This is a genomic window from Blautia sp. aa_0143, assembly GCF_004167315.1.
GTDB classification, from domain to species: Bacteria; Bacillota; Clostridia; order Lachnospirales; family Lachnospiraceae; genus Blautia_A; species Blautia_A fusiformis.
In genome coordinates this window covers 115344-161222 of record NZ_RCXU01000003.1, presented here as the reverse complement: position 1 = coordinate 161222, position 45879 = coordinate 115344, and the positions used below count along the sequence as shown (strand labels likewise).

General features: G+C 45.7%; 54 protein-coding genes and 1 pseudogene. 46 read left to right on the top strand and 9 right to left on the bottom strand.

Translation table 11 applies throughout. The features are described 5' to 3' along the window. Positions 1 to 127: 127 nt before the first annotated feature. The 11 genes and pseudogenes from EAI83_RS02565 to EAI83_RS02520 all read left to right on the top strand — a co-directional run bounded on the left by EAI83_RS02565 (position 128) and on the right by EAI83_RS02520 (position 12598). The gene (locus EAI83_RS02565; protein WP_243113435.1) at positions 128 to 463 is read left to right on the top strand and encodes a substrate-binding domain-containing protein; all 336 of its coding nucleotides are present in this window, start codon (positions 128 to 130) and stop codon (positions 461 to 463) included. Positions 464 to 786: 323 nt separating this feature from the next. Beyond that, positions 787 to 1218: pseudogene (locus EAI83_RS02560) on the top strand (transposase); the annotation flags it as partial. A gap of 785 nt (positions 1219 to 2003) precedes the next feature. Continuing rightward, on the top strand, positions 2004 to 2747 hold the full coding sequence (locus EAI83_RS02555; RefSeq protein ID WP_110103653.1) for a creatininase family protein: 744 nt from the start codon (positions 2004 to 2006) through the stop codon (positions 2745 to 2747). A gap of 495 nt (positions 2748 to 3242) precedes the next feature. Beyond that, positions 3243 to 5897, top strand: coding sequence for a valine--tRNA ligase (locus EAI83_RS02550; RefSeq protein WP_129974560.1), 2655 nt, complete (start codon positions 3243 to 3245; stop codon positions 5895 to 5897). Positions 5898 to 5912: 15 nt separating this feature from the next. Beyond that, the gene (locus EAI83_RS02545) at positions 5913 to 8024 is read left to right on the top strand and encodes an LTA synthase family protein (protein WP_129974559.1); all 2112 of its coding nucleotides are present in this window, start codon (positions 5913 to 5915) and stop codon (positions 8022 to 8024) included. Between the two features lie 171 nt (positions 8025 to 8195). After that, the gene (locus EAI83_RS02540) at positions 8196 to 9494 is read left to right on the top strand and encodes a bifunctional folylpolyglutamate synthase/dihydrofolate synthase (protein ID WP_129974558.1); all 1299 of its coding nucleotides are present in this window, start codon (positions 8196 to 8198) and stop codon (positions 9492 to 9494) included. Beyond that, entirely contained in the window at positions 9491 to 9643 is a 153-nt protein-coding gene (locus EAI83_RS17150; RefSeq protein ID WP_015526890.1) for a hypothetical protein, read from the top strand. The genes EAI83_RS02540 and EAI83_RS17150 overlap by 4 nt, the downstream gene beginning before the upstream one ends. A 10-nt stretch (positions 9644 to 9653) precedes the next feature. Continuing rightward, a complete protein-coding gene (locus tag EAI83_RS02535) occupies positions 9654 to 10979 on the top strand; it encodes a hypothetical protein (protein ID WP_129974557.1) in 1326 nt (441 codons plus the stop codon). A 125-nt stretch (positions 10980 to 11104) separates the two neighbouring features. Continuing rightward, the gene (locus tag EAI83_RS02530; RefSeq protein WP_015526892.1) at positions 11105 to 11464 is read left to right on the top strand and encodes an anti-sigma factor antagonist; all 360 of its coding nucleotides are present in this window, start codon (positions 11105 to 11107) and stop codon (positions 11462 to 11464) included. Next, entirely contained in the window at positions 11448 to 11873 is a 426-nt protein-coding gene (spoIIAB, locus tag EAI83_RS02525; RefSeq protein WP_015526893.1) for an anti-sigma F factor, read from the top strand. Before EAI83_RS02530 ends, spoIIAB begins: the two co-directional genes overlap by 17 nt. Before the next feature lie 2 nt (positions 11874 to 11875). Continuing rightward, positions 11876 to 12598 (top strand): SigF/SigG family RNA polymerase sporulation sigma factor, encoded by a 723-nt coding sequence (locus EAI83_RS02520; protein ID WP_021650746.1) that lies wholly within the window; start codon positions 11876 to 11878, stop codon positions 12596 to 12598. A 62-nt stretch (positions 12599 to 12660) separates the two neighbouring features. Here EAI83_RS02520 and EAI83_RS02515 read toward each other — a convergent pair whose 3' ends face one another. Both EAI83_RS02515 and EAI83_RS02510 read right to left on the bottom strand, forming a co-directional pair. Next, a complete protein-coding gene (locus EAI83_RS02515) occupies positions 12661 to 13158 on the bottom strand; it encodes a QueT transporter family protein (RefSeq protein WP_129974556.1) in 498 nt (165 codons plus the stop codon). 169 nt (positions 13159 to 13327) lie between these two features. Continuing rightward, positions 13328 to 15856, bottom strand: a complete 2529-nt coding sequence (locus EAI83_RS02510; protein ID WP_129974555.1) for a leucine-rich repeat domain-containing protein — start codon at positions 15854 to 15856, stop codon at positions 13328 to 13330. Between the two features lie 332 nt (positions 15857 to 16188). Here EAI83_RS02510 and rfbD point away from each other — a divergent pair, with 332 nt between their 5' ends. Beyond that, positions 16189 to 17040, top strand: a complete 852-nt coding sequence (gene rfbD / locus EAI83_RS02505) for a dTDP-4-dehydrorhamnose reductase (RefSeq protein WP_015526899.1) — start codon at positions 16189 to 16191, stop codon at positions 17038 to 17040. 1 nt (position 17041) lies between these two features. Then, positions 17042 to 18340, top strand: a complete 1299-nt coding sequence (locus EAI83_RS02500; RefSeq protein WP_015526900.1) for a dicarboxylate/amino acid:cation symporter — start codon at positions 17042 to 17044, stop codon at positions 18338 to 18340. Between the two features lie 118 nt (positions 18341 to 18458). Here EAI83_RS02500 and EAI83_RS02495 read toward each other — a convergent pair whose 3' ends face one another. Next, on the bottom strand, positions 18459 to 19376 hold the full coding sequence (locus EAI83_RS02495) for a LysR family transcriptional regulator (RefSeq protein WP_059085331.1): 918 nt from the start codon (positions 19374 to 19376) through the stop codon (positions 18459 to 18461). A 191-nt stretch (positions 19377 to 19567) separates the two neighbouring features. On the opposite strand from EAI83_RS02495, the gene EAI83_RS02490 reads away from it, so the two are divergent. Next, a complete protein-coding gene (locus tag EAI83_RS02490) occupies positions 19568 to 20491 on the top strand; it encodes a 4Fe-4S binding protein (RefSeq protein ID WP_021977051.1) in 924 nt (307 codons plus the stop codon). A gap of 195 nt (positions 20492 to 20686) precedes the next feature. Beyond that, positions 20687 to 22669, top strand: coding sequence for a sodium-translocating pyrophosphatase (locus EAI83_RS02485; protein WP_044961021.1), 1983 nt, complete (start codon positions 20687 to 20689; stop codon positions 22667 to 22669). 123 nt (positions 22670 to 22792) lie between these two features. On the opposite strand, the gene EAI83_RS02480 is transcribed toward EAI83_RS02485, so the two are convergent. The 5 genes from EAI83_RS02480 to EAI83_RS02460 are packed head-to-tail and all read right to left on the bottom strand — an operon-like array spanning position 22793 to position 25772. After that, positions 22793 to 23419: a stage V sporulation protein AA gene (locus EAI83_RS02480; RefSeq protein ID WP_129974554.1), complete on the bottom strand. Its 627-nt coding sequence runs from the start codon at positions 23417 to 23419 to the stop codon at positions 22793 to 22795. 25 nt (positions 23420 to 23444) lie between these two features. Next, positions 23445 to 23801 carry a SpoVA/SpoVAEb family sporulation membrane protein gene (locus EAI83_RS02475; protein WP_022426381.1) on the bottom strand — a complete coding sequence of 119 codons (357 nt, stop codon included), beginning with the start codon at positions 23799 to 23801 and terminating at the stop codon, positions 23445 to 23447. Between the two features lie 2 nt (positions 23802 to 23803). Continuing rightward, positions 23804 to 24859: a stage V sporulation protein AD gene (locus EAI83_RS02470; RefSeq protein WP_022426382.1), complete on the bottom strand. Its 1056-nt coding sequence runs from the start codon at positions 24857 to 24859 to the stop codon at positions 23804 to 23806. After that, positions 24856 to 25314, bottom strand: coding sequence for a SpoVA/SpoVAEb family sporulation membrane protein (locus EAI83_RS02465; protein ID WP_022426383.1), 459 nt, complete (start codon positions 25312 to 25314; stop codon positions 24856 to 24858). Before EAI83_RS02465 ends, EAI83_RS02470 begins: the two co-directional genes overlap by 4 nt. A gap of 41 nt (positions 25315 to 25355) precedes the next feature. Beyond that, positions 25356 to 25772 (bottom strand): stage V sporulation protein AB, encoded by a 417-nt coding sequence (locus EAI83_RS02460; protein WP_015526908.1) that lies wholly within the window; start codon positions 25770 to 25772, stop codon positions 25356 to 25358. 191 nt (positions 25773 to 25963) lie between these two features. On the opposite strand from EAI83_RS02460, the gene EAI83_RS02455 reads away from it, so the two are divergent. The 31 genes from EAI83_RS02455 to infA all read left to right on the top strand — a co-directional run bounded on the left by EAI83_RS02455 (position 25964) and on the right by infA (position 44055). Then, positions 25964 to 26695 (top strand): tRNA threonylcarbamoyladenosine dehydratase, encoded by a 732-nt coding sequence (locus EAI83_RS02455; RefSeq protein ID WP_022426384.1) that lies wholly within the window; start codon positions 25964 to 25966, stop codon positions 26693 to 26695. Positions 26696 to 26812: 117 nt separating this feature from the next. Next, positions 26813 to 27730, top strand: coding sequence for a UDP-N-acetylmuramate dehydrogenase (murB, locus tag EAI83_RS02450; RefSeq protein ID WP_021650759.1), 918 nt, complete (start codon positions 26813 to 26815; stop codon positions 27728 to 27730). A 187-nt stretch (positions 27731 to 27917) separates the two neighbouring features. Then, a complete protein-coding gene (rapZ, locus tag EAI83_RS02445; protein ID WP_015526911.1) occupies positions 27918 to 28796 on the top strand; it encodes an RNase adapter RapZ in 879 nt (292 codons plus the stop codon). A gap of 48 nt (positions 28797 to 28844) precedes the next feature. Continuing rightward, a complete protein-coding gene (gene whiA / locus EAI83_RS02440; protein ID WP_015526912.1) occupies positions 28845 to 29801 on the top strand; it encodes a DNA-binding protein WhiA in 957 nt (318 codons plus the stop codon). Further along, a complete protein-coding gene (locus EAI83_RS02435) occupies positions 29798 to 30052 on the top strand; it encodes an HPr family phosphocarrier protein (RefSeq protein WP_015526913.1) in 255 nt (84 codons plus the stop codon). The genes whiA and EAI83_RS02435 overlap by 4 nt, the downstream gene beginning before the upstream one ends. A 145-nt stretch (positions 30053 to 30197) precedes the next feature. After that, positions 30198 to 31277 (top strand): hypothetical protein, encoded by a 1080-nt coding sequence (locus tag EAI83_RS02430; RefSeq protein ID WP_022427085.1) that lies wholly within the window; start codon positions 30198 to 30200, stop codon positions 31275 to 31277. A 349-nt stretch (positions 31278 to 31626) separates the two neighbouring features. Beyond that, positions 31627 to 31944, top strand: a complete 318-nt coding sequence (gene rpsJ / locus EAI83_RS02425; RefSeq protein WP_129974553.1) for a 30S ribosomal protein S10 — start codon at positions 31627 to 31629, stop codon at positions 31942 to 31944. 65 nt (positions 31945 to 32009) lie between these two features. Continuing rightward, positions 32010 to 32642 (top strand): 50S ribosomal protein L3, encoded by a 633-nt coding sequence (gene rplC, locus EAI83_RS02420; RefSeq protein ID WP_015526917.1) that lies wholly within the window; start codon positions 32010 to 32012, stop codon positions 32640 to 32642. Positions 32643 to 32663: 21 nt separating this feature from the next. Further along, positions 32664 to 33284 carry a 50S ribosomal protein L4 gene (gene rplD, locus EAI83_RS02415; protein ID WP_015526918.1) on the top strand — a complete coding sequence of 207 codons (621 nt, stop codon included), beginning with the start codon at positions 32664 to 32666 and terminating at the stop codon, positions 33282 to 33284. Then, complete coding sequence (rplW, locus tag EAI83_RS02410; RefSeq protein ID WP_015526919.1) at positions 33284 to 33583, top strand: 50S ribosomal protein L23; 300 nt, start codon at positions 33284 to 33286, stop codon at positions 33581 to 33583. The genes rplD and rplW overlap by 1 nt, the downstream gene beginning before the upstream one ends. A 62-nt stretch (positions 33584 to 33645) precedes the next feature. Continuing rightward, complete coding sequence (rplB, locus tag EAI83_RS02405) at positions 33646 to 34491, top strand: 50S ribosomal protein L2 (protein ID WP_015526920.1); 846 nt, start codon at positions 33646 to 33648, stop codon at positions 34489 to 34491. 15 nt (positions 34492 to 34506) lie between these two features. After that, positions 34507 to 34788, top strand: a complete 282-nt coding sequence (gene rpsS, locus EAI83_RS02400; RefSeq protein WP_015526921.1) for a 30S ribosomal protein S19 — start codon at positions 34507 to 34509, stop codon at positions 34786 to 34788. A gap of 86 nt (positions 34789 to 34874) precedes the next feature. After that, complete coding sequence (gene rplV / locus EAI83_RS02395) at positions 34875 to 35264, top strand: 50S ribosomal protein L22 (protein ID WP_015526922.1); 390 nt, start codon at positions 34875 to 34877, stop codon at positions 35262 to 35264. An 11-nt stretch (positions 35265 to 35275) separates the two neighbouring features. After that, positions 35276 to 35932, top strand: a complete 657-nt coding sequence (gene rpsC, locus EAI83_RS02390; RefSeq protein ID WP_015526923.1) for a 30S ribosomal protein S3 — start codon at positions 35276 to 35278, stop codon at positions 35930 to 35932. Beyond that, entirely contained in the window at positions 35932 to 36369 is a 438-nt protein-coding gene (gene rplP, locus EAI83_RS02385) for a 50S ribosomal protein L16 (protein WP_015526924.1), read from the top strand. The genes rpsC and rplP overlap by 1 nt, the downstream gene beginning before the upstream one ends. Beyond that, positions 36359 to 36568, top strand: a complete 210-nt coding sequence (gene rpmC / locus EAI83_RS02380; protein ID WP_021650762.1) for a 50S ribosomal protein L29 — start codon at positions 36359 to 36361, stop codon at positions 36566 to 36568. Before rplP ends, rpmC begins: the two co-directional genes overlap by 11 nt. 18 nt (positions 36569 to 36586) lie before the next feature. Next, positions 36587 to 36841, top strand: a complete 255-nt coding sequence (gene rpsQ, locus EAI83_RS02375; RefSeq protein ID WP_021650763.1) for a 30S ribosomal protein S17 — start codon at positions 36587 to 36589, stop codon at positions 36839 to 36841. A gap of 13 nt (positions 36842 to 36854) precedes the next feature. Next, the gene (gene rplN / locus EAI83_RS02370) at positions 36855 to 37223 is read left to right on the top strand and encodes a 50S ribosomal protein L14 (RefSeq protein WP_019162495.1); all 369 of its coding nucleotides are present in this window, start codon (positions 36855 to 36857) and stop codon (positions 37221 to 37223) included. An 11-nt stretch (positions 37224 to 37234) separates the two neighbouring features. Beyond that, positions 37235 to 37546 carry a 50S ribosomal protein L24 gene (gene rplX / locus EAI83_RS02365; protein ID WP_021650764.1) on the top strand — a complete coding sequence of 104 codons (312 nt, stop codon included), beginning with the start codon at positions 37235 to 37237 and terminating at the stop codon, positions 37544 to 37546. Positions 37547 to 37568: 22 nt separating this feature from the next. Continuing rightward, complete coding sequence (gene rplE / locus EAI83_RS02360) at positions 37569 to 38108, top strand: 50S ribosomal protein L5 (protein WP_021650765.1); 540 nt, start codon at positions 37569 to 37571, stop codon at positions 38106 to 38108. 13 nt (positions 38109 to 38121) lie between these two features. After that, a complete protein-coding gene (locus EAI83_RS02355) occupies positions 38122 to 38307 on the top strand; it encodes a type Z 30S ribosomal protein S14 (protein ID WP_015526927.1) in 186 nt (61 codons plus the stop codon). An 81-nt stretch (positions 38308 to 38388) separates the two neighbouring features. Next, positions 38389 to 38790 (top strand): 30S ribosomal protein S8, encoded by a 402-nt coding sequence (rpsH, locus tag EAI83_RS02350; RefSeq protein WP_015526928.1) that lies wholly within the window; start codon positions 38389 to 38391, stop codon positions 38788 to 38790. 96 nt (positions 38791 to 38886) lie between these two features. After that, on the top strand, positions 38887 to 39426 hold the full coding sequence (rplF, locus tag EAI83_RS02345) for a 50S ribosomal protein L6 (RefSeq protein ID WP_015526929.1): 540 nt from the start codon (positions 38887 to 38889) through the stop codon (positions 39424 to 39426). A 17-nt stretch (positions 39427 to 39443) separates the two neighbouring features. Next, on the top strand, positions 39444 to 39812 hold the full coding sequence (gene rplR / locus EAI83_RS02340) for a 50S ribosomal protein L18 (RefSeq protein WP_015526930.1): 369 nt from the start codon (positions 39444 to 39446) through the stop codon (positions 39810 to 39812). Between the two features lie 17 nt (positions 39813 to 39829). Continuing rightward, the gene (rpsE, locus tag EAI83_RS02335; RefSeq protein WP_015526931.1) at positions 39830 to 40339 is read left to right on the top strand and encodes a 30S ribosomal protein S5; all 510 of its coding nucleotides are present in this window, start codon (positions 39830 to 39832) and stop codon (positions 40337 to 40339) included. Between the two features lie 13 nt (positions 40340 to 40352). Next, complete coding sequence (gene rpmD / locus EAI83_RS02330; protein WP_015526932.1) at positions 40353 to 40532, top strand: 50S ribosomal protein L30; 180 nt, start codon at positions 40353 to 40355, stop codon at positions 40530 to 40532. 12 nt (positions 40533 to 40544) lie between these two features. Beyond that, entirely contained in the window at positions 40545 to 40985 is a 441-nt protein-coding gene (gene rplO / locus EAI83_RS02325; protein ID WP_015526933.1) for a 50S ribosomal protein L15, read from the top strand. After that, positions 40985 to 42298, top strand: a complete 1314-nt coding sequence (gene secY, locus EAI83_RS02320) for a preprotein translocase subunit SecY (RefSeq protein WP_015526934.1) — start codon at positions 40985 to 40987, stop codon at positions 42296 to 42298. Before rplO ends, secY begins: the two co-directional genes overlap by 1 nt. A gap of 98 nt (positions 42299 to 42396) precedes the next feature. Beyond that, positions 42397 to 43041 (top strand): adenylate kinase, encoded by a 645-nt coding sequence (locus EAI83_RS02315; protein WP_015526935.1) that lies wholly within the window; start codon positions 42397 to 42399, stop codon positions 43039 to 43041. A 2-nt stretch (positions 43042 to 43043) separates the two neighbouring features. Continuing rightward, on the top strand, positions 43044 to 43802 hold the full coding sequence (gene map, locus EAI83_RS02310) for a type I methionyl aminopeptidase (RefSeq protein ID WP_015526936.1): 759 nt from the start codon (positions 43044 to 43046) through the stop codon (positions 43800 to 43802). Between the two features lie 34 nt (positions 43803 to 43836). After that, positions 43837 to 44055 (top strand): translation initiation factor IF-1, encoded by a 219-nt coding sequence (gene infA, locus EAI83_RS02305; protein WP_005428560.1) that lies wholly within the window; start codon positions 43837 to 43839, stop codon positions 44053 to 44055. A gap of 384 nt (positions 44056 to 44439) precedes the next feature. Here the strand turns inward: infA and EAI83_RS02300 are convergent, their stop codons facing one another. After that, the gene (locus EAI83_RS02300; protein ID WP_129974552.1) at positions 44440 to 45762 is read right to left on the bottom strand and encodes a sodium-dependent transporter; all 1323 of its coding nucleotides are present in this window, start codon (positions 45760 to 45762) and stop codon (positions 44440 to 44442) included. Between the last annotated feature and the right edge of the window lie 117 nt (positions 45763 to 45879).

Genomic DNA, 45879 nt, shown 5'->3' with positions numbered 1-45879 from the left:
AGAAAACGCATACCGCTAAATCAGAATGGATGTACCGCTAATTTCAGAATAGGCGTACCGTTCGAGCAGAATTTGCACCCTGATCGGTCAGATCCATGGAGACTATGAAAAAAGCAGTCTGATTTCTGTGATAGAGAAGATATTTGTACCTCAAAAGCTGCCAACGGCATTGTTTTGTTACAGCGATGAAGTTGCGATAGAGGTAATGTCCTGGATCATGAAGCATGGTTACAGAATTCCGGAGGACGTATCTGTAGTTTCGTTTGACGGTATTCCGTTTGCGGAACGCATAACGCCTTCACTGTCTACGATCAGTCAGCCGGTAGAATATCAGGCAAAAAGTATCATAAACGGCATGCTGTATCTACAGGATGGAGCCGAGAGACCATGTGATGAAAAGGAAAATGAATATCTGCTGCAGATCCGTGACAGTGTGGGAATTCCTGGTCATTATGAAAAATAGGAGGAAAAATATGAAAGCGAAAAATTAATTGCCGCCGGTATTGCGGCATCAATGTCACTGCTGACTCTTGTAGGATGCGGAACAGCCGGAAATGCTGGCAATTCTGGAGGAGACACCGCTAAAGAAGATACCGTCAAGGAAGATACCGCTAAGCGAGGGCGAAGACTCTGATAGAAGCTGCAGAGCACAGTGTTGGAAGCAAAGAAGGAGCAGTATCTGCAAGAATGGAGATCCGAATGCTTCTGGAGGACTATGAATCCAGAAATACACGTCTGCAGGAAGTTATGGTTCTAATTGAAGAACTGGTAAAACAGATTCCGATGGCTGAAAAGCTGTTAGGGATCAAAGGTGTGGGAATCAGGACAGTGTCAGGGTTCCTTGCAGAAGTAGGTGATATTAGCCGCTTCAGCAATCCGAAGGAACTGCAGAATCTTGCAGGATTGGCATTGGTTGAAAATAGTTCAGGAAAGCACAAGGGCGAGACAACAATAAGCAGACGGGGCCGAAAGAGACTCAGATACCTGCTCTTTGAGGTTGCAATGTCGCTTGTAGCGAAGAATCCGGAGTTCAGAGAACTCCATAATTATTACACAACCAGAAAACTGAATCCATTAAAGAAGATGCAGTCACTTATGGCGGTTGCGGCCAAGCTGATACGTGACTTTTATGCGATGCTGACAAAAGGTGTGGCTTATGACCCCCAAAAGCTGGTCAGTGATATCAGGAGACCGGCAGCTTATCTGCAAGTAGCGTAAGAAAAAAGTAACTATAGTAGAGGCTGTCATCTGGGCAGCCACTGAATCAAGCAGAATGTAACAGATAACGTCCACTGATCACAGTGCTGGTACAGGAAGCAAGTCAGTAATCAACAATACAAAGAATGAGCCAGTAGTCGGCAGAAATAGTCACCATGGGGCATATGACCCCGTTAAGGAGCATAGCTGACACATGAGATTTGAAAAGAAGAAATATATTCTTGCAAAAGTAAATCAGATTTTAATCGGGTATTAACATTATTATGGAATAAGTGATAACTATCAAATGATGGATAACTTCCGTAAGAGAGTTATTCAGATTCTTTATTTTTGGATGAATAGGCATAGTCAGAGGAAAAGTTATACATGGGATGGATTCAATCAGTTTTTGAAGGAGCATCCTATAGTAAGACCACGTATTTATGTGAGCCTATATGGATAATCTGAGGCATAAGTGTCGTGAAGAGCCGTATGCCTGAATTGGGCACGTACGGATCTGTGGGGGATATACTTAGTAATAGGTGTTTCTACCCGACAAGTTAGGACCTCTGGAGACAGAGATGATCCTGGTGGATATAGGAGGTTAGCTGCCATAGAGGGATGGGTATACACAAGGCCAGTAAAGCGGAAATCAATGACGTTTTATTTCGTATACCTTCTAACCACTATTTCAGTACTTGATATATCGAAATGCTTATAGCTTTGGCTTGTTCACTGAGATATAAAGGTTGAAAAAACTTGAATTTTCAATAAAAAACACTTGATTATATGAGGAGGAGACGAGCATGAAAAAAGTATTATACGAGGAATTACTTCCGGAAGAATGTGTACAGAGGATAAAGGAGATGCCGGTTGCCTATCTGCCACTTGGCACACTGGAATGGCATGGTCCGCATATGCCTCTTGGAGCTGACGGGATCCAGTCAAAAGAACTGTTTGTCCGGGTGGCAGAAAAGGTCGGTGGTGTAGTGCTTCCGATGCTGTTCATGGGACCTGACCGTTTATTTGATGATCGGGGAACTGTATTTTATGGAATGGATATCAATACAGAGGGCGCACTGAATATCTATTGTGCCCAGCAGATGAAGGGCAGTGCTTACTGGATGGAAAAGGGACTGTTTCAGGATCTGCTGCGCAGTATTTTTGCACAGCTTTCCAGAGCAGGAGTCCGCATCGTTGTGGGACATGGACACGGTCCGTCAACAAATGCATTTCAGGAAATGAAGGAAGAGGCAGAAGAAAAATACGGACTGTGCATTATGACAGCATGGACCTATGCGGATGATGAGAGACTGAAATATCAGAATGATCATGCCGGAGCAAATGAGACCTCTATTGTAATGGCTGTTCGGCCGGAACTGGTTGACTTTGGACAGGTAAAAGAAGATGAGAGTAATCTGATCGGTATTGCAGGACGTCATCCGGTCCGAGAATCATCGGAAGCATTCGGAAATGAAATTCTGGAATATACAATGAAAACACTGATCGCAGGCATTGAGAAGGAGTACAAAACAATAAAAGAAAGATAGATAAAAAAATATCTCCATTGGAAAAAATAACCGGTGGAGATATTCTGTTTTATTTTGATTTTTACTTTTGAAATAAGGCCTCTGTCTTGACAAAAAAAGAAAATTTCATTATAGTAGGAACATGGCAAAGGCGTTGAATAAGAGGAGTATGCAGATCTACGCTGACAGAGAGAAATGCACAGACGCAAGAGAAGCGCAGGCTGAAAGGCATTTTCAGATGGAGGACTGCAGAAGGTAGCTTAGGAGCCGGGAAACTGAAAGCAGAAATGCAGAACAGATGCAGATGCTGCTGTGTAGGTTTTCACGTACCCCGCGTTAAGGGACAAGAGATAGACGGGAATAACAGATGTTTTTTCCGGATAATGAAGGTGGTACCGCGAGAATGATCGCCCTTCGCACATTAGTTATTGGCTTTTGTGTGGAGGGCGTGTTTTTTCTTGCAGAGAACAGGAGCATTTTAAGGTTCCTATAATCAGAAAGATTCAGGAGGAAAACATGAGTAAAGAACTTGCAAAGACTTATGATCCCAAGGGTATTGAGGATCGTCTGTACAAAAAATGGATGGATAACGGATACTTCCATGCAAAAGTTAATCCGGACAAAAAACCTTTTACAATTGTAATGCCGCCGCCCAATGTAACCGGACAGCTGCATATGGGACATGCACTGGATGAGACCATGCAGGATATCCTGATCCGTTTCAAAAGAATGCAGGGCTATGAGGCTCTCTGGCAGCCGGGAACTGACCATGCAGCCATCGCTACAGAGGTTAAGGTAACAGAGAAACTTCGTAAGGAAGGGATTGATAAGAACGAGATCGGCCGTGACGAATTTATGAAACATGCCTGGGCATGGAAAGAGGAGTACGGCGGAAAGATCATCAATCAGCTGAAAAAGCTGGGAGCATCTGCAGACTGGGAGCGTGAGCGCTTTACCATGGATGAGGGCTGCTCCAAGGCTGTTCAGGAAGTATTTATCCGCCTTTATGAGAAAGGCTATATCTACAAAGGCTCCAGAATCATCAACTGGTGTCCTGTATGCCAGACTTCTATTTCTGATGCAGAGGTTGTACATGAGGACCAGGACGGATTTTTCTGGCACATCAATTATCCCATCGTAGGTGAGGAAGGACGTTTTGTTGAGATCGCGACCACTCGTCCGGAGACACTTCTCGGCGATACAGCAGTTGCTGTAAACCCGGAGGATGAAAGATATAAAGACCTTGTAGGAAAGATGCTGAAGCTTCCTCTTACAGACAGAGAGATCCCGGTTATTGCCGATGAGTATGTTGACAAGGAATTCGGAACAGGCTGCGTTAAGATCACACCGGCACACGATCCCAACGACTTTGAGGTTGGACGCCGTCATAACCTTGAGGAAATCAACATCTTAAATGATGATGCCACCATCAACAGCCTTGGCGGAAAATATGCAGGTATGGACCGTTACGAGGCACGTAAGGCCATGGTAGAGGACCTGAAGGAGCAGGGACTTCTTGTAAAGGTTGTTCCGCACAGCCACAGTGTTGGTACCCATGACCGCTGCGGTACAACGGTAGAGCCGATGATCAAACCACAGTGGTTTGTAAAAATGGACGAAATGGCAAAAGCTGCTATCAAAACTCTGGACGACGGAAACCTTCAGTTTGTTCCGGCACGTTTTGACAAGACTTACCTGCACTGGCTGGAGAATATCCGTGACTGGTGTATTTCCCGTCAGCTTTGGTGGGGACACAGGATCCCGGCTTATTACTGCGATGAGTGCGGTGAGATGGGGGTTGGAAGAGAGATGCCGGAGAAATGCCCGAAATGCGGATGCACACATATGCATCAGGATGAGGACACTCTGGATACCTGGTTCAGTTCCGCACTGTGGCCGTTCTCCACACTTGGATGGCCGGATAAGACACCGGAGCTTGAGTATTTCTATCCTACAGATGTTCTGGTAACCGGATATGATATCATCTTCTTCTGGGTTATCCGTATGGTATTCTCCGCACTGGAGCAGACTGGTGAGACACCGTTCCACCATGTACTGATCCACGGTCTGGTACGTGACTCACAGGGACGTAAGATGAGTAAGTCTCTTGGAAACGGTATCGATCCGCTGGAGGTTATCGACAAATACGGCGCAGATGCCCTTCGTCTGACACTGATGACAGGTAATGCACCTGGAAATGATATGCGTTTCTACTGGGAGCGTGTAGAATCCAGCCGTAACTTTGCAAATAAGATCTGGAATGCTTCCCGTTTCATTATGATGAACCTGGAGGGCAAGACAGTAACAGCGCCGGAAGACCTGAACGCACTGTGCAACGAGGATAAATGGATCCTTTCCAGACTGAACACAGTGATCCGTGATGTTACTGAGAATATGGATAAATATGAGCTTGGAATTGCCGTACAGAAGGTCTATGATTTCCTGTGGGATGAGCTCTGTGACTGGTATATCGAGATGGCAAAGGTAAGACTGTGGAAGGCAGAGGAAAACCCGGCAGCAGCAAACGATGCACTGTGGACACTCCGCACTGCGCTGACACAGGGACTGAAGCTTCTTCATCCGTTCATGCCGTTTATCACAGAAGAGATCTACTGCACACTGCTTCCGGAGGAAGAGTCCATCATGATCTCCGACTGGCCGGTATACAGAGACGAGATGGATTTTGCAGATGCTGAGAAAGCAGTTTCAAGCTTCCAGGAGGTTGTACGTGGAATCCGTAACACCAGAAACGAGATGAACGTACCGCAGAACAGAAAGACCAATATCTACATCGTAGGCAAGGACGCAGAGAGCTGTGCACGTTTTGAGTCCTGCAAGAAGTCCTTTACAAACCTTGCGTTTGCAAAAGAGATCCACGTACAGCAAGATAAGAACGGAATCGGTGAGGATGCGGTATCCATCGTTGTGGCAGACGGTGTGGTTTATCTGCCGCTGGAGGATCTGATCGACCGTGAAAAAGAGATCGAACGTCTCACAAAAGAGCAGGAGCGACTTACAAAAGAGATCGCACGCTGCGAGGGAATGCTGAACAATCCGAATTTTGTGAACAAGGCACCTGCAGCCAAGGTAGAGGCAGAGAAGGAGAAACTTGAGAAATACAAAGAGATGAAAGAGAAAGTGAACCTGCAGTTAACACAGATGGTGAAATAACGAAGGAGTGTTTTAATGAAGTGGTGTAACTTTTTCAATAAGATTTCGCTGATACTTCAGGCTCTGGGCTGTGCAGTCCTGTACTTTGTGATCGAGGCCATATGCAGGCACTCGTTCACAGAGGCGTGGACCTACATGACCACAAGGCCGCTTGTATTTGCTTATAATGCAGCGTTTATCTTTACGACGATGCTGATTGTTTATCTCTTCCGAAAGAGAATTTTCTGGCGTATCTTTGTGGGCAGCTTATGGCTGTTTCTGGGAATCGTAAACGGTGTGCTTCTTCTCAACCGTGTCACACCGTTTACAGGACCGGATGTGAAGAATCTGACAGATGGTCTCAGTATTGCAAAAAAATATCTGACCCATACCCAGATGACCATAGGTGCAGTTCTTCTGGGAATTGCGGTTCTGATCCTTCTGATCATCCTGATAAGGTCGCCGAAGTACAGAGGCAAGCTGAAATACAAGGTGAATATTCCGTTGGTCCTGGTCGGGGTCCTTGCCTTTGGAGGAATTACACAGCTTGCTCTGGAAAAAAGAGTTCTTTCCAATTATTTTGGAAATATTGCCATAGCTTATGAGGATTACGGATATCCTTACTGTCTGGCAACGACGATCTTTAATACCGGAATCAGTGCCCCGAGAGACTATTCCAAAAGCGAGATCAAAAGGATCGAGAAGTCGGAAGAAAATCTTCCGGAAACGAAAGAAGGCAGTCATCCGAATATTCTGTTTTTACAGCTGGAGTCCTTTTTTGATCCTACGCTGGTAAATTATCTGGAGCTGTCAGAAGATCCTATCCCGAATTTCAGAAAGCTGATGAAGGAGTATTCCTCCGGATATTATAAGGTACCTTCCGTAGGAGCCGGAACCGCAAATACTGAGTTTGAATCCATTACCGGAATGAGCCTTCATTATTTTGGACCGGGAGAGTATCCTTACAAGAGTATCCTTAAGGAAACTACCTGTGAGAGCGCACCGTATGTTCTGAAGAATCTGGGCTATACTGCTCATGCAGTACATAATAATGAGGCGAATTTCTACGGAAGAAGAAGTATTTTTCCGAATCTGGGATTTGATACCTTCACTTCGGCAGAGTATATGAAGGATGAAAACCAGAAGAACCCGTTGGGCTGGACCAAGGACAGTGTCCTCACCGATGAGATCGTCAAGTGTCTGGATTCCACAGAAGGGCCTGATTATGTATATACTATTTCCGTACAGGGACATGGAGATTATCCTTCAGAACCGGTACTGGAAAATCCGGAGATCACAGTTTCCGGGGCACCTACTGACGAGCTGAATAATAAGTGGGAGTATTATGTAAATCAGATCCATGAGATGGATAATTTTGTCAAAGAGCTGACTGACAGGCTGGCAGATTATCCGGAGGATGTGGTACTGGTCATGTATGGTGATCATCTGCCGACCATGGGACTGACCGTGGAGGATGTGGAGAATAAATATCTGTTCCAGACAGAGTATGTGATGTGGGATAATTTCGGACTTAAGAAAAAGAAAGAAAATCTTGCGGCATACCAGATGGCAGCAGAGGTTATGGACCGTGTAGGTATCCATGAGGGAAATGTTTTCAAGTATCATCAGGCAAGAAGAAACACCAAAAATTATCAGGTGGATCTGGAGACCCTGCAGTACGATCTTCTCTACGGAAAGCAGTATACATATGACGGAGCGAATCCTTTTGAGCGGACAAAGATGCGTATGGGAATCTATGATACCACGCTGGATTCCATTCAGGTTGTGTCTGAGACGGATCACACCTATTATATCCAGGGAACAAACTTTACGCCGTCCAGCCAGGTGAAGATCAACGGAGAATGGTATGATACGGTTTATGTGAATCCTACCAAGCTGATCATTACCGGAAAGGAACTGGATGATTTTGACCGGCTCTCGGTAGTGCAGCGAAGTAACAGTTCCACAAGAAAGGCCATGACAAAGAGCCATGACCGGGCGGTTTATGCGCTGCTCGCTGACAGCAAGTGGAAGCTTGACAGTGAAAAGAGCAGTTCTGATACAGGGTCAATGGAGGAAACGGATACAGCGTCAGAAACGGAATCCACAGAAGATTCCGGTGAAGAAAACAGTACAGACAACCAGTAAATGGCATAGAAAAGATACTCCGATACAAAAAATGTCGGATAAAATATTACGATTAGGACTGGACATCTTCCACCACTATTATATAATGGTATCGTAACGAACAGGAGGGGAGAAGCTTTTCTCCCCAAAAGTTCTTTACGAATACATTATAGATAAGTGATGGTTTTTTTTATGAATTACGAAGAAGCAGTTGCGTATATTGAAGATATACCGAGATTTACTACTAAGAATAGCCTGGACCATACCAGAGAATGCTTAAGAAGACTTGGAGATCCGCAGAGGAAATTCCGTGTGATCCATGTGGCAGGAACCAACGGAAAGGGAAGTACCTGTGCTTTTATCACATCGGTCCTTCGGGAAGCTGGATATTCCTGCGGACTTTTTACATCTCCTCATCTGGTGGAGATCAACGAGCGTTTTCAGATCAACGAGGAAGTGATCGATGACGATACTTTCCTTCGTGCTTTTGAAAAAGTTAAAAAGCTTTCCGATGAGCTGGTTGCGGAGGGAAGCTATCATCCCACCTATTTTGAGACACTCCTTCTGATGGGAATGGTGATCTTTGCAGAAGCCGGCGTGGACTATGTAACACTGGAGACCGGTCTTGGCGGACGTCTGGATGCAACCACTGCTGTGGAGGATCCGGCAGCCTGTGTGATCACATCCATCAGCCTCGATCATATGCAGTATCTTGGAAATACAGTTTCCGAGATCGCAGGAGAGAAGGCAGGGATCATGGTGCCGGGTGTTCCGGTGATCTACGATGGAAATGATCCGGATGCGGCCGGAGTGATGCGTGAGCATGCAGAGAAGCTGGGATGTCCATATTATGAGCTGAAACGGGAAGACACAGAGATCCATAAGATCACAAAGGACGGAATCCGGTTTTCTCTTAAGGACGAGACATATGGCGATACCATATTTGATATACCGTTTATCGCCCGTTATCAGGTTATGAATGCAGCTCTTGCGGTGAAAACCATTCAGGTACTGGAAGATCAGATTCCGGTATCTCTGGAGGCTCTGAAGGCTGGTATGGCAAAAACACGCTGGCAGGGAAGGATGGAAACGGTTCTTCCGGGTGTGATCGTGGATGGCGCACATAACGAAGACGGTGTTGAGAAGTTTGTAGAGACAGCAGAACATTTTCAGAAGGAATTTCCTCTGACTCTACTGTTTTCCGCAGTGGATGACAAGGACTATACGGATATGATCCGCACGATCTGTAGCAGGATCCGTTTTCGACATGTGATCGTCACACAGGTAGGCGGATACCGTAAAGTTCCGGTAGAAGAGCTTGCGGAGATCTTCCGTGAAGACGGAGTACCGGAAGTGGAAGCAATAGAGGATGTTCCAGCAGCTTTTGAACGGGCAGTAAAGGAAAAAGGTGAGGATGGAATGCTGTTCTGTGTAGGATCCCTTTATCTGGTCGGTGAGATCAAGGCTGTGATCAGGAGGAAAAAATTATGATCGATTACGAAGAGGAACTGAAGAAATTTGAACCATGTCTGGATGTGGCAGATGTAGAAGGTGTCATTTATGACCGGGAGATCACAGATATCATGGATGTACTCCAGGAGATGCTGCGTGAGGTCAAGAGCAACAGACGTGTAAGATAAGGAGAAGTGGATGAACTGCATAAACTGTGGAGCGTTCCTGACGGATACAGATCTGGATTATTGTCCGCACTGTGGAGCCAATGTACTGATCCAGAAGAAGGTGGATTATCTTTCCAAGCTTTATTATAATCAGGGGCTGGAAAAAGCCAGCATCCGGGATCTGTCCGGGGCGATCAGCTGTCTGAAGCAAAGTCTTGCTTATGACAAACGGAATATCCGTGCAAGAAATCTTCTTGGTCTTGTATATTTTGAGACCGGTGAGGTGGTTGCCGCACTGAGTGAGTGGGTCATCAGCAAGAATATCCAGAAGAACCGAAATCTGGCTTCAGAATATATTGCCAGGCTTCAGGCAAACCAGAACAAACTGGAAACAATCAACGAAAGCATCAAGAAATATAACAATGCCCTCGCCATGTGCAGGGAAGGCCATGAGGATATGGCGGCCATCCGCCTGAAAAAGATCCTGTCCCAGAATCCCAAGCTGATCAAGGGGTATCATCTTCTTGCTCTGATCCAGATGAAGAATCAGGAGTGGAATAAGGCGAGAAGAACCCTGAAAAAAGCAGCCAGGATCGACAAGACCAATACCACCACACTTCGTTTCCTGCGTGAAGTTGACGAGCAGACGGGTGTTACCACAAAGATGGAAAAACGGCGTAAGGGCTTGTTTGGAAATGAAAAAAATGAGAATGATAATATTTCAGGAGAAATCGTTGTAAGGCCGTCGTCTTATAAAGAAAGATCAAAGATATCACTTTTCTTTACCACGGTACTTGGATTTGCGGCAGGGGCGGCAGCATTCTGGCTCCTTGTACTGCCGGCTGTGAAACAGGATATTTACAGGCAGGCCAATCAGCAGATCATACAGTACAGTGATTCTCTTTCCAGCCAGAGCGTGGAGCTTACCAAAGCTCAGGGAGAAGCTGCCCAGTCCAGTGATACGGCAGATGCAGTTGCCAAGCAGGCAGAGGAAGAGCAGAAACGCAGTCAGAGCTATGAGGCTTTGTTTAATGCATATACTGCCATGCAGCAGGAGGATCTGGATACAGCGGCGCTGGAACTACAGAAGGTATATGTGGATACACTGTCAGATTCTGCAAAGGGGATTTACAGTACTATCAGCGGAAAGACTGGTGTAAGCGGGATCGAGAGCGGAGCTTCTGACGGAACGTCCAGTGCTGACAGCAGCACAGATGGAACAGCTGAAGCTGGAGCGGATGCCGCAGCTTCGGCGGGAGAAGATGCACAGAGCTCTGACGGAGATTCCGGAGAAGACAGCAGCTACAGTGACGGAGGATATGAGGATTCCTCTTACGATGGAGGTTATACAGAATAAAAAAGATCATAACTCATACAGAGGAGAAACCTCGGATAAGGGGAATGTGCGTTGGCGCATTCCTCTTTTTTTACCCTTTGGTCATGAGAAATGGAATAAAAAATCAAAAATGGGGGAATGATAGAATGACATCAGGTTTTGAAAAATCCGGAACCGTGCTGACTGTACATCTTCCGGCGGAACTGGATCATCCGGTTTCTGATGAGATCCGGAGAGATTCAGACCGGATTATTGGACATAACTATATAAAAAATATGATTTTTGATTTCTCAGAGACCGTTTTTATGGACAGTTCCGGGATCGGTCTGCTGATGGGTAGGTACCGGGCACTTGGCATGAGGGGGAAATGTGTGCAGGTTGTCAATGTGAACAGTCATATTGCAAAGCTTCTGCGGCTATCCGGAGTGGGAAAATATATTGAAATCTGTGGAATTAAAAAATCGGCAGGTGAACAGGAGGGTGTTTATGATGGAAAACACAAATGAAATGACGATCATTTTTGACAGCAGACCGGTAAATGAAGCACTGGCAAGAGTTGCTGTGGCTTCATTCTGCACACAGCTGAATCCTACGCTGGAGGAAATTTCGGATCTGAAGACCGCAGTATCGGAGGCAGTGACCAACTGCATCATACACGGGTATGAAGGGGAGATACATAAGATCCGGGTAGAATGTCGTCTCCGGGGGCAGGAGCTTCAGGTAGATGTGACAGATCACGGAGCCGGGATCCCGGATATCAAAAAAGCCATGGAGCCTCTGTTTACCACAAAGGCTGATAAAGACCGCTCCGGTATGGGGTTTACATTCATGGAGGCGTTTATGGATGAGCTTCAGGTGGAATCGGAGGTTGGCCGTGGAACTACAGTGCACATGAAAAAGATCATCAGGAGGTAACTATGGATCGTACTCTTGTCCTCATCGGGCGTGCACACCAGGGGGATAAAGCGGCAAGAGATCTTTTGTTTGAGGAAAATACAGGACTGATATACAGTGTGGCAAAGCGTTTTCTGGGACGAGGGGTGGAGATGGAGGATCTGTTCCAGATCGGCAGCATCGGACTTCTGAAAGCTGTGGATAAGTTTGACATGTCCTATGATGTGAAATTTTCCACCTATGCCGTTCCCATGATCATCGGAGAGATCAAACGTTATCTCAGAGACGACGGGATACTGAAGGTAAGCCGTTCTCTGAAGGAAAACCACTACAGGATCTATCAGGTGAGAGAAGCACTGACACGCCGGCTGGAGCGGGAACCTACGACGGGAGAAATGGCAGAGGAAATGGGAATTTCCATAGAAGAACTGGTAATGACCATGGAATCCGGTGCAGAGGTGGAATCTCTTCACAAAACGATCTATCAGGGTGAGGGAACGGAGATTTCTCTGATGGACAAGCTTCCGGAAAAAGAAAACCGGCAGGAAAAAGTACTGGACAGGATTTTTCTGGAAGAGATACTGGGAACTCTGGAGGCAAAGGAGCGGAGGCTGATCTATATGCGGTATTTTCAGAACATGACCCAGATGGAGATCGCCCATGAGCTTGGCGTATCCCAGGTACAGGTATCCAGAATGGAAAAGAGGATCCTGCGCAGTCTGCAGGAATCCGCAGAGAAAAAATAAAAGAGAGCCATGAGAAATGCTGCTGTTTTCTCATGGCTCCTTTTTGTGGGCAGCAGATTTAGTCAGACTGCTGCTTTTTTATGAAAAAGTACATTTTTGTATTTGAAAAGTGCTCCAAGAAGGATCATACCGATCACACCGGCTGAGATAAATTCGCCGGCTCCTACTGTGAGCATCATAAACGGGATAGGAAGGTTAATGCCATATCCGTAACGAAGCACAAGAGGAACGATCACAATGTTGGAAACGATCGGCGGGATTGGGGCTGTCCATTTGCCTGTATTGCGAAGCTTGTAGGTAAAGAATGCACCGATAAGTGTGGCAATGCTTCCGAAAATGATGTCAACCGGAATCGCACCGCCAAGAAGATTGGCGATGATACATCCCACGAACAGTCCCGGGATGGCAGCCGGTGTGAAGAACGGAAGAACGGTCAGCGCCTCGGAAAACCGGATCTGAACTTCACCGAAGCTAAGTGGCGCGAATACCAGTGTCAGGACAACATATACAGCTGCAATGGCAGCTCCCTGTACCAGAAAATGAGTACCTTTGTTTTTCATGTTTTTTATTCTCCTTTAGTTTTGTTTTACGAGTGGAAGGTCACGAACACTCGGCACATTTATAGGCGGTGACCGCCTTGTAAGCCCTGTACGACCTTGGTTTTTGCGGGCTTTTGCAGCGAAACTGAGTATAGCATAAGGGGCGTGGAAATGCAAGGTACGATCCTGACTATTTGATAACCCTGGCCTGTGTGGACAGACCCTGGCTCTGAAACAGCTTTTTGTAAGAGGAAAGTCTGCTTGCCGGAACCTTTACAGTCAGTTTTTTGTAATTATTCTGACCTGCTCTTGTGAAGATATATTTACCTGAGCTTTTGGAAGTAAGACGTCCTGTCTGTATGGTGACAGAGGTAAGGGCCTTACAGTCACAGAAAGCTTTTGTGCCGATCGCAGAAACTCGGGAACCGATTTTTACAGTACGAAGACTTGTGCATCCCTGGAAGGCTCCGGCACCTATGCTTGTGATATTTCCTGAAATCGTTACCTGTTTCAGGTTTTTACAGTTTTTGAAGGCATTGGCTGCAATGGCTGTGACTTTGTAGGTTTTTCCGTTAGCTTTGACAGTGGCCGGAATCTTTGCAGTGACAGTATTGCGTGAACGTGGTCCCTTCAGTGCTACGGAAGTCCCGGTGGTATTGACTGTGTAGACATTATAAGCATCCCGGAATGTTTTTGCAGTCTGTGGCTTTGGTGTGGCTGCAGGAGTGATCTGGAAATTTAAGGTGATGGTTCCGTAGAAATGGTAATCACCGATGATCTTCAGGGTAGCAGTTCCTGCTTTTTTATTGTTCTGGTATGTCACATGATAATCATTGATGCCAGAAAGCTTTGCTTTTCCAAGAGTTACGGTTGGAACGGGCTTTATGTCAGAGCCTGTATAGGTATATGTTTTTTTGATCCCTGTTACAGCTGCATCGGAAATATTGCATGCATAGCTGATATTGTTTTTCTTGGCATATGTAACTGCGTAAGAGCCGTACGGAGCATGGATCTTGCAAAAATATGCATGAGAGTTGACATACCCGTAGCCGCCCCACACAGCATCCGTTCCAATGCTTTTAACAGTATCAGGTATGTTGATCCTGGATAGCTTGTCACAGTAGGCGAAAGCTTCTTTTCCGATCTTTGTGACCCCTTTCTGGATGTCCACTTCTTTCAGCTCAGGAAGATAAACAAAGGCCCTTTCGGAAATACTTGTGATCCCGGGCTTTATTATTACCTTTCTGATCTGGTTTTTGATAGCTTTCCAGGAGGAATCGCTGTAGAAGGTAAACCAGCCTTTTGTTGAAGAGACCGGGTATCGGTGGTTTTCCTCTGTGGAAATAGAAAGTGGTCCGTAGCCGGAGATCGTAAGGATACCGTTTTTGAAATTCCAGGTTGCGTTGTCACCTGCGATATGGTAAGTTTTTTTGTCAGCTTTTCCGTTGTCGGAATTAATGGAATAAAAGTTCAAGGTGTTGGAGTTTGAAGCATAATAAACGACCCTGGAATCCTTTACCACAGGCTGACAGTCAGAAATCGGAGCAGCTGTTGTAAACTCTTTGCTGAGACTCTTTCCCTTTCCGTCCACAAAAAGATAATGAAGGGTGCTGGAAGAGAGCGGATCGTTAGCGGAAGAGTTTTTCTTGTTATCGTCGGAGACGTATTCTTCCCAGGAAATCATAAAACGGTTGTCATTTATTTTGGTGATCTTTACGCCCGCAAAGCTTTTTCCTCCGCCTGTAAAGTTGGTAAGCTTCCTGGTAGTGGTTGCTTTTTCGGAAAAGTCAGACATTGGTGTGACGGACAGATAAAGGTTATGAGGCGTGTTTTCAGATACCTTATCATATTTGGACTGATCGATGGAAGTGCCAACGCATAATACACTGTCAGAGGAAACAGCCATGCCGTCAACGCTTGCGTAGCAGGCCAGTGCCCACACAGAAGTATGTGAGCCTCCGTATGGCAAAAGCTCTATGGTGGTGCAGGCAAGTGTAGTGCTGTCGTATCTGGAAAGCTTTGTACATCGTGAACCCTCACTCTGCTCCAGTACGTAGAGATAAGAACCTTGTGATTTGATATACTGTGCAAAGGAATGCCACAGATCGCAGGAAACGATCTTTCCTTTCATGGTTGCCTGGTCGATCTCGGCCATAAGGAAGCCCTGATGTCCCTGACCGACAGAGGGATCCACATATCCTTCGTGACCGGTAACAACATAGAGTTTGCCGTTGCTTTCTGTCATTTCCACACAGCCATAGTCAAAGGGCGTGCGGACCTCACCGCCAAAAAGCTCCGGGTTACTGGTAATTGCTGCTGCACCGTTCCGGTTCCAGCTTGTATCGTAGCGGATAACGCGGATGACCTCAGCGGAATCGTTTTCTTTGTTGTTTGTCTGGCCTTCTACCAGATAATATCCGTCAGATCCGGCATAAAAGCCACCCCACAGTGGAAGCTCCATGTTGATCTTGCGCTTGCTTCTGATCTTCAGATCATTATCGTAATATTCAACGCCGACAGAATTTTTCTGGTGGAAGACCCTCATGTATCCGCCGGAAACAGGAATAAGATCAGAGGTACGGCGTAACCTGACATTGAGATTGTCCTGTGCGGTTGGCGTAAGAGAGCCTGCCCGGGCTGTCTGTGGAAACAGGATCAGACAGAAGCAAAGACAGCAGAACAGAAATAGCAGAGATGTTAATTTTTTTAGCTTTTTCATAAGTTTCTCCTTTGTATGTGTTTTTAGATGATCTCCTGTTTAGATTATAATTCATGGGACAGAATTTACAATACAAAATCGGGAGTTATGGAACTCCCGATCCTCAGGATTTCTGTAAATTCTGTTCACAAAAACATCTTGAGGAAATACTGCTAGTGGGCAGTAACATCAGCAGCAGGAACCTTATGGAAACAGGGGCTTTTTTCTTGACAGTTTTTTGTGATATTGATAAAATATATTACAGTATATAGGTTAAAGGGGCATTGGTTTTGATCTAAATCAATGTCTCTTTATTTTATATATCACACATATTACACCAGGGAGGTAGAAAGATGTTAAAAGTATGGATCGCAGGTGCCAACGGACAGATCGGACGGGCACTGAATGATGTTCTGGATCCAATGCAGATCGAGACTCTGAACACAGATCTTGATGAGCTGGATATCACAGACACAGATGAAGTGATCAACTTCGGTTCCATTAACCGTCCGGATGTGATCATCAACTGCACCGGTATCACAGATACCGATGAGTGTGAGAAGAATCCGGAACATGCATACCGTGTCAACGCACTGGGAGCAAGAAACTTAAGCATCGTGGCAAGAAAATGCGGGGCAAAGATCGTCCAGCTTTCCACAGATGATGTTTTCGACGGAAAGAGCAAAAAACCGTATACAGAGTTTGACGATACCAATCCGCTGACTGTTTACGGCCGTTCCAAGAGAGCCGGAGAGAACTATGTAAAAGAGTTTACACACAAACATTTCATTATCCGAAGCAACTGGGTATACGGAAAAGGCGGAAACAATTTTGTAAACCGTGTGCTGGAGACAGCAGAAAAAGGCCAGGCGCTTTCCGTTGCTTCGGATCAGTTCGGATCACCGACCAGCGCCAAGGATCTGGCAAGAATGATCCTGTATCTTATCGATACCAACGAATATGGAACTTATCACGTAACCTGCAGCGGTGTATGCAACCGTTATGAGTTTGCAACCGAGATCCTTCGCCTTGCAGGAAAGGAGATCGAACTGAGATCCGTGCCGACAGAGCAGTCAGATCTTTCTTCTGTCAGACCGCCATATGCCGTCCTTGATAATTTTATCCTCCGTATTATTGAAGTGTATGATATGCCGGACTGGAAAGCATCGCTGAAAGAATATATGGATGAAAGAGCGGAGGACTAGAATGAAAGAGAAAAATATAAAAGAGAAAACACAGCAGAAAAAGAAAATGGGCCTTACCACGAAGATCTTTGTGGCGCTGATCGCAGGTGCGATACTGGGAATCATTCTCTGTTACCTGGTTCCTGACAGCAGCTTCAAGAAAGATGTGATCGTGGAGGGAATCCTTTATGTGATCGGACAGGGATTTATCCGTCTGATGAAAATGCTGGTTGTACCGTTGGTATTCTGTTCCCTTGTCTGCGGAAGTATGTCCATCGGTGATACCAAGAAGCTTGGAACCGTAGGTGTGAGAACACTGGTATTTTATCTGGCGACTACAGCTCTGGCTGTTTCGGTTGCTCTGACGGTAGGTAATCTGATCAATCCGGGTGTGGGACTTGATATGAGCTCTATTCAGTCCTCCGCTTCCTCTGTGGAGACTATGGAGGCTACCTCTCTTACGGATACCATCCTGAATATCATTCCGGACAATCCGATCAATTCCCTGGCAAGCGGAACCATGCTTCAGGTTATCGTATTTGCCCTGATCGTGGGTGTGATCCTTGCGAAAATGGGAGAGCGAGCAGAGACAGTAGCGAACTTTTTCAGCCAGTTCAATGACATCATGATGGAGATGACCATGATGATCATGGCACTTGCACCGATCGGTGTATTCTGCCTTATCAGCAGAACCTTTGCAAACATCGGTTTCAGCGCATTTATCCCGCTGGCAAAATATATGATCGGTGTTCTCCTTGCACTGGCAATCCAGTGCTTCGGCGTATACCAGATCCTGCTGAAGATCTTCACAGGACTGAATCCGATAAAATTCATCAAGAAATTTTTCCCGGTTATGGCATTTGCATTCTCAACAGCTACATCCAATGCCACGATCCCGATGTCCATTGATACCCTGTCCAAAAAAGTGGGTGTTTCCAAGAAGATTTCTTCATTCACCATTCCTCTTGGAGCTACCATCAACATGGACGGTACCTCTATCATGCAGGGTGTTGCCGTAGTATTTGCGGCACAGGCCTTCGGTATCCACTTAAGTCCGATGGATTATGTGACAGTTATCGGAACTGCAACCCTTGCTTCCGTAGGAACTGCCGGTGTACCAAGTGTTGGTCTTGTTACTCTGACCATGGTATTTAACTCTGTAGGACTTCCGGTTGAGGCAATTGGTCTGATCATGGGTATTGACCGTATCCTGGATATGACCAGAACAGCGGTTAACATTACCGGTGATGCAGTCTGCACAACCATCGTTGCACACCAGAACGGTGCACTGGATAAAAACGTGTTTAACGAATCAAACTAAATATCCGGTTCAAAAAAAGATCCGACCCTGTCGGGTGAGAAAAAACGAAAAACGGCTGTACATATCGTAAAAGCGATATGTGCGGCCGTTTTTTTACTGGATCAGGTAAGTCCCCTGCTTATTCCTGTTCCAGAACACCCATGACAGAGGGCAGTTCCAGCTGCTGATAGGTGTGAAGGATCTTTTCCAGCTCAAAGATAGCAGGGGTAAGAAACTTATTCTTGTGATAGACCAGCTTGAATTTCCGGTTCCATTCCCCTGCTTCGTTGCAGAAGACCCGGACTGAACGGTGACGGATCTCATGATGCATAAGACGGATGGACATAACAGAGAGCATCTGGTTATACAGCACTGCGTTCAGCAGTGCCCGCGGACTGTTGGCTTCCCAGGCAGTTCGGATCTTCAGATCATGGCGAAGGGTGTAATCCTCAAAAAGCTGTCTGGTACCGCTTCCATATTCCCGGACTGCAAATTTCTGGTTGTTCAGCTCCTGGACATGGATGCGTCCTCTGCGGTAAAACGGATGCTTTTTTCCGGCGGCAAGGACCAGACAGTCGTCGATGATGGGAAGAACGACAAGGTCCGGGGAATGGATCTCACCTTCTACCACAGCAGCGTCCAGCTCAGAACGCAGAAGCTTCTGTTCGATATTTTGCGTGTTGGTGACAAAGGAGTAAACGTCAAGGTCCGGGATTTTTTTCTGCAGATCCAGGATAATGGATGGGGTCAGGCAGGTTCCCACAGTGAGGGTGGAGCCAAGCTTCAGGGTGGAAGACTGTCCCTGGTTCTGCATCAGCTCTTCCAGCTGCTGAAACTGGCGGATCATTTCACGGGCATGGGGAAGAAGAAGCTTTCCCCGTTCTGTGAGATAAAGCTTTTTTCCAAGACGTTCAAAGAGAAGGCCGTTATAATGAGCTTCCAGCTCACGGATGGCCTGACTGACTGTTGGCTGGGAAAGATAAAGATGTTTGGCAGCAGCACTCATGGAGCCCTGTTCCGCAACGGCCGCAAAAACAGTGAGATGGCGGATGGTCATATGGAATCTCCTTTTATTGTAAATTGGTATATAGGTAAAACCTATCATTTTTATAAAATAATATCATTTCTCAAATACATCTTCAAGTGGTATAGTAGGAAGTACGTGAAAACGATTTCAACATTGCAAAATACAGGGCAACGATACCATGGGAAAGTATCGGAATGCCGGTGAGACCAGGAGGAGGAAATATGTCAGCATTAACTGTAAGCAAAGAGGAAGAGAAAAGACTGAAGGGGCAGGGGTTTTTAAATAACCGGGGAACCGATGAATTTTCTGCACGGGTGATCACTGTAAACGGAAAGGTGACAGCGGCACAGCACAGATGTATGGCGGAAGCAGCAGAGAAATTCGGCAACGGAAATCTTACCTACACGACCAGGCTCTCCGTGGAGATCCAGGGAATCCCCTATGAAAAGATCGAAGAGTTTCAGGAATTTATTGCGAAGGAAGGTCTGGAGACAGGAGGAACAGGAGCAAAGGTCCGACCAGTAGTATCCTGCAAGGGAACCACCTGTCAGTATGGACTTCTGGATTCCTATGCAATTTCAGAAGAGATTTTCCGGAGATTCTATAAAGGCTACCGTCAGGTTGCACTGCCGCATAAATTTAAGATCGCAGTAGGCGGATGCCCGAATAACTGTGTGAAACCAAATCTGAATGATGTGGGGATCATCGGACAGAGGATTCCGCACTTTGACAGCGAGGCATGCAAGGGCTGCAAAAAATGTGCCATTGAAGCTGCATGTCCAAACAAAGTGGCGAAAGTCGTTGACGGGAAACTGCACATTGATGAGGAGCTTTGCAGACACTGCGGAAGATGTGTGGGAAAATGTCCATTCCATTCCATCCCGGACGGTACCTACGGATTCAAGATCTATATCGGTGGACGCTGGGGAAAGAAAATTTCTCATGGAAAGGCCCTGAACCGGATCTTTACGTCAGAGGAAGAGGCACTGGATGTTATTGAGAAGGCAATCCTGCTTTTTAAGGACCAGGGATTAAAGGGAGAACGTTTTGCCGAGACTATAGAACGAATTGGGTTCGAAAATGCAGAAAAACAATTATTGGAAAAAAATCTTCTGGAAAGAAAAATGGAAATTTTGTCCAAATAGAGATATAAAAAACTTCCTATTATATAAGCTGTCTGAAACTGAAAAAATGCGAGCAATAATATAAAAAATTTTTATCCCATTTATATAAATTTTTATTATATCACAATATTAACAAAAAACTAAGTGAAAATTCTATTTGAAATATGCAAAATAATGTGATAAAGTATTAACAATACATGAACGGAGGTAAAAAGAGTGGAAAACTACATGTATTTGGTGCCGGTGGCAGCAGTACTGGCACTTCTGTTCGCAGCATACCTTGCAGCGAAGGTCAGCAAGCAGGATGCAGGAACAGACAGAATGAAGGAGATCGCAGGTGCGATCGCAGAAGGTGCCCGCGCCTTCTTAACAGCAGAGTACAAGATCCTGGTTATTTTTGTAGCCGTACTTTTTGTACTGATCGGAATCGGAGTTGGAAGCTGGGTAACAGCAATCTGCTTCGTAGTAGGTGCTCTGTTTTCAACAATCGCAGGATACTGCGGTATGACCGTTGCAACAAAGGCTAATGTAAGAACAGCAAATGCAGCAAAAGAGGGAGGAATGAACAAGGCTCTTTCCATTGCATTCTCCGGCGGTGCTGTTATGGGTATGTGTGTTGCAGGTCTTGGTGCACTGGGTGTCAGCGTTGTGTATATCATCACAAAGAACGTTGACGTACTTTCTGGATTCAGCCTTGGTGCTTCTTCCATCGCACTGTTTGCACGTGTTGGTGGTGGAATCTATACAAAGGCAGCTGACGTAGGAGCTGACCTTGTAGGTAAGGTTGAGGCAGGAATCCCGGAGGATGACCCTCGTAACCCGGCTGTTATTGCGGATAACGTAGGTGATAACGTAGGTGATGTTGCCGGTATGGGTGCAGACCTTTTTGAGTCCTATGTAGGATCTCTGGTATCTGCTCTTACACTTGGTGCGGTAGCCGGAGCAGTTTCCGGTGTTCTCTACCCGCTGGCTATTGCAGGCTGTGGACTGATCGCATCCATCATTGCAACATTCTTTGTAAAAGGTGATGATAATTCCAATCCGCAGAAAGCCCTCACAAGAGGAAGCTATGTATCTGCAGCACTTGTTATCATCGTGTCCCTGATCCTCAGCAAGACTCTCTTCGGAGACATGAAGGCAGCCATTGCTGTGATCGCAGGTCTTGTTGTCGGTGTCATCATCGGAAACATTACAGAGTATTACACATCTGCAGATTATAAACCGGTTCAGGGAATCGGCGAGCAGTCTGAGACAGGTGCAGCTACAACTATCATCAGTGGTATCGCAGTAGGTATGAAATCTACAGCATTCCCGATCCTGCTGATCTGTGTTGGTATTTTTGTAGCATACGGTGTGGATGGATTATACGGAATCGCTCTTGCAGCAGTTGGTATGCTTTCCACAACAGGAATCACAGTTGCCGTTGACGCGTATGGACCCATCGCTGACAATGCCGGTGGTATTGCAGAGATGTCAGGTCTGGATGAGTCAGTTCGTGAGATCACAGATAAGCTTGATTCTGTAGGTAACACAACAGCAGCTATGGGTAAAGGCTTCGCAATCGGTTCCGCAGCTCTTACAGCGCTTGCTCTGTTTGTATCTTATGCGAATGCAGTAAATCTGGATGCAATCAATATCCTTGCTCCTCGTGTTACGATCGGTATCTTTATCGGTGGTATGCTTACATTCCTCTTCTCGGCCTTCACAATGGAATCCGTTTCCAAGGCTGCTTACAAGATGATCGAGGAAGTAAGACGCCAGTTCCGTGAGAAACCGGGTATCATGAAGGGAACTGAGAAACCGGATTACAAATCATGCGTTGCGATCTCCACAACAGCAGCTCTTCACGAGATGATGCTTCCTGGAATCATGGCGGTCGTTGTTCCGGTTATCGTAGGTGTTGTTCTTGGCGTTGAGGCTCTTGGAGGACTTCTTTCCGGTGCTCTTGTAACAGGTGTACTGATGGCGATCTTCATGTCCAACGCAGGTGGTGCATGGGATAATGCAAAAAAATACATCGAGACAGGTCATCATGGCGGAAAAGGCAGCGAGGCGCACAAAGCAGCCGTTGTCGGCGATACAGTCGGCGATCCGTTCAAAGATACATCAGGGCCTTCCATTAACATCCTGATCAAGCTTATGACTATTGTATCACTGGTATTTGCTCCTCTGTTCTTATCCATCGGAGGACTTCTGTAAATATCATTTCAGAAAAAAAGTAAACCCATATTATATAAAAAAAGCTCTTTGCAGAGAAATCTGCAGGGAGCTTTTTTTGTGCGACAGGCGGCGGAATTGTACGGATATGAGAGTGGACTCTGGTTATGAGTCAGTTTCTGGATTTTCTGTTCGTGCAGCCTGTTCAATCAGTGTCCGGTTTACATCATCCTCATAGGTCCGCATCTGCACCTGCATAGGTGTGGGATCATCGCTTAGCTTCAGATGCCCGAAATGATTAAAGAAGATCAGTACGCCGAGGCCGATCCCGATGGAGTAGGAAATCTCCAGGATGGTAAAGCCGGAGGAACTTTTTCCCGTAACAAGAGTGTAAAACTGGCTAAAAAGGCTGCCCATATCTACGTCATTATTAAAGGTCATAATGGAAAAAGCGGCGCCGAAAAAGGAAACCAGGCATACAAAAAGGATTTTTACATACCGGAAAATTTTCCCTGTGGCAGAGCTGATGCGGTAGGTGATGATAAAATCCGTTTCCCCGATGGGAGAAATATCAATGGAGGGTTCCAGCTTCTGGATCTTTTTCAGAAGATCCGAGACAGACATCACATAGCGTCCGGGCTTTTTCGCATCCAGAACGATCACAGGCATGACCCGCAGATGATTGAGGATTTTGGGGTCACTCATGGAAAGTGCAGCGATATCCTGAAGATATACATGTGGGTTGGTGACTTCAATGTTCTGATCCAGCTGCAGATAAAGAGTATCACTCATGAGAAAAAACTCCTTTCCCGGAATATTATTTTTTCATTTTTGGACGGAAGAAGAGACTGGCCAGATAAGAGAAGATCAGGGCGGAGGAAACTCCGGCAGCACAGGCAGTGAAGCCTCCTGTAAAAAGCCCAAGGATGCCGTCTTCTTCAATGGCTTTTTTCATACCCTCCCATAATACATGTCCGAAACCGATCAGCGGGACGGAGGCCCCGGCACCTGCAAAATCCACCAGCGGCCGGTAGACGCCAATGGCACTTAACAGGGCGCCGCTACATACCAGAAGTACCATCACACGGCCAGGCATCAGCTTTGTCTTGTCCAGAAGGATCTGAATCAGGGCACAGACAAGGCCGCCGAACCAGAATGCGTTAAAGTAATCCATGCTCATACCTCCATATGCTCGATGACAACTCCGTGGGCAATACCCGGAATACTGTCACCTTCATTAAAGCTTACTTTGGAAAGAAGCGCTCCTGTTGGTACAAAAAGGATCCGCTTCCATTCTCCGGATACAATCTTCGGAAGGATGTAGGAGGCAAGGACTACAGCAGAACAGCCGCAGCCGCTTCCTCCTGCGTGGGTGTCCTGAGAAGGATCGTCATAGATCAGGATACCGCAGTCTTTATGAATGGGAGAAAGCCGGATATTTTGTTCCTTCAGAAGATCCAGGAGAATTTTCTGCCCGATGATCCCCAGATCCCCGGTAAAGACGGCATCATAATCCGAAGGCGTCCGCCTGAAATCCGAAAAGCTTCGTGCAATGGTATCGCAGGCTGCAGGAGCCATACAGCCTCCCATGTTCATGGAATCCCTGAGACCATAATCCATCACACGGCCGGCAGTAAGGCCGGTGATAGCAGCACAGCCTTTGCCGGAGCGCAGAGGAGCTTTTTCTCCGGGAGGAGATGTACTTAGGATACAGGCACCGCTTCCGGTTACTGTCCAGGTGGCAGAAAACGGCCGCTGGTTTCCGTATCCCAGAGGAAAACGAAATTCTTTTTCCGCACTTGCGAAATGGCTGGAGGTGGCACATAAGACCCGTGTGCCGAATCCGGCGGTCAGAGCAAGGGAACCGAGAGAAAGTGCTTCCCCTATGGTGGAGCAGGCACCGTAAAGACCGTAAAAGGGAATTCCAAGTCCAGCGGAGCCGAAACAGGTGGCTGATGTCTGAGCGAGAAGATCTCCGGCGAACATCAGATGGATATCTTCGGAGCTCAGTCCAGCTTTGCTTATGGCCTGAGTGGCAGTTTCTTTCTGCAGTGTGCTTTCCGCAGATTCCCAGGTGTCACAGCCAAACATGGGATCTTCACAGACCAGGTCAAAAAGATCTCCAAGAGGACCGTCCGCCTCTTTCTGACTGACGATGGATGCGGCGCTTTCGATATACAAAGGCTGTGAAAATGCAATGCTGGCTGCGCCAAGTCTGAGATTTTTGCTCATGATATCACCTCCAGGATCTTTAGGATATAATAGATCACACCCAGTCCCCAGGCGCTTAAGATGCCGTAGAGGATCACAGGGCCTGCAATAGTAAAAATCTTGCACCCTATGCCGAAAACCTGTCCTTCTGCCCGGAACTCAATGGCGGATGCAGCCACTGAGTTGGCGAATCCGGTAATGGGAACAAGACTTCCTGCACCGCCGAATTTGCCGATTTTGGGATAAATACCAAAGCCTGTGAGAAGGACGCTTAAGAGAATGAGAATGACAGAACACCAGGTTCTGGAATCGGAAGCATCTACACCGAGAGCCTGTGCTGTGTTTAAGATAACCTGTCCAAGAAGACAGATCAGTCCGCCTGTGAGAAAAGCTTTTGCCATATTCAGCGGCAGACTGTGGGTGGGAGTAAGCTGCTTGACATATTGTTCATATTTTTTTTGGTTGATATTTTGCATATGGAAAATCCTTTCGTGAGATGGTAGAGTGACAGTAAGAATTACATCCAGCTCATGGCATAATAAAACAGGGAGCCCAGGGCTTTTCCGGCAGCAATGGAAATTATTACCGGAGAAAGCCCCTGAGAGAGCTTCAGCCGTCTGGCAAAGACGGGAAAGACTTTTGCGATCTCTGCCAGTGCAAGGATCCAGCCGCCCAGGAAAATTCCGAAAAATACTCCGCAGACAGCCAGGAAAAAAGGTCCCAGCGGAATTCTGATCGGAAACAGGGTGACGACGGTTCCGGCAACTGTTCCCAGAAGTGTCAGATCTTCATAAAGAAAAATCTGGTCAGCTGTATGCGTGATACCTGCATAGCGGGGAACAATGGAAAGGCCGATCAGCAGTCCGGAGACACCTCCTGCAACGATGATCCCGGCACAGAAACCGATAAAGCACAGAATCAGTTGTTGAAGCATGGACAGAACCTCCTTGTGGGATTGTATGGGAATAGTATGAGAAAATATAAATTTTTTATGCGAAAATCTTAAAAAACAAGAATATCTGTACATTTACGGACAGAGATAGTATAATAAAAAGGAATATGGACAGCGGCGGACAGGCGCTGTCTTTCTCAATCAAAAGAAAAAACAGTGTCAGGAGGACGGATATGCAGGATGCTTTTTCACGTATGGAATTGCTCGTTGGAAATACAGGTGTAAAAAAACTCAGCAGGGCGAAAATTGCAGTATTCGGTCTTGGCGGAGCCGGATCACAGGTGGCAGAGTCACTTGCGCGCTGCGGTGTGGGGAGTCTGACACTGATCGATCATGAAAAGATCACATTGACGAATATCGGAAGCCAGGTGCTGGCACTTCATTCTACTCTGGGAATGAGCAAGGTAGAGGCGGCCAAGAAGAGAATCCGGGATATTGATGAGAATATTTTGGTGCATACCTACGAAACCTTTTATAATGAGGAGACTGCGGGAATGTTTGAATTGCGTTCCTTTGATTATATTGTGGATACAATGGGAACACTGTCGTCAAAACTGCTTCTGATCAGCAGAGCAAGGGAGGAACGTGTGCCTGTGATCTCCTGCCTGGACATCGGGGACAAGATAGACCCGTCTAGACTTGAGGTTGCGGATATCAGCAGGACCACAGTATGCCCGGCGGCCAGGATCATAAAAAAAGAACTGCGTAAACAGGGAATACGTAAACTCAAAGTACTGTATTCCAGAGAACAACCGGCAAAAGAAAAGCTTTTCAGACGGAGAAGAACTATGGTGAAGAAGCCTGCCGAAGGAAATATTTCCTTTGTGACAGGGACTGCGGGATATCTGCTGGCGGGAGAAGTTGTGCGGGATATACTGTCAGCCGGAAACGTTTCACATAGCTGACAGCAAATGAGAAATTGAGCGCAGATCACGGACAGATCCAGTTCATGAGCATAAGTCAAGGCGGAACAGTAATGTCTGCTTTACAGAAATAAAACAGAAAGACTGAGGAAATAAAAAGTGAATTCAGAAATCATAAAAAAGTTCTGCGATCTTCTTGGAGAAGAACGTGTTTTTACAGGCGAAGCAATGAGCCGTCATACAACTTTTAAGATCGGAGGTCCGGCGGATTATTTTCTGATGCCGGATAAAGACACAGATGTGGGGCGTATCGTAAAAATCTGTAAAGAAAGTGCGATCCCTTATTTTATCCTCGGAAATGGAAGTAATCTTCTGGTAGGAGACGGCGGTTACCGTGGAGCAGTTATCCAGATCTACAAAAATATGTCTGCCGTTACCGTAGAAGGAACAGAGATCACCGTACAGGCAGGTGCGCTGCTTTCATCGGTGGCAGCAGCAGCAAAAAATGCAGCTCTTACAGGCTTTGAGTTTGCAGGCGGGATCCCGGGAACTATGGGCGGTGCGGTTGTGATGAATGCAGGTGCCTATGGCGGCGAGATGAAGGATGTTCTCACAGAGGTAACTGTGATGGATGAGGAGGGAGAGATCGTTACCCTTCCGGCAGATAAACTGGAACTGGGATATCGTACCAGCATCATCAAAACCGCAGGTTATATCGTGCTGGAAGCAAAGCTGCAGCTGAAGGAGGGAAATCCGGAAGTGATCCGTGAGACCATGAAAGATCTGACGATCCGTCGTACCACCAAACAGCCGTTGGAGTATCCCAGTGCTGGAAGTACCTTTAAGAGACCGGAGGGATATTTTGCAGGTAAGCTGATCATGGACAGCGGTCTTGCTGGATATCAGGTAGGTGGTGCACAGGTTTCTGAGAAACACTGTGGCTTTGTGATCAATGCAGGCGGTGCAACTGCCAGGGATGTCCGCACGCTGATGGATAATGTCAGGGATATCGTTTATAAGAAATATGGAGTTACGTTGGAACCGGAGGTGAAGTTCCTGGGTGATTTTGAAGCCTGATGACCATTTCTGGTACATCGTTTTCAAAATAATTATACCACTTACTTGTCTGTGGATCCGATCGCACAGACCTAAAAGGCTCAGCGTAGTCCGGCTTTCAGGTACCCAGGATACGAAACAGAGGGAACAGGAATGCGTATGTACGCTTTGCAGATAACGGAAGAAGAAATGGAAAGGAAGAGAGACTATGCGTTTTGTGATCGTTACAGGAGTGTCAGGAGCAGGAAAAACAGCTGCACTTAAAATGTTGGAGGATATGGGATATTTCTGCGTGGATAATCTTCCAATCCAGCTTCTGGAAAAATTTGCTTCCCTTCTTCCTGAGATGCAGAGCGAAAATGTTAGAAATGTGGCTCTGGGGATCGATGCCAGAAGCGGAAGTGCCCTTGATGAACTGGAAGTAGTTCTGGACCGTATGAAGCAGACCGGGTATGATTACGAGATCCTGTTTATGGATGCAGAGGATTCTGTCCTTGTAAAACGCTATAAAGAATCCAGAAGAAGCCACCCGCTGGCAAGAGCAGGGAGAGTGGATGAGGGAATCCGCCTGGAACGTGAGAAAACAAAATTTCTCCGGAAACGTGCGGATTATATCATTGATACCAGCCATCTGCTTACCAGGGAGCTTCGCCAGGAAATCGAAAAGATCTTTGTGGATGACAGAGAGTTCAGCAATATCATGATCTCTGTGCTTTCCTTCGGCTTTAAGTATGGAATCCCGGCAGATGCAGATCTTGTGTTTGATGTGCGATTTCTTCCCAATCCCTATTATGTGGATGAACTGCGTCCTCTGACAGGCCTTGACGATGAAGTGTTCAATTATGTGATGGCCAGTGATACGGCGAAAGCCTTCGCGGACAAACTGGAGGATATGATCCGTTTTCTGATCCCTAACTACATTAAAGAAGGGAAAACAAGCCTTGTGATCGGTATCGGATGTACAGGGGGAAAACATCGTTCTGTTACTATTGCCAGAGAACTTTTTTCCAGGCTTTCCAAATCGGATGAATACGGCATCCGCCTGGAGCACAGGGATGCGGAGAAGGACAGACTTCTGAAAAAATAACTGCCGCGATGAAAAGGGTGGCAGGGAAACAGTAAAAGAGGGTTCGGGATGTCATTTTCAGGAAAAGTCAAAGAAGAACTTGCAGGACAGCTTAGTCTGGCCAGGCACTGTCAGGTGGCAGAACTGGCGGCACTGCTCTGCGGCTGCGGCCGTGTGGAAAAAATGTCGGATGGAAACAGAAAACTATGGATCCAGACAGAAAATGAAGCAGTTGCAAGAAAAAGCTTTACATTATTGCGAAAAACCTTTAATATAGAGACAGCGATTGTTATCCGGGAAGGGTCTCATCTCAAACGGGGTAAGGTATATCTTGTTGAGGTTACGGATCCTGCCAGAACAGAGGAAGTACTGCAGGGGACAAAGCTTTCTGTGGATAACGAAACCGGTTTACTTGAAATGGATAATTCGCTTGTGGTTCAGATGAACTGTTGCAAGCGGGCATTTATTCGCGGTACTTTTTTGTCGTCCGGTTCGATCAGTGATCCAGAGAAAGGGTATCATTTTGAGATCGTGTGTCCGGACAGCAGGAAAGCAGAACAATTACAGGGGATTATCCGCAGTTTTCACGTAGAAGCTAAAATTGTGGTGCGCAAGAAATCATATGTGGTCTATGTGAAGGAAGGCGCGCAGATCGTTGACATGCTGGCAGTCATGGAGGCGAACGTAGCCCTTATGGATCTGGAGAACATCCGGATACTTAAGGAAATGCGTAACACGGTAAACCGTAAGGTGAACTGTGAGGCTGCGAATATCAATAAAACGGTAAATGCGGCAGTAAGACAGGTGGAAGATATACAGCTGATCAGCAGAACTATCGGCTTTGAGAGCTTAAGTGATGGATTGGCACAGATAGCCAGGCTGAGACTGCAGTATCCGGATGCCACACTGAAAGAATTAGGTATGATGTTGAATCCGCAGGTGGGCAAATCAGGTGTGAATCACCGGCTTCGCAAGCTGAGTGAGATCGCAGATGAGCTGCGGGAGAACAAGGAGGAGCTATTATGATTAAAAAACCAATCACTATCAACTTATCCACTGGACTGGAGGCAAGACCTGTAGCACAGCTTGTTCAGGTGGCAAGCCAGTTTAACAGTGAAATTTATGTTGAGATTGGCAAAAAAAGAGTCAATGCAAAGAGCATTATGGGAATGATGACCCTGGGACTTGACGCTGGAGAAGAGATTACACTGTCTGCCAACGGTGATGATGAGAATGCAGCGATGGAGAGCATTGAACAGTATTTAAGCAACCAGTAATCAGTTGGGACAGAGCAGTCCGCGGAAAAGGGTAGATTCCTGCGGATGTGGAATATAAAGGGATACAGACGGAAAGGAAGACCGATTCCCGCTGTATCCCTTTCCGCTTCAAAGTACCTACAAATATGAAAGAGGAAGATTACCTATGTCAAAAGTATTGAAATTTATCGTACATTTTGTTGTGATATGCACACTGATCTGTGTACTGGGACTTGTTCTTCCGCCGTTCTTCGGGGTGAGAACAGTGATCGTGGATAAATCCGATAAGGCAACGAACCTCCCAGTCGGATCTGTTACATATGCGATCCCGGAGAAGAGTTCTGCGATCAGCGCAGGTACTCCAATCCTTGTACAGAAAGATTCCGAGACATATAAATATACGATCACCAATCTCGATGCCTCCAAGGGAACCGGAACAGTAACAGATCAGTCCGTTTCCGGAGGAAAGACTTTTACCATTAAGGTTGGAGATTATGTTCCGAAAGTTGTAGTTACCATTGGCTATGTGGGATATCTTATGGTGGCTACAGAAAGTATTGAAGGCCTGATCATTCTTGGTCTGGTCGTATTGTTCCTGATCATCCTGTATGTGATCGCAGAGCTCTGGAAGAAAGAGCCGGATGATATTGAGGAAGATGTGAACGATCCGGAACCGGGTTATGTGAAGTCCAGGAAAGAACTGAAGCAGGAAGAAAAAGCACGTGCCAGAAGAATGAAGGAAGAAGAAAAAGAGATCATTCAGGAAGAAAAGGCACGAAAACACAAAAATAAAAAAGCAGATAAGCGTAAGGTCCGTACGGGCGGTTTCGTAGATGAGATTGACGAAGAGGATGTTACAGGCTATTCGGAGAATAAAAAGAAGGCTGCCATACAGCAGACTGCACAGACTGCCGCAAGTGAAGCTCATGCGGAACTTAAGAAAGAGATTGCAGCAGCCACTTCAGAAGAAGCAGATATGCTTTCCAGACTGGAAATGGCAGAACGTACGGTTGAAGAAAACAGAAAGCCGCATCCGGCCGGAAAGGTCGAAGAGGTTCCGGAAGAGGAAGAGGAGCCGGTTACCATTGGAAGCCTTGCGATGCCGTCTTATTCCGCAGCGCAGCTTGCAAGCCGCGTAAAGAAGGCCGGTGATGCACCGGATATCGTTAAGGATGACATCACGAAGGTTACACTGTTTGATTACTCGGATATCATCAGTGGTGATGTGGACGATATGGAAGAATAAAATAAGTACCTATTATATAAGAAGAAAATGGTTCAGAAATGAGCCATTTTCTTCTTTTTTAAAAAAAATCAAAAAAATTTAAAAAAAGGCTTGCATTCTGAAGAATCATCGTATATACTAATCCTTGCTGTGACATTGATAGCTATGAAGCGCGAGGTTGCTGCCACACTGGCAGGTTTTCCGTGGAGCGAATGTCAAGTTAGGAAACTGACGACAAGTCACTGTACAAAGTTCAATAACCATCTTGGGATGGGACGTGTGTGCAAATATACCATGACACACACGGAGATGTGTACAGTCGCCGCTTGTCGTACTGCTATATAAGTACGAATAGGAGGAGACTTTTTTTATGGCAAATCAGGTAATGAGAATCACATTAAAGGCATATGATCATCAGCTCGTTGATGCATCTGCAGCAAAGATCATCGAGACAGTAAAGAAGAACGGAGCAATGGTAAGTGGACCGGTTCCGCTTCCTACTAAGAAAGAGGTTGTTACAATCTTAAGAGCTGTTCATAAATACAAATATTCCAGAGAGCAGTTTGAGCAGAGAACACATAAGAGACTTATCGATATCCTGACACCAACTCAGAAAACAGTAGATGCACTTTCCAGACTGGAAATGCCGGCTGGTGTTCACATCGATATCAAGATGAAAAACCGCTAATAATGTCATTTGACATTAACTATATGATTACCGAATGGTAATCCGCTATAAGGAGGAAGAAAGAAATGAAGAAAGCTATTTTAGCTACTAAAGTCGGAATGACTCAGATCTTCAATGAAGATGGAATGTTAATTCCGGTAACTGTTTTACAGGCAGGTCCTTGCGTTGTAACTCAGGTTAAAACTGAGGAGAACGATGGATACACATCAGTTCAGGTTGGCTTCGGCGAGATCAGAGAGAAACTGGTCAACAAACCGGAGAAAGGCCACTTTGACAAAGCTGGTGTAGCTGTAAAGAGATTTGTAAAAGAGTTCAGATTTGACAATGCCGGCGAGTATGAGGTTGGACAGGAAATCAAGGCTGATATCTTTGCAGCAGGAGATCATATCGATGCTACTGCAGTTTCCAAAGGTAAAGGCTTCCAGGGCGCCATCAAGAGACATGGCCAGTCCAGAGGACCTATGGCTCACGGTTCTAAATATCATCGTCATGCAGGTTCCAACGGCGCTTGCTCCGATCCAAGCAAGGTTTTCAAAGGAAAACATATGCCAGGTCACATGGGACATGTTCAGGTAACTGTTCAGAATCTTGAGATCGTACGTGTAGATACAGAAAATAACTTACTGTTAGTTAAGGGTGCTGTTCCAGGACCTAAGAAATCTTTGGTTACAATCAAAGAGACAGTAAAGTCCTTATAATAGGAAAGGAGGAGCATCAGAATGGCTAATGTAACTGTTTATAATATGGAAGGCAATGAAGTTGGCACAATGGAGCTGAATGACGCAGTATTCGGCGTTGAGATCAACGAGCATCTCGTTCATCTTGCAGTTGTTCGTCAGCTTGCAAATAACCGTCAGGGAACTCAGAAAGCGAAAACTCGTTCTGAGGTAAGAGGCGGCGGAAGAAAACCGTGGAGACAGAAAGGAACAGGTCATGCAAGACAGGGTTCCATCCGTGCACCACAGTGGACAGGCGGCGGTGTTGTATTCGCTCCGGTTCCGAGAGATTATGAAGTAAAAATGAACAAGAAGGAAAGAAGAGCAGCTCTTAAATCCGCTCTGACATCCAAGGTTCAGGATAATAAACTTGTTGTTGTTGACAGCCTTGCACTTGCTGAGGTTAAGACAAAAGAGATGCAGAAGGTTCTTACAAACCTGAAAGCAGAGAAAGCTCTTGTAATCACAGCTGACAACGATCAGAACGTAGTTCTTTCCGCAAGAAACATCGCTGACGTGGAAACTGCAACACCGGCTACAATCAACACATACGATGTTATGAAACACAACACCGTAGTTGTTACAAAGGATGCCGTTGCATCTATCGAGGAGGTATACGCATAATGGCAAGTATTCAGTACTATGACGTAATCATCCGTCCGGTTATCACAGAGAAATCCATGGCAGACATGGGTGAGAAGAAATATACATTCCTTGTACATCCGGAAGCTAACAAGACTCAGATCAAAGAGGCTGTTGAGAAGATGTTCGAGGGAACAAAAGTTAAGAGCGTAAACACCATCAACAGTGATGGAAAGAAAAAACGCCGTGGAATGGTAGTTGGAAAAACTGCTAAGACTAAAAAAGCTATCGTAGCTCTTACAGAAGAGAGCAAAGATATCGAGATTTTTGAGGGACTTTAATTAACAGATAAGTCCGAATATGTGCACGAAAGCACGAGAACAAATTCGAAAGGAGAAACATCATGGGAATCAAAAGCTATAACCCATATACACCGTCAAGAAGACATATGACTGGTTCCGACTTCTCTGAGATTACAGCTGCAAAACCAGAGAAATCCCTCGTTACTTCCCTTAAGAAGAACGCTGGACGTAACAATCAGGGTAAGATCACTGTAAGACATCAGGGTGGCGGAAGCAGAAGAAAATACAGAATCATCGACTTCAAGAGAAGAAAAGATGGAATCCCTGCAACAGTTAAAACAATCGAGTACGATCCGAACAGAACAGCTAACATCGCTCTGATCTGCTACGCAGATGGCGAGAAAGCTTACATCCTCGCTCCAGAGGGACTTAAAGTAGGCCAGAAGGTTTACAATGGTCCGGAAGCTGAGGTTCGTGTTGGAAACTGCCTCCCACTGGAGCTTATCCCGGTTGGTACTATGGTTCACAACATTGAGCTTCATCCTGGAAAAGGCGGACAGATGGTTCGTTCTGCAGGAAACGGCGCACAGCTCATGGCTAAAGAAGGAAAGTACGCAACACTTCGTCTTCCTTCCGGTGAGATGAGAATGGTTCCGATCGTATGCCGCGCAACTGTTGGTGTAATCGGAAACGGAGATCACAACCTTATTAACATCGGTAAAGCCGGACGTAAACGTAACATGGGTATCAGACCTACAGTTCGTGGTTCCGTAATGAACCCGAATGACCATCCACATGGTGGTGGTGAAGGTAAGACCGGTATCGGACGCCCAGGTCCTTGCACACCGTGGGGCAAACCTGCTCTCGGCCTGAAGACCAGAAAGAAAAACAAACAGTCCAACAAGTACATCGTAAGAAGACGCGATGGAAAAGCATTATCGAAATAATAAGGAGGAGAAAGCATGTCTCGTTCACTGAAAAAAGGACCTTTTGCAGACCAGAGCTTACTTAAAAAAGTAGACGCTCTTAACGCTGCAAATGATAAATCCGTAATCAAAACTTGGTCTCGCCGTTCCACAATCTTCCCGTCTTTCGTAGGACACACAATCGCTGTTCATGACGGAAGAAAACATGTGCCGGTATATATCACAGAGGATATGGTAGGACACAAACTTGGTGAGTTCGTTGCAACAAGAACTTACAGAGGACACGGAAAAGACGAGAAGAAGTCCGGAGTACGCTAGTCATCAGATTTATAACTGCCCGCTGTCAATTTAAGACAGCTGGCAGATAACTTAGATATCGAATTTAAGAAAGGAGGCACTTTAAGATGGCAAAAGGACATAGAAGCCAGATAAAGAGAGCCAGAAATGAGAATAATAGAGAGACAAGGCCGTCTGCAAAGTTATCTTATGCAAGAATTTCTGTTCAGAAAGCCTGCTACGTATTAGATGCGATCCGTGGCAAAGATGTACAGACAGCACTTGGTATCCTGACATACAATCCGAGATACGCTTCCAGCGTGATCAAAAAACTGCTTGAGTCAGCAGTAGCAAACGCTGAGAACAACAACGGAATGAACGCAGACAACCTTTATGTTGCAGCATGCTATGCAGATAAGGGACCTACAATGAAGAGAATTCAGCCGAGAGCACAGGGTAGAGCTTACAGAATCGAGAAGAGAACTAGCCATATCACAGTTGTGCTTGATGAAAGGTAAGGAGGAAAAGCATGGGACAGAAAGTTAATCCGCATGGCCTTAGAGTCGGAGTTATCAAGGATTGGGATTCCAGATGGTATGCAGAAGACAAGTTTGCTGACTACCTGGTAGAAGACTACAACATCAGAACATTCCTTAAAAAGAAATTATACAGCGCAGGTGTTTCTAAAATCGAGATCGAGAGAGCATCTGACAGAGTTAAGATCATCATCTACACAGCAAAACCTGGTATCGTAATCGGTAAGGGCGGCGCAGAGATCGAGAAAGTTAAAGCTGAGCTTCAGAAATACACAGACAAGAAGCTTATCGTTGACATCAAAGAAGTTAAGAGACCGGACAAAGATGCACAGCTGGTTGCTGAGAACATTGCTCTTCAGCTTGAGAACCGTATTTCCTTCAGACGTGCTATGAAGTCCACAATGCAGAGAACAATGAAGGCTGGCGCTAAGGGAATCAAGACTTCCGTATCCGGACGTCTCGGCGGAGCTGATATGGCTCGTACAGAGTTCTACAGCGAGGGAACAATCCCGCTTCAGACACTTCGTGCAGATATCGACTATGGCTTTGCGGAAGCAGACACCACATACGGTAAAGTTGGTGTTAAGGCATGGATCTACAATGGTGAGATTCTTCCGACAAAAGGAACTAAGGAAGGGAGCGATAAATAATGTTAATGCCAAAAAGAGTAAAACGTCGTAAACAATTCCGTGGCTCCATGAGAGGAAAAGCCCTTAGAGGCAATGTTATCAACTATGGTGATTTCGGTCTTGTTGCTACTGAGCCATGTTGGATCAGATCTAATCAGATCGAGGCAGCCCGTGTTGCTATGACCCGTTACATCAAACGTGGCGGTAAAGTTTGGATTAAGATTTTCCCGGATAAACCGGTAACAGCTAAACCAGCTGAGACTCGAATGGGTTCCGGAAAAGGCGCTCTGGAGTACTGGGTAGCAGTAGTAAAACCAGGTCGTGTTATGTTTGAGATTGCAGGCGTGTCCGAAGAGGTTGCCCGTGAAGCATTACGTCTTGCAATGCACAAGTTACCATGTAAATGTAAAATCGTTTCTCGTGCAGACTTAGAAGGCGGTGATAACAGTGAAAATTAATAAGTTCGTGGAAGATTTAAAAGCAAAGTCAGTTGCAGAACTGAATGAAGAATTAGTAGCTGCTAAAAAAGAGCTTTTCAATCTGAGATTTCAGAATGCAACAAACCAGTTAGACAATACAGGACGAATCAAAGAGGTTCGTAAAAATATTGCCAGAATCCAGACAGTAATCACTGAGCAGGCAAACGCTTCCAAATAGGACAGGAGGACATAAATCGTGGAAAGAAATCTGAGAAAAACCCGCGTGGGTAAGGTTATCAGCGACAAAATGGATAAGACCATCGTAGTTGCAATTGAAGACCATGTAAAACATCCTCTTTACAAAAAAATCGTGAAGAGAACATATAAATTAAAAGCTCATGACGAGAACAATGAGTGCAACATCGGAGATACCGTTAAGGTAATGGAGACCAGACCGCTGTCCAAGGACAAGAGATGGAGACTGGTTGAGATCGTAGAGAAAGCTAAATAAGGAGGAAACCAGTATGATTCAGCAGGAAACTAGACTGAAAGTTGCCGACAACACTGGTGCAAAAGAAATCCTTTGTATTCGTGTTATGGGCGGCTCTACAAGAAGATATGCAAACATCGGTGACACAATCGTTGCTACGGTTAAAGATGCAACACCAGGCGGCGTTGTTAAAAAAGGTGACGTTGTTAAAGCTGTAGTTGTTAGAACTAAAAAAGGCGCTCGTCGTAAAGACGGATCTTACATCCGTTTCGATGAAAATGCTGCCGTAATTATCAAGGATGACTTAACTCCGAGAGGAACACGTATCTTTGGACCAGTTGCCAGAGAGCTTCGTGAGAAGAAATTCATGAAGATCGTTTCCTTAGCTCCGGAAGTATTATAGGAGGGTGCCGAATGTCAGCTATGAAAATTAAAAAAGGTGATACTGTAAAGGTAATCGCTGGAAAAGATAAAGGTAAGGACGGAAAGGTCCTTGCAGTTAACGTAAAAGACAACACAGTAGTTGTTGAGAACGTAAACATGGTTACAAAGCACGCTAAACCGTCCGCAGCTAATCAGAACGGTGGAATCGTGACAAAAGAAGCTCCGCTTCATATCTCCAACGTAATGCTCGTTGTAGACGGAAAAGCTACAAGAGTTGGATTCAAGATGGATGGAGACAAAAAAGTTCGTGTTGCCAAAGCAACAGGAAAGACAATCGATTAATTAAGAGAGGAGGCATATAAAGGTGAGTAGATTAAAAGATCTTTACAAGAACGAGATCATGGATGCCATGACCAAGAAATTCGGATACAAAAACGTAATGGAAGTGCCAAAACTCGAGAAAATCGTTGTTAACATGGGTGTTGGCGAGGCAAAAGAGAACGCTAAACTTCTTGACGCTGCAATCGCAGATATGGAACTTGTTACAGGACAGAAAGCAATCGCTACAAAAGCTAAAAAATCTGTCGCTAACTTCAAAATCAGAGAGGGTATGCCGATCGGATGTAAAGTTACTCTGAGAGGCGAGAAGATGTATGAGTTCGCTGATCGTCTTATCAACCTTGCTCTTCCACGCGTACGTGACTTCCGTGGTGTTAACCCGAACGCATTCGACGGCAGAGGAAACTATGCTCTTGGTATCAAAGAGCAGCTGATCTTCCCAGAGGTTGAGTACGATAAGGTTGATAAAGTAAGAGGAATGGACGTTATCTTCGTTACAACTGCTAAAACAGATGAAGAGGCACGCGAATTACTGACATTATTCAACATGCCATTTGCTAAATAGGAGGAAAAGATTCATGGCTAAGACAGCAATGAAAATTAAACAGCAGCGTAAAGCTAAATTCTCCACAAGAGAGTATACTCGCTGCAGAATCTGTGGCCGTCCACATGCATACCTGAGAAAATACGGAATTTGCAGAATCTGCTTCCGTGAGCTGGCATACAAAGGTCAGATCCCGGGTGTTAAGAAAGCTTCCTGGTAGGTCGAGGCGAAAGCAACTTTTTAATCATTTAAATAATATTCACACGACATGTAAAGTCTGAAGAAAGAGGAGGAAACTTACATGACAATGAGCGATCCGATCGCAGATATGCTTACAAGAATCCGTAACGCAAATACTGCAAAACATGACACTGTAGACGTACCGGCATCCAAGATGAAAATTGCTATCGCAAACATCCTTGTAGATGAGGGATACATCGCAAAATATGATCTGGTTGAGGATGGAGTTGTTAAAACTCTTCACATCACACTGAAATATGGTGAGGACAAAAACCAGAAGATCATCACAGGACTTAAGAGAATCTCCAAACCAGGTCTTCGTGTATACGCAGGCAAGGATGAGCTTCCGAAGGTTCTTGGTGGACTTGGTATCGCAATCCTTTCCACAAACAAAGGCGTTATCACTGACAAAGAGGCTCGTAAGCTTCAGGTTGGTGGCGAGGTACTTGCATTCGTTTGGTAGGCCAAAGCCGCTTAACGAAGCAGTCATATAGCTTTTAAACTGAAAACAGAGAGGGCATGGGCCCTCTCCGACAATCTAAGTAAGGAGGACAAATTTATGTCACGAATCGGAAGACTTCCGGTTGCAATTCCAGCTGGCGTTGAGGTTACAGTCGCAGATGGAAACGTTGTAACAGTAAAAGGACCTAAGGGAACACTTGAGAGAGCACTCCCGACAGAGTTAGAGATTAAAGTTGAAGACGGTCATGTAGTTGTAACAAGACCGAACGACTTAAAGAGAATCAAAGCCCTTCACGGCTTAACAAGAAGCCTTATCCACAACATGGTTGTTGGTGTAAGCGAAGGATACAAAAAAGAGCTTGAGGTTAACGGTGTTGGTTACAGAGCTGCTAAGCAGGGCAAGAAACTTGTACTTAACCTCGGATATTCTCACCCGGTAGAGATGGAAGATCCAGAAGGTCTTGAGTCCACAGTTGACGGAAACAAGATCATCGTATCTGGTATCAGCAAAGAAAAAGTTGGCCAGTACGCAGCTGAGATCAGAGACAAGAGAAGACCTGAGCCATACAAGGGCAAGGGAATCAAGTACGTTGACGAAGTTATCAGACGTAAAGTCGGTAAGACCGGTAAGAAATAATTAAGGAGAGTGAGAATATGATTAACAAAGCATCCAGAAGCGAAATTCGCGAAAAGAAGCATAGAAGATTACGTCATCATTTAAACGGAACTGCAACTACTCCTCGTCTGGCAGTATTTCGTTCCAACAAGCACATCTATGCACAGATTATTGATGACACAGTTGGTAAAACTTTAGTATCCGCTTCTACTCTCCAGAAGGACGTAAAAGCAGAGCTTGAGAACACTGATGATGTACAGGCTGCAGCAAAAGTTGGAACAGTGATCGGTAAAAAAGCTGTTGAGGCTGGTATCGAGAGCGTTGTTTTCGACAGAGGTGGATATATCTACCACGGAAAAGTTAAAGCACTGGCAGATGCAGCAAGAGAAGCTGGACTGAAATTCTAAGAGGAGGAAAAGAACACATGAAACGTAATCTTATTGATGCTAGTCAGTTAGAGTTAGAAGATAAAGTAGTATCAATCAAGCGTGTTACCAAGGTTGTTAAAGGTGGTCGTAACTTCCGTTTCACAGCTTTAGTTGTTGTAGGTGACGGCAATGGACACGTTGGTGCAGGTTTAGGAAAAGCAGCAGAAATTCCGGAGGCGATCCGCAAAGGTAAAGAGGACGCTATGAAGAAGCTTGTTACTGTTGCAAGAGACGAGAACAATTCCATTACACATGACTTCATCGGAAAATTCGGAAGCGCTGAGATGCTTCTGAAGAGAGCTCCGGAAGGTACTGGAGTTATCGCCGGTGGCCCGGCACGTGCCGTAATCGAGCTTGCAGGTATCAAAAACATCCGTACAAAATGTATGGGTTCCAGAAATAAACAGAACGTAGTTCTGGCAACAATCGCAGGCCTGAGCCAGTTAAAGACTCCGGAAGAGGTTGCAAAGCTCCGCGGAAAATCTGTAGATGAGATTCTGGGTTAAGGAGGATATGGAAATGGCAGATACAATCAAGGTTACACTGGTAAAATCTCCAATCGGTGCAGTACCGAAACACAAAAAAACTGTAAAAGCTATGGGTCTTACAAAGATGCATAAAACAGTTGAGATGCCAGACAACGCTGCAACCAGAGGAATGATTCAGCAGGTGCAGCACCTGGTAAAAGTAGAAGATTAAGGAGGTGCCAGAATGGAATTATCAAACTTAAGACCCGCAGAGGGTTCCAAGCATAGCGATAACTTCAGAAGAGGCCGTGGACATGGTTCAGGAAACGGCAAAACTGCTGGTAAAGGACATAAAGGACAGCTTGCTCGTTCCGGACATAAGAAACCGGGATTCGAGGGAGGTCAGATGCCTTTATACAGACGTCTTCCTAAGAGAGGTTTCACTAACAGAAACTCTAAAGAAATTATCGCAATCAATGTAGACGTTCTCAATCGTTTTGAGGATGGCGCAGAGGTTACAGTTGACAGCTTACTTGCAAGCGGTGCAATCTCCAAGATCGGTGATGGTGTTAAGATCCTTGGAAACGGCGAGCTTACAAAAAAACTTAATGTTAAAGTAAACGCTGTCAGCGAGACTGCAAAAACAAAAATTGAAGCTGCTGGTGGTACAGTAGAGGTGATCTAATGTTTGAGACTCTTAAGAGTGTTTTCAAAGTAAAGGAAATGAGAAGAAAGCTTCTCTATCTGATCTGGATGATATTCGTGATCAGAATCGGATCCCAGCTTCCTGTACCGGGAGTCGACAGTGACTTCTTTAAGCAGTGGTTTGAATCTAATACCGGTGACGCATTCAATTTCTTTGATGCGTTCACCGGCGGTTCCTTTACTCAGATGTCAATTTTCGCATTGAACATCACACCTTACATTACTTCTTCCATTATCATTCAGCTTCTTACCATTGCCATTCCGGCACTTGAAGAGATGCAGCGTGACGGAGAAGAAGGAAGAAAAAAGCTTACAGCAATCACACGTTATGTAACGGTTGGTCTTGCTCTGTTTGAGTCTGTTGCCATGGCAATCGGATTTGGACGTCAGGGTATGATCCCGAACATGAGCTTCCTTAAAGGAATCGTAGTTGTTGCAAGTTTAACAGCGGGTTCCGCAATGCTTATGTGGCTGGGCGAGCGTATTACAGAGAAGGGCATTGGAAATGGTATTTCCATCGTCCTGACTATCAATATCGTGTCCAGGATCCCGAGTGATATGTCCCTTCTTTATGAGAACTTCGTCAAGGGCAAAACAATTGCAAAAGGAATGCTTGCAGCCTGCATCATTGCTGTGATTATTCTGTTTGTTGTAGTGCTCGTACTTATCCTCAACGGAGCAGAGAGAAGAATTCCGGTTCAGTATTCCAGAAAGATGGTTGGACGTAAAATGATGGGCGGTCAGTCCACAAACATCCCGCTCAAGGTAAATACTGCCGGCGTTATCCCGGTTATTTTTGCTTCCTCTATCATGTCTTTCCCGTCGATCATTGCTCAGTTCGCTGGCAAAGGAAACGGAACGGGCATTGGAAGTGAGATCTTAAGAGGACTTTCCTCCAATAACTGGTGTAATCCAAGTCAGATCCAGTACAGCTGGGGTCTGATCGTGTATGTGGTACTTTGCGTATTCTTCGCATACTTCTATACATCAATTACCTTTAATCCGTTGGAAGTAGCCGATAATATCAAAAAGCAGGGCGGTTTTATCCCAGGCATCCGTCCGGGAAAACCGACTTCAGATTATTTGACTAAAATCCTGAATTATATTATATTTATAGGTGCAGTAGGTCTTGTTATCGTGGCCGTTATACCGTTCTTCTTCAACGGTGTGTTCGGTGCGGATGTTTCCTTCGGCGGTACATCTATCATCATCATCGTAGGTGTTATCCTGGAGACCGTTAAGCAGGTGGAATCTCAGCTGCTTGTACGTAATTACAAAGGCTTCCTGAACTAATTGAAAATGAAGGTTGCGGTGCGAAAGTGTCGCAGCCTTGATTTGTAAACAGGACTGTCTGAAAATCAGGCAGAAAACAGGAAAATGGAGGGTATGCTATGAGAATTATTATGTTGGGTGCACCGGGGGCAGGTAAAGGTACTCAGGCTAAGAAAATTGCGGCGAAATATGGGATTCCGCACATCTCCACAGGAGATATTTTCCGTGCTAACATCAAAAACGGTACCGAGCTTGGAAACAAAGCAAAAACTTACATGGATCAGGGACTTCTTGTTCCGGATGAACTGACCTGCGACCTTGTTGTTGACAGAATCCAGCAGGATGACGCAAGGGAAGGGTATGTTCTGGATGGTTTCCCGAGAACAATTCCGCAGGCAGAATGTCTGACAGAGGCTCTGAACAAACTTGGAAGCAAAATTGACTATGCGATCGATGTGGATGTGCCGGATGATAACATCGTGAAACGTATGGGCGGACGCCGTGCATGTGTGAAATGCGGTGCAACTTATCACGTTGTATTTGCAGCACCGAAGACAGAGGGGGTCTGCGATACCTGTGGTGACAAGCTTGTACTCCGTGATGATGACAAGCCGGAAACAGTTCAGAAGCGTCTGAATGTTTATCATGAGCAGACACAGCCATTGATTGACTATTACACCACACAGGGTGTTTTGAAGACGGTAGACGGAACCAGGGATCTGAATGAGGTATTCCAGGAGATCGTTGACATCTTAGGAGAATAAGAATGTCCGTAACAATTAAGACACAGCATGAAATCGAACTTATGAGAGAAGCAGGCCATCTTCTTGAGAAGGTGCATGACGGTTTGATCCCTTACATCAAACCGGGTGTCAGCACCAAAGAGATTGATAAGATCGGAGAAGAAATGATCCGGTCTATGGGCTGTATTCCGAACTTTCTGAACTACGGAGGTTTTCCGGCTTCTTTCTGCATCAGCCTGAATGATGAGGTTGTGCATGGAATTCCATCCGAGGAGAAGATCATCCAGGACGGGGATCTGGTTAAGATCGACGCCGGCCTGATTTATAAGGGCTACCATTCTGACGCAGCACGTACCTATGCGGTAGGTGAAGTATCCAAAGAAGCACAGCAGCTCATTAAGGTTACAAGAGAGTGCTTTTTTGAAGGACTGAAAATGGCAAAAGCCGGAAATCATTTAAATGATATTTCCAAAGCCATCGGAGCCCACGCAGCGAAATACCGTTATGGTATTGTACGTGACCTTGTAGGACATGGAATCGGAACTCATCTTCATGAGGATCCGCAGATTCCAAACTTCCCGCAGAAGCGCAGGGGCATCAAGCTCCTTCCGGGAATGACCCTGGCCGTCGAGCCCATGATCAACCTTGGTCGTGCGGACGTGGCATGGCTGGACGATGAGTGGACAGTGGTAACCATGGATGGTTCACTTTCCGCCCATTATGAAAATACGATCCTCATCACCGATGGGGAACCAGAGATTCTGACGCTTACGAATCTGTAAGTAGCAATTGTTGTCATGACATAGGAGGTAAAAAATGTCAAAAGCAGATGTGATCGAAGTAGAAGGCACTGTTCTGGAGAAACTGCCTAATGCGATGTTTAAAGTGGAACTGGAAAACAAACATGTGGTACTTGCACATATCAGTGGCAAGCTCCGTATGAATTTTATCCGTATTCTCCCGGGAGATAAAGTAACGATCGAACTTTCTCCGTATGATCTTTCCAAAGGAAGAATCATCTGGAGAGATAAATAAGAAATATTGTAAAAGATGACCTGGTGGCGTCAAGCTGCCGGGTCTTTTTTTGCCTTTTCTGCAGAAAAGAATCTGAAGTGGAATTTATCACTCACATTTTTTTACGTTTCTCAGGCAGCGATACGGCTGCATCTTGGTCTGACTACGAAGTGGAGAAACCGGATACACTCTAAGAATGCAGAATAATTGAAAATCAGTGTAAAACTTAAACTTGTTGACAAACTGTGAAGTGAGTGTATTCGGGATATGCAGCAAATCGAAAATCCTGGCTTTACGAATATTATAAGATAAAACATAAAAATCCCTCGGAAATGATTAAAAAATCATTTTTCGGGGGATTTATTTATGCAGATAATTTTTTATTTTACTTATGTTATCACCTTATCATCCGATCCCGCCCAGCACAACACCAAGGATCAGCACCAGAAAGCACACCGGAATATAAAGATATTTACACACCGGGTAAAAATATTTCGTGAATGGTTTCTCGCGGCCTTTGTTGACCTGGCTTTCCACATAGCTCCGGCCGAAGATCCAGAAGAACATGATCCCTGCAAGTCCTGCGCCGAGAGGACAGATATAGATGGAAAGCACATCCATCCAGTCAGAAACAATGCCCTGGATAAGAAGCGAAACCACAACGCCGATCACTGAGATCACCATGCAGGAAGGAATCCGGCCAAGACCTGTTTTTTCCTGAACTGTGGCAATAGGAGCTTCATAAAGGTTCATAAGCGAGGTCATGCCTGCAAGGAACACAGCTACGAAAAAGATGATGGCAATGATCCGTCCGCCAGGCATGGTTTTGATCAGGTGCGGCAGGTAGATGAACAGAAGTCCGGGACCGCCCTGGTCAAGCTTGGCACCTGTGGTAGCCATGGCCGGAATGATAACAAGTGCTGCCAGCATAGCAGCCAGAGTATCAAAAAGTGCTACCCTTGCAGCAGATGCAGGGATATATTCGCTGTCCGGAAGATAAGATCCGTAGATTAGTGTACCGTTGCCTGCAACAGACAGGGAGAAAAATGCCTGTCCAAGTGCGAAGATCCAGGTGGAAGGCTTTGCCAGAACTTCCGGCTCCACGCGGAAGATATAGCGGTATCCGGCAGCAGCTCCCGGCTGAAAGGCAACATAGATGCCAAGGATCACAAACAGTATAAAGAAGATAGGCATCATCACTTTATTGGCCTTTTCGATGCCGCTTCCAACGCCGTACATCAGGATAAACATGCAGATCACAAGAGCAGCCAGCTGCCAGAGATTATTTCCCCAGGCAGAAGCCATGCCTCCGAATTTGGCGCCAAAGGACTCAATATCTGCCGGTGCCAGGGTGGAGCCTGTAAAGGCTCCGAGCATATATCGGAAGATCCATCCCATAACAACGGTATAACCGATAGCCATGGCCAGTGCACCGATCACCGGTATCCAGCCCAGTGTTTCACCCAGCCTTCGCCTGCCTCTGGTTTCACAGGCCATGCCGAAGGCGTCAATGGGCCCGGAACGTGTCCCGCGGCCAAAGCTCATCTCACCGATCACCCCGGTAAAGCCGATCAGTGCCACAAAAATAAAATACGGGATCAGGAACGATCCCCCGCCATACAGGGAAACTCTGGTGGGAAACATCCAGATATTTCCCATTCCAACCGCAGACCCGATGCAGGCCAGAATGAACCCCCAGCGGCTGTTAAAAGATTCTCGTTTTTTCATAAAAATAAAATTTCCTCTCTCCGTTGATCGTTTCAGTATAACATAATTTTGGAAAATAGGAAACTGCAGCATCTATACAGATCCAGGTATCTATACAGATCTAGGCGGATATTTGTG

What these genes read in the sequence shown, in the direction of transcription:
- EAI83_RS02555 (WP_110103653.1), top strand. Translation starts at nt 2,004, where the DNA reads ATGAAAAAAGTATTATACGAGGAATTACTTCCGGAAGAATGTGTACAG.
- EAI83_RS02550 (WP_129974560.1), top strand. Translation starts at nt 3,243, where the DNA reads ATGAGTAAAGAACTTGCAAAGACTTATGATCCCAAGGGTATTGAGGAT.
- EAI83_RS02545 (WP_129974559.1), top strand. Translation starts at nt 5,913, where the DNA reads ATGAAGTGGTGTAACTTTTTCAATAAGATTTCGCTGATACTTCAGGCT.
- EAI83_RS02540 (WP_129974558.1), top strand. Translation starts at nt 8,196, where the DNA reads ATGAATTACGAAGAAGCAGTTGCGTATATTGAAGATATACCGAGATTT.
- EAI83_RS17150 (WP_015526890.1), top strand. Translation starts at nt 9,491, where the DNA reads ATGATCGATTACGAAGAGGAACTGAAGAAATTTGAACCATGTCTGGAT.
- EAI83_RS02535 (WP_129974557.1), top strand. Translation starts at nt 9,654, where the DNA reads ATGAACTGCATAAACTGTGGAGCGTTCCTGACGGATACAGATCTGGAT.
- EAI83_RS02530 (WP_015526892.1), top strand. Translation starts at nt 11,105, where the DNA reads ATGACATCAGGTTTTGAAAAATCCGGAACCGTGCTGACTGTACATCTT.
- spoIIAB (WP_015526893.1), top strand. Translation starts at nt 11,448, where the DNA reads ATGGAAAACACAAATGAAATGACGATCATTTTTGACAGCAGACCGGTA.
- EAI83_RS02520 (WP_021650746.1), top strand. Translation starts at nt 11,876, where the DNA reads ATGGATCGTACTCTTGTCCTCATCGGGCGTGCACACCAGGGGGATAAA.
- EAI83_RS02515 (WP_129974556.1), bottom strand. Translation starts at nt 13,158, where the DNA reads ATGAAAAACAAAGGTACTCATTTTCTGGTACAGGGAGCTGCCATTGCA.
- EAI83_RS02510 (WP_129974555.1), bottom strand. Translation starts at nt 15,856, where the DNA reads ATGAAAAAGCTAAAAAAATTAACATCTCTGCTATTTCTGTTCTGCTGT.
- rfbD (WP_015526899.1), top strand. Translation starts at nt 16,189, where the DNA reads ATGTTAAAAGTATGGATCGCAGGTGCCAACGGACAGATCGGACGGGCA.
- EAI83_RS02500 (WP_015526900.1), top strand. Translation starts at nt 17,042, where the DNA reads ATGAAAGAGAAAAATATAAAAGAGAAAACACAGCAGAAAAAGAAAATG.
- EAI83_RS02495 (WP_059085331.1), bottom strand. Translation starts at nt 19,376, where the DNA reads ATGACCATCCGCCATCTCACTGTTTTTGCGGCCGTTGCGGAACAGGGC.
- EAI83_RS02490 (WP_021977051.1), top strand. Translation starts at nt 19,568, where the DNA reads ATGTCAGCATTAACTGTAAGCAAAGAGGAAGAGAAAAGACTGAAGGGG.
- EAI83_RS02480 (WP_129974554.1), bottom strand. Translation starts at nt 23,419, where the DNA reads ATGAGTGATACTCTTTATCTGCAGCTGGATCAGAACATTGAAGTCACC.
- EAI83_RS02475 (WP_022426381.1), bottom strand. Translation starts at nt 23,801, where the DNA reads ATGGATTACTTTAACGCATTCTGGTTCGGCGGCCTTGTCTGTGCCCTG.
- EAI83_RS02470 (WP_022426382.1), bottom strand. Translation starts at nt 24,859, where the DNA reads ATGAGCAAAAATCTCAGACTTGGCGCAGCCAGCATTGCATTTTCACAG.
- EAI83_RS02465 (WP_022426383.1), bottom strand. Translation starts at nt 25,314, where the DNA reads ATGCAAAATATCAACCAAAAAAAATATGAACAATATGTCAAGCAGCTT.
- EAI83_RS02460 (WP_015526908.1), bottom strand. Translation starts at nt 25,772, where the DNA reads ATGCTTCAACAACTGATTCTGTGCTTTATCGGTTTCTGTGCCGGGATC.
- EAI83_RS02455 (WP_022426384.1), top strand. Translation starts at nt 25,964, where the DNA reads ATGCAGGATGCTTTTTCACGTATGGAATTGCTCGTTGGAAATACAGGT.
- rapZ (WP_015526911.1), top strand. Translation starts at nt 27,918, where the DNA reads ATGCGTTTTGTGATCGTTACAGGAGTGTCAGGAGCAGGAAAAACAGCT.
- whiA (WP_015526912.1), top strand. Translation starts at nt 28,845, where the DNA reads ATGTCATTTTCAGGAAAAGTCAAAGAAGAACTTGCAGGACAGCTTAGT.
- EAI83_RS02435 (WP_015526913.1), top strand. Translation starts at nt 29,798, where the DNA reads ATGATTAAAAAACCAATCACTATCAACTTATCCACTGGACTGGAGGCA.
- EAI83_RS02430 (WP_022427085.1), top strand. Translation starts at nt 30,198, where the DNA reads ATGTCAAAAGTATTGAAATTTATCGTACATTTTGTTGTGATATGCACA.
- rpsJ (WP_129974553.1), top strand. Translation starts at nt 31,627, where the DNA reads ATGGCAAATCAGGTAATGAGAATCACATTAAAGGCATATGATCATCAG.
- rplC (WP_015526917.1), top strand. Translation starts at nt 32,010, where the DNA reads ATGAAGAAAGCTATTTTAGCTACTAAAGTCGGAATGACTCAGATCTTC.
- rplD (WP_015526918.1), top strand. Translation starts at nt 32,664, where the DNA reads ATGGCTAATGTAACTGTTTATAATATGGAAGGCAATGAAGTTGGCACA.
- rplW (WP_015526919.1), top strand. Translation starts at nt 33,284, where the DNA reads ATGGCAAGTATTCAGTACTATGACGTAATCATCCGTCCGGTTATCACA.
- rplB (WP_015526920.1), top strand. Translation starts at nt 33,646, where the DNA reads ATGGGAATCAAAAGCTATAACCCATATACACCGTCAAGAAGACATATG.
- rpsS (WP_015526921.1), top strand. Translation starts at nt 34,507, where the DNA reads ATGTCTCGTTCACTGAAAAAAGGACCTTTTGCAGACCAGAGCTTACTT.
- rplV (WP_015526922.1), top strand. Translation starts at nt 34,875, where the DNA reads ATGGCAAAAGGACATAGAAGCCAGATAAAGAGAGCCAGAAATGAGAAT.
- rpsC (WP_015526923.1), top strand. Translation starts at nt 35,276, where the DNA reads ATGGGACAGAAAGTTAATCCGCATGGCCTTAGAGTCGGAGTTATCAAG.
- rplP (WP_015526924.1), top strand. Translation starts at nt 35,932, where the DNA reads ATGTTAATGCCAAAAAGAGTAAAACGTCGTAAACAATTCCGTGGCTCC.
- rplN (WP_019162495.1), top strand. Translation starts at nt 36,855, where the DNA reads ATGATTCAGCAGGAAACTAGACTGAAAGTTGCCGACAACACTGGTGCA.
- rplX (WP_021650764.1), top strand. Translation starts at nt 37,235, where the DNA reads ATGTCAGCTATGAAAATTAAAAAAGGTGATACTGTAAAGGTAATCGCT.
- EAI83_RS02355 (WP_015526927.1), top strand. Translation starts at nt 38,122, where the DNA reads ATGGCTAAGACAGCAATGAAAATTAAACAGCAGCGTAAAGCTAAATTC.
- rpsH (WP_015526928.1), top strand. Translation starts at nt 38,389, where the DNA reads ATGACAATGAGCGATCCGATCGCAGATATGCTTACAAGAATCCGTAAC.
- rplF (WP_015526929.1), top strand. Translation starts at nt 38,887, where the DNA reads ATGTCACGAATCGGAAGACTTCCGGTTGCAATTCCAGCTGGCGTTGAG.
- rplR (WP_015526930.1), top strand. Translation starts at nt 39,444, where the DNA reads ATGATTAACAAAGCATCCAGAAGCGAAATTCGCGAAAAGAAGCATAGA.
- rpsE (WP_015526931.1), top strand. Translation starts at nt 39,830, where the DNA reads ATGAAACGTAATCTTATTGATGCTAGTCAGTTAGAGTTAGAAGATAAA.
- rpmD (WP_015526932.1), top strand. Translation starts at nt 40,353, where the DNA reads ATGGCAGATACAATCAAGGTTACACTGGTAAAATCTCCAATCGGTGCA.
- rplO (WP_015526933.1), top strand. Translation starts at nt 40,545, where the DNA reads ATGGAATTATCAAACTTAAGACCCGCAGAGGGTTCCAAGCATAGCGAT.
- secY (WP_015526934.1), top strand. Translation starts at nt 40,985, where the DNA reads ATGTTTGAGACTCTTAAGAGTGTTTTCAAAGTAAAGGAAATGAGAAGA.
- EAI83_RS02315 (WP_015526935.1), top strand. Translation starts at nt 42,397, where the DNA reads ATGAGAATTATTATGTTGGGTGCACCGGGGGCAGGTAAAGGTACTCAG.
- map (WP_015526936.1), top strand. Translation starts at nt 43,044, where the DNA reads ATGTCCGTAACAATTAAGACACAGCATGAAATCGAACTTATGAGAGAA.
- infA (WP_005428560.1), top strand. Translation starts at nt 43,837, where the DNA reads ATGTCAAAAGCAGATGTGATCGAAGTAGAAGGCACTGTTCTGGAGAAA.
- EAI83_RS02300 (WP_129974552.1), bottom strand. Translation starts at nt 45,762, where the DNA reads ATGAAAAAACGAGAATCTTTTAACAGCCGCTGGGGGTTCATTCTGGCC.